The sequence below is a fragment of the Rhodothermales bacterium genome (assembly GCA_017643395.1).
Lineage (GTDB): Bacteria > Bacteroidota > Rhodothermia > Rhodothermales > UBA10348 > JABDJZ01.
In genome coordinates this window covers 115,344-173,014 of record JAEPNP010000002.1, presented here as the reverse complement: position 1 = coordinate 173,014, position 57,671 = coordinate 115,344, and the positions used below count along the sequence as shown (strand labels likewise).

The window sequence follows — 57,671 nt, the reverse complement described above, 5'->3', positions numbered from 1 at the left end:
TCCACCGCGAATGCGTGCGTGGTGCGATAGCCCCACTGGTAGTTCTCGCGATCGATGGCCATTTCCTGCGCGAACTCGTCGTCGGCCATGTCGGCCTGCCAGTCTGCATCCGGGTAATGCAGGTACTCCTGCACGGGCATGAGGTGGACCACATTGACACCGAGGTCCTCGAGATAGTCAATGCCGATGGGCTGTCCGGCCGCGTTGACCAGTCCCGAGCGGACCATGGCAGGCAAGGTGCCCACCTCATCGTCAGAAACCGGTAGCAGGTCCGTGAAGTCCTGCACGTGGACCTCATAGGCCACCACAGATTCCATCGCCGGGCGACCTCCAGCCAGCGGTGGCGGCGGCGGACCGTCTACCCAGACGCGACTGCGTCCGTGGGAGTCCACGTTGACCAGCGCGTAAGGGTCGCTGATATGTACCGGATGGGTCTCGTAGAAGTAATTGCCCGGATCTGGAGGTCCGTGCACGGTGAAGTCGTAATACACACCATGGTGGTCGCCAGCCTGCGTGGTTTCCCAGACGCCGTCACGATCCCGCGTCATGGGTACGGAGGCCGCCGGGTCCGCATCGAAAGCACCGTGATACAGGTACAACACGACCGCCGAGGCCCTGGGCGCAAAAAGCCGGAAGGTCGTCTCCGAGCGATCATCGGCAACGATCGCTCCCAACGCCTTGTCCGAGTAGAGCGTGCGGAACCACGCATCGCGCCGGGCCAGAGCACGAAGCTCATTCTCGGTGTCGGTGATGTGATAGACGCGAGTCGGGTCCAGAGGCACGGCTGGTACGACCAGCGAGAGTGAAGCGGTATTCGGGAGGACCGACGAGATGGGTATTTCGTCTCCGGCACCGTTGCTGAGCAACAGTCTGGGCGCATCCGGCCGTTCCAGCCCGACCCATTCCACAAACACCGCGGTTGGCCCGTGCAATTCGGCCCGAAGACGGGGTTCGGCGTCCTGGGCGGCTGTCGAACTCGGGTGCAGCGCAAGGGCAGCCATCAGAATCAGGCTAGTCTTTCGAATCATGGGGCGTCTGGGTCAGGCGCAGGCCTTTGAGGCCGTCTGCGCCGTCGATGAACAACTGCAGGTGCGGGAACGGAATCTCAATATCGGCCTCGCGCAGGGCCTCGCGGATCTTCTCCGCGTACTCCAGGCGCAGCGGCACTTCCAGGGCAGGGTCGGTGATGTGAAAGCGGGCAACCATGTCCACGCTGGAATCTCCCATGCCGGTTACTACCACGGTAGGGGCGCGCGTCTCGTCCAGGCGTTCGTCATCCTCGAACAGGGCCATCACCACCTCGCGCGCTTCGGCAGGGAACTCCTTGTATGCGATGCCGAACCCGATCTCTACGCGCAGGGAAGGCAGCAGCGAGTGGTTGATCAGCTTGTTGCTGATCATGCTGATGTTCGGCATGACCATGACCTGATCATTCAGCGTGCGCAGTCGGGTGGATCTGAGCGTGACTTCCTGCACACATCCGTACGTGCCTTCCAGATCAATCCAGTCGCCCACGCGGAACGGTCGATCAAGCATGATGGTCACCCCCGAAATGAAGTTCTCCAGGGTGTCTCGCGCTGCAAAGCCCACTGCGATACCCGCGATGGACAGACCGGCCAGGAGTGCGGTCACATCCACGCCGAACTGCGCCAGCACCATAATGCCTATGAAGATCCAGGCACCGATGCGAAAGGAGCGCAGCGTCAGGTTCTTCAGCCCCTCATCCGTGCGGGTACTGCGCCGCAGGGAGGCCTCGAGCACACCGTAGAGCACCCGGTACACCACATAGAAGACCAGGAAGACAAACGTGGCGCCGATAAGCAGCGGCAGAAAGTCTTCCAGCATGCCCCGGAGCGCCGTCTGAATGCGATCCACGGCGCTGCCCACATCGCCCGAAGCCAGCAGTCTTCCCGTCTCTCCGACCTCCCGGCCGATATTGCCGATGATATCGGTGCTGTCAGGACCTGCTACGTCCTGCGCAATCGAATCAGCGGCCACTGAGGCAGAGTCCGCGGCGGCTTGAAGCGCATCCTGCGGGCGCATCACGACCAGGAGCCGGTGGCTGCAAACAGTGTGTTTTTGAGCAGCATGGCGATGGTCATGGGGCCGACCCCGCCCGGAACCGGTGTGATGTGTCCGGCCACGTCGCGTGCGGCTTCAAAATCCACGTCGCCCACCAGTCGGTACCCCCGCTTGCGAGTGGCATCATCCACGCGGTTGATGCCCACGTCGATGACCGCTGCTCCCGGTTTGATCATGTCGGCACTAACGAAGTTGGCACGACCGATGGCGGCGACCAGAATGTCGGCGCTCCGGCACACCTCGGCGAGATCCCGGGTGCGCGAATGACACACGGTGACTGTGGCGTCCACGCCGCGCTGCACCAGCAGATTGGCCATGGGTTTGCCGACTATGTTGGAGCGTCCGATGACGACCGCATTCGCACCCCGGGTCTCAATGCCGGAGCGTTTGAGCATTTCCATGATGCCGGCGGGTGTAGCCGGGCGAAGGCCGGGCTCTCCGGTCACCAGGTTACCAACGTTCTCGGGGTGAAAGCAGTCCACATCCTTGGCCGGCGAGATCGCCCGGAGCACCTTCTGTTCGTCGATGTGGTCCGGCAGCGGAAGCTGGACCAGGATGCCGTCCACACTGTCATCGGCGTTCAGGTCGGCGATCAATTGCAGCAAATCTGCTTCCGGCAGATCAGCATCGTACGTCAGGGTCTCGCTCTCGATGCCGGCATCTGCGCAGGCGCGGTTCTTCCCGCGTACGTAGGAGGCGCTTGCCGGATCGTCACCGATCAGGACAACTTTGAGCACGGGCGGCCGATGGCCCTTCGCCGTCCAGGCGTCTACCGCCTCCTTCACTTCCTGCCGCACTTCGGCGGCGATTGCTTTTCCGTCGATGAGGGCGGCGGTTGTTGCTTCCATGCGTAAGGATCGGAACGGGATTTGATGCGCAGAGGACAACTATTTGACGGTCTGCGGGTTCTCCCGCCGGCCGCGCAACTTCCCCCTCTCTTTCCACAATCCCATGCAGAAACTCCGAGCCGGAATTCTCGGCGCAACAGGCGCGGTCGGGCAGCAGTTTGTGCGCCTTCTTGCCGACCACCCCTGGTTTGACATCAGCGTGCTGGCCGCCTCGGAGCGTTCGGCTGGAAAACGCTATTTCGAGGCGGTCAACTGGATTGGCTCAGATCCCATTCCGGATTCCGTTCGTGAAATGGAGGTGGTCTCCTGCGAGCCTGGCATCGGCTGTGATTTTGTGTTCTCGGGACTGGACGCAAAGGTCGCGGGTGGCATTGAGAGCGACTTCGCAGCGGCCGGCTACGCCGTCATCTCCAACGCCCGCAACCACCGGATGCGGCAGGATGTGCCGTTGCTCATCCCGGAGGTGAATCCGGAGCACACCGCGCTCATCGACGCGCAGAACACGTCCGGATACATTGTCACCAACCCCAACTGCTCCACCGTGGGACTGGTGTGCGCACTCAAGCCGATAGTGGATGCATTTGGTGTTGACCGGGTTCAGGTCAGCACCATGCAGGCACTCTCCGGGGCGGGCTATCCCGGCGTGTCGTCCCTGGACATTCTCGGGAACGTCGTCCCATTCATCGGAGGCGAGGAGGACAAGCTCGAAACAGAGCCGCTCAAACTGCTCGGCGCCCTGGAGAACGGTGCGGTCACGCCCTATCGGGCTACGCTCAGTGCACAGTGCAACAGGGTGCCGGTCCTGGACGGTCACATGGAGACGGTCTCGCTCTCGCTGAAGCGCACGGCATCTCCTGAAGCGGTGGTGGGGGCGCTGAGGGGATTCAAGAACCCGTTGGCCGGCCTCGGGCTTCCGACGGCGCCCGACCCGTTTGTGGCCGTGTTTGACGACCCAAGATTCCCGCAACCTCGCAGACACAGCAATCTGGGGCGCGGAATGACGGTATCTGTCGGCCGTGTGCGGTCTTGTAATGTGCTGGACATCCGCATGGTCGTGCTCTCTCACAACACGGTGAGGGGGGCAGCCGGCGGAGCGATTCTGAACGCCGAGTTGCTCGTGCACCAGGGGCGCCTGAGCTCGCGCACCGCCGCGGCCCCGGCCACTGAGAAGGCTTCTTGAAGCGTGCCCGGCGCGTTGACTAACCTGATCTGAGAACCGTATTATTCCGGTCTTGCCCGCGGGTGTAGCTCAGTGGTAGAGCATCACGTTGCCAACGTGAGGGTCGTGAGTTCGAATCTCATCACCCGCTCGGACAAAAGGCCTCAACGGATCACGTTGAGGCCTTTTTTATGCCTGGCTGCTTTGGGCAACCTGTCTGCGCACGACCTCCGCCAGGACCAGGGCCCAGAGCACGAGGCAGCCGGCAAACACGCCTGTGGTGCCCGCAGGCGAGAGCAGCGTGCCCGCCACATGCACGGCCGCAAAGGTGGCGGTGCCGGCAAGCAACGGCACCACATAATGCAAGAGGGCGCTGCGCCCTGGCACTTCGGCAACATGCAGCGCGACTGCAGCCTGCGCCGCTCTTGCCAGGAACCCGGTGATTCCCAGCCAGGTCATTCCAGCAAGGGGGTCTTCCTGGGACACCGCGAGCCAGATCCCCGTGGATACGACAGCCAGATTGAACGCGTTTACCCAGAGGTCGACGGATTGCCGCTCAGTGACATCGAATACCCGCGTAAGAGGTGAGGCCACGGCAGTCATGAAGATCCAGGGAGCCAATCGGGCTGCATAGGCTCCTGCCTCACGCCACTCTTCCCCGAACACGAACGAAAACACGTCCGGCGCGGCGCCGCACACGCCGGCCAGGGGCACAAGCCCCGCCCAGACCAGCAAGCGATGGGCTTCCGCGGTTTCCCGGCGCAGGCTGCCCGCCCGGAACGCCTCGGCCGCGGTCACGAAGAACACCTGCGCCACGGCCGTTCCGACCAGGGCCAGCGGGACGTACAGGACCGCGAACGCCTGACTGAACCAACCAAGGACCTCGGCACCGAACGCTCCGATCAACAGCAGGAACGGCAGGCGGGTGGCCAGGGCATTGATGAGCGCCGCGGGTGAGGCGAACTGTGCGAAACGACGATACCGATGCGCAGCGGCCCGGACGGCACTTGGCGCGCGGTCGGCGGGCCACCGCTTGCGGGTCTCGCGGAGCCAGACGAGGGCGCTAAGGCCGTGTCCGAGGGCGAAGCCGCCCAAGAGTCCGGCCGGTCCTGCGCCAACTACGCCCAACCCTATCCGGGATGCCGTGGTGGTGATGCTCTGTGCCACGCCGCCGCCGGAGAGCAGAGCGAATCGCTTGTGACGGGTGAGCCACAGCTCGGCCAGTTTAGCGGCGCGCAACAGGAGCAGCAGACCCGGCACGGTCCACAGCCACGGGCGCACAGCTTCGGGGGCCAGGGGTGCGAACAGCCAGACGCCTACGGCGGAGAGGCCGGTCGTGAGAAGCGTGAGCCCCAGAGACAGCCGCCAGACCGCCGCAGCCTGCTCGTCGTCTTCCGGCAGCACAACGGCGTCTTCGTAGCGAAGTGAAGCCACGGGAATGAGCACGCCCACCAGGGCTACCACGAACTCGACAATCCCGAAATCAGAGGCCGGGTACAGGCGAAGCAGGATCGGTTTTGCGAGGTAAGCAACCAGGAACGCCACCCCCGACCCGCTGACGAGGGTGCCGACCGGCCCAATCAGTCTCGAGTGTGTAGATGCGCTCATGGGCGCACCTCGTAGATGAAGGCGGTGCCTGGTTGCTCCCGGAGCACAAACAGCGAATCCGTGGAGGAGAAGGGTGTCGTGCGCACCACGAATCCGGCTTCATACTTGTTGGCCACTTCGTGCGCTCTGGCGGCACTCATGGCGGCGTAGGCGGTGTCCAACTGGCGCAACCACAAAGTGCCGCCCTCTGAGGACGGCAGTCCTCCGATGTCGACCATGCGCTGCAGCCACTCTGCCGTGCCTCCGGCCGAAAAGGGATAGGCCTTGAAATTCGCGACCACAGCCCGGCCCGACGCGAATCGGAAGCCGGTGGATGACGGGGGAACCATGAACCGCGCGTCGGGGGCGGTCTCTGAGGCCGCCCACCTGGCGGCGGCGGCCAGCTCCAGGGGACCACTCGACACGACGGGTCTATCGGCGATGCGATGGCCGCGTGCCAGGAGCACGATCCCCACAATAGCTGCCACAGAACCGGCCGTCCAGACGCTCACGGGAATGCGCGGCTCCGGAAGTGCGGCCCCAAGGCCGCAGCAGAGCAGCACCGAGGCGAGCACGGACGCCTTGAACGGCTGCAGGGCCAACAACGCGTTGAATCCGGTCATCCAGGCCGCGACGCCTAGGACTATTGCCAGGCCCATCGCAAGGAAAATGCCGGCGAGCAGCCGGTTTGAAGGAGCACGGCGGGCCAGTCTGGTGCGACGCAGGGCCAGTCCACCGCCAACCCCCAGCACCGCAAACTGCGCCAAATCGGCCGCGGGAAACGCCGATGGCAGATAGTGGTGGGGGGCCCTGAAGCGTGCCAGCACATCGAACGACTCCGACGGCAAACCGGCTCCCGAAAGAAAGAGCAGGACCCCCAATGGCAGCGCAAACAGCAAGGCCGGCACGGCAAACTGGACAGCATCTCCTTTCAGGGAACGATCCCTCCAAAGCAAGGCGGCAAGGATAAATGCACCGGCCTGCGCCGCCACCAGGATCTGCACCCAGGCGGCGACCCCGACCAGCACGCCGGCAGCCAGGGCACGACGGTGCAGGATCAGCAGCACGGCCGGAAGACACAGCGCCCAGGCCAACATGGAGGGTACCAGCATGGAGGACCAGGCTGCGTTCCCGCCCAGGGTCCAGCGGGGTAGAAGTGCCAGCGCCAGCACGGCGGCGACGAACGCTCCAAACGGAGCGGCACCCAGCTTTCGGGCAATCAGGTGGATGCTCACGGCCAGGGAAAGGGCAGCCGCCACCCACAGCAGTCCTGTGGCGAGTTCGACACCCAGGAGACGCGCCGGAATCTCAAGTATCGAGACAAAGCCCGACCTGATGTGAAAGGAGTCGAGCTGTGAGGTCACAAACCAGTCATGCTCCAGCAGGGGTGGCTCAATGCGCGCGCGCAGCAGCGGGAGAAACTCATCCTGATCGCTGATGCCAAAGGCGTATCCAAACCGAAACACCGCCAGGAGCGGAGCGACGAGCGCCGTTACCAGCACCGGAAGCAGCAGGCGGGCCTGGCGGCTCACCGGCCCCGAAGTGCAGCAAGCGCGGCTACACCGCGTGCCACAAGCCCCGTTGACCGCGTCGCCGCCCAATAGGGCACCAGGCGGCCGCCCAGCCGCCGCTTGAACTCCGCGATCGTCGCGGTATTTGCGCCGACCATGTCGATGTCGGTGACTCCAAGGGCGCCCAGCTTCTCAAGCGCGGATGCCATGAGCACCGTCATCGCCGGGCCGGGTTTGCTTCCGGCAAGCCAGTACCAGGCACGGGGCCCATCGACCAGAAACACTACGCCCGCCTCCGCCTGTCCGTCTCGAAGGGCGACCAGGCAGCGCCCCAATCCGGCCTCCAGGAGCCCCGACGCCGCCTCTGTTACACTGTGAGAGGAGAACGCCAGCGCACGTCCGTTGCGCTCATAGCCATCCAGAACGAGGCGGACCACCTCCTGGGCACGACCTGCGTCCTCAACGACCTGGAAAGTGGAGGCTTCCTTGCGCACCGCTCGGCGGGAGCCGGAGGACCAGGCAGCCTGGCCGGCGGCCACTGAGATCAGGTAGGTATACAGGGGGGAGACCTGCCAGCCGGCCCACTGCAGGGCACGCGCATCGGTCGCCTCAGGCGGGAGATGCAGTCGCACCCGATCAAATTCCTGGTCCAGGTGCCGCGCAACGCGGTTCAGGGGGTCCCGGGAGCCGTGCACGTCTGTCTCGGCCAGGGCCGGGATAGTGAGCCCGGAGAAGGGTGTAAACGGCGGCAGCACCACCTCCCGAACCGGGCCCCGCTTTCGCCACGCGAGCGTTCCTACCTCCTCATGCTCATACACCTGGAGCGAGCCCACCTTGCACATCGCCCGCACATAACGCGGATCCGAAAACACCGTCCGGAAGGGGGTGTCCGATGCGGGTGGCGCGGGGCTCAAAGGATGTACTGGCTCAGGTCGCGATTCTCGACAATATCGGAAAGCTTCTCACGAACCCGCGCCGCATCGATCACAATGTCCGCATCCGAGATCTCATCGGGCACGTTGAAGAGGATGTCCTCGAGCAGGGTCGTCAGGATGGTGTGCAGGCGACGGGCGCCGATGTTCTCCACCTCAGCGTTGACGCGGGCGGCGATGGAGGCCATCTCTGTGACCGCGTCATCGGTAAAGGTTACCCGAACACCTTCGGAAGCCAGCAGGGCCTGGTACTGCTTTAGCAGGGCGTTCCTGGGCAGTGTCAGGATCTTGAGGAAATCCTCCTCTGAGAGGCTCTCGAGTTCGACCCGGATGGGGAAGCGCCCCTGCAGTTCCGGGATCAGATCGCTGGGTTTCGAGACATGGAACGCTCCGCTCGCGATAAAGAGGATGTGGTCCGTCTTGACCAATCCGTATTTGGTCATGACGCCGGAGCCTTCCACGATGGGCAGCAGATCGCGCTGAACGCCTTCGCGCGAAACGTCCGGTCCGCTGCCGCCGGAGCGGCCGCTGCGTGCTGCGACCTTGTCGATTTCGTCGATGAAGACGATACCGGACTGCTCCACACGCTTCACAGCCTCGCGCGTGACGCGGTCCATGTCGATCAGCTTGCCGGCTTCCTCCTGGGTAAGGACACGACGGGCCTCCTCGATGGGCATTCGGCGCTTCTTGCGCTTCTTGCCGCCCAGCCCCCCGAACAGGTCCTGAAGGTTGACCCCCATTTCCTCAATGCCCATCGGCCCGAAGACCTGAAGCATGGGGTTTGATCCCTCCGAGGAGACTTCAACCTCAACCTCGCGCTCGTCCAACTCGCCCTCGGCGAGCATCTTGCGGAATTTCTCCCTGGTGCGGGTGCGCAACTCGTCATTGGAGGCAGGCTGCTCAACCTGTTGCGGCTGGGCCATGGTAAAGCCTGGGCCGGTCACGGCGGGCTTTTGGGGTGCCGGAGCGGCGGGAATCAGGATGTCCAGAATGCGCTCGTCAGCCAGTTCTCGAGCCCGCTCCTGAACGCCCTCGGTATGCTCCTCGCGCACCATGTTGATCGCGAACTCCATGAGGTCGCGGATCATGCTCTCCACGTCCCGGCCCACGTAGCCCACCTCGGTGAACTTCGTAGCCTCCACCTTCAGGAAGGGAGCGGCGGCCAGACGCGCAAGGCGCCGTGCGATTTCCGTCTTGCCGACCCCCGTCGGGCCGATCAAGATGATGTTGTTGGGCATGATCTCCTCGCGCATCTCCGGAGCAGCGTTCAGCCGTCTCCACCGGTTGCGCAGGGCGATGGCCACACTTTTCTTGGCCTCAGTTTGCCCGACGATGTACGTATCCAGTTCCGCGACGATCTGCCGCGGGGTCAACTCACTCATCCACTATGTCCGGAGGCTCCTGACCGGGTCAGGCCTCACTGTTCTCGTATTCGTGATCTTCGACGTCGTCGTCGTCGTCGTACTCCGCCGGGTAGTCGTCCATGTCGTAGTCGGCTGAAGCCGCTCGTACATCCACGACGTCCGGATGCTTCTCGTTCACCATGAGAACGGTGTAGTCGTACGGGAATCCGCGACGTTTCTCGAGCCACACAACGCCCGCGTCCTGCAGGAGATTCACCAGATCCTTGGGCTCCCCGTCATCCTCGTCGAGCATTTCGCTCATCTTGCGGAGGAGAGGCGTCAGATAGACTTCCTCGTACTGCCCGAAGAACTCGTCTATGAGTTCGAGTGTGCGGAAGGCACCGGCGTCCTCCACGCGATGAGTTTCCTTGGGAGCCCGCTCCTGAGGATCGTCAACCGGCTGCTCGCCGGTTTGCGTGCCACGGCGTCTGAGGGCGATCGAGTCCCGATCGGATGAGTCCAGCAGGAAGCGCCCGTTCAGGAATGCATCAGATACTTCACTCCATAGCTGCGAGATGGACGGCGGCAGGTCAAGGGCCGCCACCAGCACGAACTTGCCGAAGCGCTGCAGGTGCTGGATGAAAGGCACGTACCAGTTATTGCCGGAGAGGACCACGAACGCAGAGAGATCGGGGCGCGCGTGCAGCAACTCCGTGCCGTCAATGGTCAGGGTCATGCAGGTGTTGGTGCCCTGGATGCCCGACGGCACATGCCGGGTCTCGACGCCGGCCGAGGCGAGGGCGCTCATGACCGACGAGGCATCCTCCCCGTGTCCACCGAAATCGCCGTACGCCACGGCGCGGACCGGCTTGATGCGCAGCTCCTCAGCGAGGTAACGCCGTAGCTCGGACACCATGCTCATGATGATGCGGTGTCCCTTCTCGGTCGCGGTATTGGCAAATGCTTGCGACAGGTTGTCGAAGTCGATGAGAATCAAGGCCAGATTCTCACCATGGTCGGAAGTGCCGTGCCCTCGTAGCCGTCCCATGTCGTCAGTCAGCGCTATCCGGGGCCGGCAGCTCCAGAATCGTCTGGTTGTGGTTGGTGTAGATGCAGATATCCGCGGCGATGGTCAGAGACTGAGCGACAATTTGCCGCGCCGAGAGTCCCTCTGCGTGTTCGACCAGCGCCCTCGCCGCGGCGAGAGCGAAGGGTCCTCCTGAGCCGATTGCAAGCACATCGTCGTCCGGCTCGATCACGTCTCCGTTTCCGCTGATCAGGAGAAGTTTGTCTTCCGAAGCGACGGCCAGAAGCGCTTCCAGGCGACGCAGGTATCGGTCGGTTCTCCAGTCCTTGGCCAGCTCTACTGCTGCGCGGGTCACCTGACCGCCGTATTGCTGGAGTTTTTCCTCAAACCGCTCGAACAGCGTAAAGGCGTCCGCGGTGGCGCCAGCGAATCCGGCTAGGATCTTTCCGTTGTACAGCGCGCGCACTTTTTGAGCGCGATGCTTCATGACTGTATTGCCCAACGTTGCCTGGCCATCAGAGCCAAGCGCGACACGGCCGCCACGGCGCACCCCTACAACGGTAGTGCTTCGGATGGTGGCGCCGGCGCTGGGGAGTTTACCGGCAGGAGACACTGAAATACTATTGCTTGATCGAGAGCCGTTGAGGGAATAACGGCTCCCGGACGGATACCTGAATGCGAACAAATACGTAGTATGCGGAAGTCGTTGCCCTATCTGGACTTCCGCCTAAACAATAGAGCCTAACGACGGTACCGCGCCAACGTTTCACTAATTAAATCCTGTATGCGCCGCGCGTCCCGTGAGGACCCGTGATACAGGTTCATCATCAGGCTGAAGGCCAAGGGTGTTCCCCGGGAGGTAGTCACGTACCCGCTCAGTGCAGAAGCACCGGTCAGCGTGCCCGTTTTGGCCCTCACGTTGCCCTCGGCGGACGTGCCGCGCATACGGTATTCCAGCGTGCCGTCGACCCCTGCGATCGGAAGCGAATCATACCAGACACTGCGAACGGTGCTGTCCGGATGGGAAGCCATGTATTGCAGCAGCGCCGTACTCATCTCCGGACTGACGAAGTTCATCCGGGACAGGCCTGAGCCGTCAGCCAGACGGATACGCGCCGTGTCGACACGCGCCGCCGCCAGCGTGCGCATACCGGCTGCCCAACCCATGGCCGCCGAGCCTGGATCTGCATCGCTGGTTGAGTCCGGCAGCTGCGCGCCAAGCGTCTTCAGCACCAGCTCGGCGTACAGATTGTTGCTGTCCTTGTTGATCACCTCGACCACATCCGACAGGGGCACCGACGTGTGACGAGCGATGGGCTGCGTGCCGGAAACGGCCGGCAGCGAGGGGATGTCGTCGATGTCATGGATGCCACCTGTGACGGCGATGCCCTCTGCAATCAGCGTTTCGCGCAGGACATGCAGGAAGTAGCGGGTGGGGTTGTGCACCGAGATCGCTTCTTCTTCGGTATAGCCCACCGGCACGCGCGTTGAGATGACGAGTCGGTTTCCCTGTCGGTCCCGTTCGTAGCCTTCCCGGAGGCGCATGGAATCGGGCACGGTCACCGTGGCATTCCAGACGTCCATGTAGTCGGTCATGGACGGCTCCCATGTGACGGTGCCGGGGCCGCCCGGCACGGTGGGCTCGACCGTTATGTCCACGGTATTGTCGTTGAACGACAGTGCGCTGATCTCTGCGGAATAGTACCAGGGCTCATCGTCCCAGGACCATCCGTATCCCAGCTGGAGATCGTCAAACGCGTTGTCATCACCAATCAGATGGCCGTCTACCGTTCGGATTCCGGCGGCTTTCACCGCGTCTGCCCAGCCGCGAAAAACCTCCACTATGTCGCAGTCCTGGAACTGACGGCCGATGGAGGGGTCGCCGGATCCGACAACCACCAGGTTTCCCTTCAGCACGCCATGCTCGACAATCCCGTCTGCATACACCGGAGTGCTCCATCGGAAGTCTGCGCCAAGTTGATCCAGCGCTGCCGCGGTGGTGTACAGCTTGGTATTCGAGGCCGGCATCAGCGTCTTGTTCGCATTGTGCGCGTACAGCGTGCGCCCGGTCGCCAGGTCCACCACCGAGACGCCGATGGTGGCGTTGACGAGCGAGGTGTCTGCGACCAGCCGATCAAGCGCTCTGCGAAGCTGCCGCTCGTTGCGGGGTGAATCCTGACCGATCGCCGGCAGGGTGATTGCTGCACAAAGCAGCAGGGCCACGAGCAGTCTCATGCGTCCGGTTCAGTCTGTTCTTCGAGTTCGATGCGCTCGAAGTCGGGGAATTGGGTGACGACAAAAACATGCTGTACGCTGGACAGCGGCACCGACGGCGCGACCTGAATGCTCCAGAACAGCTCGCTCTCGTCGGTGGTCAGGAGGTCAATGGTGCCCACCTCGATGCCCGGCCGAAAGTACTGGGAGTAGCCGCTGGTCACCACACGGTGGCCCACCCGAATGTCATCGTCGGTGGACACGTGCAGCACGCGCAGGCGATCTGGTCGGTCGGGGCTTCGCTCGAGCAGGCCGTCACTCAGGGAGGGGTAGATCTTGACCGAGGTCTTGAAGTCGGGGTTGAGGTAGGAGCGCACCCGGGAGTAATTCGGGCTCACCAGTTCCACCACTCCGACCAGCCCGCGCGGTTCGATCACCGCCATGCCGCGCTGGATGCCGTGCCGACTGCCGACGTCGAGCACCAGCACGTTGCGCTGTCGGGTAATGTCCTTGCCGACCACGCGAGCTGCTACTCGGGGACCCGTGGCCGAGTCCGGCAGGGCCAGCAAGCCGCGCAACCGCTCATTCTCCATCTCGGCTTCCCGGGCGAGCGCGAGCCGGCTGGAGAGGCGAATGTTCTCGTCACGAAGCCGCTGGTTCTCATCCAGGGCATTCATGTACCGGCCTGCAGTGGCCAGCCGGTGCTCAACGGAGGCGGAGACTTCCAGGGCCCGTGCACGCAGCCCCTGAATCATGGGCTGATTGACGGTCAGCATGACCATCAAGGACACCAGAACCAGGGCGAAGAGCAGAATCCAATCAGCAAATCGCTCCCAGAAACGAATCATGGTGTCAGAATGCGGGCTGGCCCGGACTCAATGGCGGAAGTGGCGCTGTCCGGTGAAAACCATGGCAATGCCCCGCTCGTTGGCTGCGGCAATGACCTCCTCATCGCGAACGGAGCCGCCTGGTTGAATGGCGGCCCGGGCACCAGCCTGCGCCGCCTCTACGAGTCCGTCTGCGAATGGGAAGAATGCATCGGAAGCTACAACGGAGCCAGCGAAATCGAGTTCGGATTTTGCTCCCTTCGAGACCGCGATCTCAGAGGCATCGATGCGTGACATCTGGCCTGCTCCAATCCCCACTGTCGCGCCGTTTCGTGCGTAGACAATGGCGTTGCTCTTGACGTGTTTTGCCACCCGCCAGGCGAAATCCAGGTCCTGCCACTCCTGAGGGGTCGGCTGCCGCTCGGTGACCACCTGTACGCGTTCCCTCATGGCGCCTGCATCTGGAAGGGTTGGGTCCAGGTCCTGGATCAGGAAGCCGCCTACGACAGAACGGACATCCCGCGCGTCTTCGCCGGCATCCGGGTCGAACGTGATGAGCCTGCGGTTCTTCTTGCGTCGAAGGAATTCCATCGCATCCTCCTCGTAATCCGGAGCGATGATGATTTCCGTGAACACCTTGTTGATGGCCTCTGCTGTCTGCAGATCGAGCGCGCGATTAACCACGACGATGCCTCCAAAGGGACTCTGCCGATCCGTGGCAAATGCCCGTTCGTAGGCCCTCATGAGCCCATCGGCCGTGCCGACTCCACACGGATTCGTGTGCTTCAGGATGGCACAGGTAGGCGGTGCCTCGGCGAACTCCCGGATCAGCCGCAGCGCGGCGCTCAGGTCCAGGATGTTGTTGAACGACAGGTCCTTGCCGTGGTGCTTGGTGAAATAGCGCCCCGGGTCTCCGTAAAGGGCGGCTGCCTGGTGCGGATTCTCACCGTAGCGCAGACTTGCCGAAAGCGGCTCAGTGACCCGGAAGGCCGGTGCGGTATCGCCGGCACGCGAGAAATAGGCGTCGATGGCTGCGTCATAGCCGGCCGTGTGGGAGAAGGCCTTGTGGGCCAGACGTCGCCGGGTCGCCATGCCGACCGCTCCGCCGTTTGCCTCCATTTCCTCAAGGAGCCCGTGATAGTCTCCTGGGTCCGTGACCACACACCGGTAGAAGAAGTTCTTGGCGGCGGCGCGGATCATGGTGGGGCCACCGATGTCGATGTTCTCGATTGCGATGGCGTCCGTCGTTTCCGGGTCGGCGGTCGCCTTGCTGAACGGGTAGAGGTTGACGACGACGAGATCGATGGGGGGAATGCCGTGTGCGCCGAGTGTCTGCTGATCTTCCGGGTCGTTGCGCCGCGCGAGCAGTCCGCCGTGGATCAGCGGATGCAGGGTTTTTACGCGGCCGTCCAGGATTTCCGGGAATCCCGTTACCTCGGAAACGTCGGTCACCTGGATACCCGCCTCGCGCAGGGTGCGCGCACTGCCGCCGGTGGAAAGCAGTTCCACGCCCTGGCGGCTGAGCCCCTGTCCGAGTTCGACGAGGCCCGTCTTGTCAAACACCGAAAGCAGCGCGCGGCGAATGGTGTAGTGGTCGTCCGGAGGGGGGAGGTCCTTGGACTGAATCATGCGTACTGGAGTGGAAAAGTGATGGTGACGCGTCCTTGGCGAACTCGTACGCGTCCCTGGGCGATGAGGCGCAGGGCCTCGGGATAGAGACGATGCTCGATTTCGAGCACGCGGGCGGCAAGGGACTCGGGATTGTCGTCTGGGAGAACCGGCACCGTGTCCTGCAGAATGATGGCGCCGGTGTCGTAGTCCTCATCCACAAAGTGCACGGTGGCCCCCGAGAACTCGTCTCCTGCTTCCAGCACGGCCCGGTGGACGTGCTTCCCGTACATACCGGGGCCACCGTGTGCAGGAAGCAGGGCCGGATGGATGTTCACCATGCGTCCGCGAAACCGATCCACTACCGCCTGAGGAATCTTGCGCAGGTAACCGGCCAACGCAATGAAGTCGATGCGCTCCTGCTCAAGGCTGCCGAGCAGGTGTTGAGCGTAGGTTGCTTCGTCGAAGTCGCTCGGGTCGAGCACGCAGGTCGCAATTCCGGCAGTTTCCGCGCGCGTCAGAGCACCGGCCGTCGAGCGGTTGCTGACACAAAGGGCCATCGTGGCCTGGAGACTACCCGAAATCGACGCGTCAATCAGGGCTTGAAAGTTGGAGCCGCTGCCTGACGCAAACACCGCGACGCGCATCCTGCATGTTACGGTTGGGGGGGCGCCGGAAGGACCGAAGTGGCGATCAAGACCGAATGAATAGGCCGCCCCTGGGCCCGCTCCGGAGATTGCGCGGGCCTAGATCCTGAGCGGCTCCAGCAATTGCAGCGTCGCCGCGGCAGGGTCCGCCACCAGGCGCGCCCGGGGTCCGATGGGCAGGCTCATCTTGCGAGGGAAATGCCCGTAATTCCAGTCCGAGACCACCGGGTAGGACGCGCCACCAAAATAGTGCTGCAAGACCTCATCGACCGAAAATGACGGGCGGTTGTGCGGCGGGTCCGAGTCGGTGAAGGCGCCCAGGATCACGCCTGCCAGACCCTCGAGGTGGCCGGCCAGTTTCAACTGGGCAAACAACGCATCCAGTCGGTACGGCACCTCCCCCACATCTTCCAGGAAGAGCAGGCAGCCACGGAGATCGGGCAGGTACGGCGTGCCCACCAGCCGGACCAGCGTCGCCAGGTTTCCCCCCAGGAGCGGTCCCTCGGCCGTGCCAGCGCGCAGCGTCGAGGGCCTGGAGCCGTCCAGGGACGCAAACGACACCGCTGACTCACCCTCTAGCAGCTGCCATAACTGGGATTCCCAGTCGGCTTCGGGCTCCGGCCACTCGACGCCCACCATCGGACCGGATACCCCCCGCCACCCGCTGCGAGTGAAGAGCGCCAGCTGCAGCGCGGTGATGTCCGAGTAGCCTACCAGCACACGAGGTCGCGCTGCCGCAAGGTCATAGTCGATCTGGTCGAGCAGCCTCAGCGTCCCATAGCCTCCGCGCACGCAGAAGATGGTATCGATGTCCGGCTCCCGGCAAAGGGCGTGAAACTCCGCCAACCGGGCGTCATCGGAGCCCGCCAGAAAACCGGTCACCGGGTACGATGAACGTGGCCGGACCAGCTCTACGCCGCGGTCCTCCAGATGCCGGAGCCCTCGTTCCAGGCGCTCTGCGTCCAGCGGGGGACCGGCCGGGGCAAGCAGCCCGATGCGACGGAGATTGGCGGAGCGCGTCATGACGGAAGATAGTCCGCCATGCTACCTTGCCACATGACGCTCACCTGTGCACCGGACTACTTTCCTTCGGCAGTCTTCTGGGCCGCGGCCAGCCATGCCGATCGGGTGGAGTTGCTGATGGACGCCCCCTACGTGCGACAAACCCGGCACAATCGTGCGCGAATCCGAACGCCGCAGGGCACGCAGTGGCTGACCGTGCCCGTTGAGCGGGGGCAGGACGACATCCGCCTCTGCGCAATCCGCATCAGCCAGGAAGGGGCCTGGTGGCGGCAGCACCCGAAGGCGCTGCGATACAACTATGGCGCGGCGCCCTACTACGAGCACTTCATCGACGCGCTAACACCAAGGTTCAATCCGGAGGTCACGACACTCGGGGATCTGTCGGCCGGGCTCATCAGGGCAGTGGCGGACCTGTTGAACCTGAGGATCGACATCGCTCCGGGCACATCGCGGCCGCGGTCGCGCATTCCCGTGATTGAGCGTCACGGGGCGCGGTTTGGGGTGGACGTGTCGCCGATCAGGTACCGGCAGGTGTTCGAAGGCTTTGAACCCGATCTCTGCATCCTCGACCTGCTCTTCAACCTCGGCCCTCGGGCGCTTGACCTGCTGCATGATGCTGCGCACCTGCGGCCGATGCCCGAGTCGCTGGCCGCCCAACACGATTCCTCAAGTCCATGACAGAAACGCTCTCCGGGACGATTGTTGATCCCGTCAACCGCCGCCTGTTTCCCGGGCGCATCCTGATCCGGGACGGCCGGATTGAGTCCATTCAGGAGGAGGCTACGGCGGCGCCCGGTTTTCTGCTTCCCGGGTTTGTCGATGCCCATGTGCACATCGAAAGCTCCATGCTCTCACCGTCCCAGTTCGCCCGCCTTGCGGTGCGGCACGGCACGGTAGCCACCGTGAGCGATCCACACGAGATCGCGAACGTCGTCGGTGTGCCCGGTGTGCAATGGATGCTGGACGATGCCGCTCGCGTGCCGCTCATCGTCGCCTTTGGCGCGCCCTCATGCGTGCCAGCCACTCCATTTGAGCATGCAGGAGCGGTGCTCGGCCCTCAGGAGGTCGCCGCATTGCTCGCCGACCCGCGCATCGGCTATCTCTCCGAGATGATGAACTACCCCGGGGTGGTCGCCGGCGTGCCGGACGTCATGGCAAAAATCCAGGCGGCGCATGCTGCCGGAAAGCCCGTCGACGGGCATGCCCCCATGCTACGCGGCGCCGATCTCAGGACGTACGTATCGGCCGGCATCTCCACCGATCACGAATGTGTCAGCGAGGAAGAAGCGCGTGAAAAGCTGTCATTGGGGATGAAGGTGGCCATCCGGGAGGGCAGCGCCGCGCGGAATTTTGATGCCCTGGTGGGCATAATGGCGGACCACCCCGGGCAGGTGATGTTGTGTTCGGATGACAAGCACCCGGACGAGTTGCTGACCGGTCACATCAACGAGCTGGTGGCCCGCGCTGTAGCTGCGGGTGTGGACAGATGGAATGCGCTAGAGGCCGCCTGCGTGACACCGGTCCGCCACTACAACCTCGACGTAGGGTTGATGCAGGCAGGGGATCGCGCGGACTTCATCCGCGTGGAGGACCTGAAAGACTTTCGTGCTCTGGAAACGTGGATCGGCGGCACATGCGTGGCGCGATCCGGGCGGGAGCAGTTCGAGGTCGCCCGGCCGGATCCCATTAACCGGTTCGTTCAGCCCTCGGTGTCCGTTGGCGATTTCGCGTTGCGGGCTGAAAGCAAGCGGATCCGCGTCATTGAGGCGATCGACGGTGCCATCGTGAGCGGGTCATCCGTGCGGGAGGCCCGCATCGAGGACGGTCTGGTCGTCAGCGATCCGAGACGGGACCTGCTCAAGGTGGCCGTCGTCAACCGCTATGCCCCGGCTCCGCCTGCCATCGGGTTTATCGAGGGGTTCGGTCTTCAGCGCGGGGCGATTGCCTCTACGGTGGCGCACGACTCCCACAACATTATCGCCGTTGGAGTGGATGACGCGTCTCTGGTTGCTGCCGTAAAGGCGGTTTCCAGGGTAGGAGGGGGGATCGCAGCAGTCTCCGGAAATCAGGAGCGCCTGCTCGCACTTCCGGTAGCCGGGCTGATGTCCACCGACGACGGGGAAGAGGTCGGACAGGCCTACGAACGCATCGACGCGTTCGCGAAGTCACTGGGGTCCACGCTGTCCGCACCGTTCATGACCCTCTCCTTCATGGCGCTGTTGGTGATTCCGGCGCTCAAACTTGGAGATCGGGGGCTGTTCGATGTGGCACGGTTTGACTTCGTGCCGCTATTTGTGGACTGACAAGCCGACCTTTCCAGCGCACCTTGCCGGTAAGGTGATGCCAGGCGGAGTCGAGCTGCATGGCGCTCGACATCAGGTACGAAACGGGCGCCAGAGCAGTGACCCAGAGTGGCATGCCCATGAACCGGTCTGTCGTGGCCTTGAGCGCATACAGTGAGAGCAAGAGACCGCCGGACAGAAACGGAGCGACGCTGAACGCGAAGCCGAAGACACCGAACAGGGCCGCAAACGCCAGCGGAGTACCTCCGACGATCAGGTAGGCGTTCTTCCGGAAGCCGACCCACGCTTCAGGTAGTGTTCTGTACATGGTCACGGACAGATCCCGCCGAAGATCAACCAGGGTCGGCGGCCGTCCAGAGCCTATCAGGAAGCGCCCGATGCGTACGTCCTCCAGGATCTCAGACCGATGGCTAGCGTGCAGTTCGTGCTTGTGATACGTCTCGGCATCAACCATCCAGCACTGCCCGTTGAGGGCCCCGAGCGAACGTCGGCGTGTCATACGGGCGATGGGCCAGGGCAGCCCATTCAACACCGCGGAGGCCACGAGACTCACGAGCAGCAACCCGCCTCCCTTCAGATTCGGCAGGCCCGTGAGGACGCGGGCGGGGGTCTCCGCAAACACACGGTCTATGCGGGAGAGGGTATCCTCACGAAGCAATGTCAGGTCGGCGTCCAGAAAGAGATAGTGCGTCCCTGTCGCCTTTCTTGTAGCCTGATAGAGGGCGTGCACCTTTCCGACCCATCCCTCCGGTGGTCCCTGCGTGCGGAGCACGGTGAGGCGGTGATCGTCGAAGCCCGCGAGCACCTCCTGCGTTTCGTCGGTCGAGCCATCGTCCACCAGGATGAACTCGACATGCGCGTGATCCTGCTTCAGCAGACTCGGGATCAGGGTGCGAAGATTGTGCGCCTCGTTGTAGGCGGGGATCAGCACACTCAGTTTGCCGCTCGGAAGACCGGAGGTGTGCGCCTCGGGGCGCCACCTGCGCAGATATCCGAGGTTCATCAGGAGCGTGATCCACTGCATGGCGTGCACCACGGCGGCAAGTGCTATGAACCACCTCATCGGTTGAACAGTGTTCTCAGGAATCCGAACGACCAGCGTTCGTCCGGGCCTCGCCGACCGGTCAGGATGACGGTCGAGGCCTCGCTGCTTGATTCCATGGTGTCTAGAAGTCGTTGGCGTGCATTCTCCGGCCCACCCGAATCGCCGAGACGCACCTCTGCGACCGGCGTGGCCGTGCGCCCCCACCGGACCCGGATGGCCATGGGAACCCAGGATGGGCGACCCAGCACATGGTGGAGCCGTTCCAGCGGCCCTGGCTCGAAGGCATCAAGTCCCTCGTCCGGGGCGTGCAATCTGCCTTCCGGGAAGTAGACGAGGGCCGCGTCGGGCTCTCCAAGTGCACGAGCTGTGTGGCGCACGGTAGCGGCCCTGCGGATCGGGTCATCGGCTGGAAACGGCAAAGCGCCCATCGCCCGAAAGAAGGGAAACCGATCCCACTCTTCCATCCAGACAAGCGGGCTGCGACCCACCGTGCGCGCGACGAGCCACGCCAGGTACCCGTCGTAATAGTTGTGGTGATTCGCAAACAGCACGACCGGACCGTCCGGCACGGATCCGGACATTCGCACCTCCCGAAACGACGCACGCAATGCGCGTTTCATTAGCGTAGCGAGCACGGCGCGCATCATGGATTAAGCACCAGCTTCAAACGGGCGAGCGCGGCCCCCTCGCGAGTAGAGACCATCACCACGGCGGTCGCGACAGCCCCGGCCAACACCGCTCCCCAGAGGCCATAGAGGGCCGATAACCCGAGCGGAAACAGGCAATTGATGAGGTACAGGTAGCGAGCTTCCGCGGCCCGTGGCTTGCGATCACCCAGAAGAAACTCGAATCCGGCCATGATGATGAACGAGACCAGCAGCCAGCCACCCCAATTTGAGAGCGGCATCCCATAGAAAAAGCCGCCGTCCGGATAGACCCAGAAGGGAAATGCCTTGGACATGGCGGGGTCGAGAGAGACGTCCCAGAGCGTCAGGAACGCGGCTCCCACGATCACCCTCAGCGTTCCGGGCCGGACCAGGCGGCCCGCCAGATCGAAGGCTACGAGGCCCATCGCGAACCAGGAAAGCGGGATGAACCACGGCACATGCCCCATGATCTTGGGGCCCAACCAACCCGTGTACACGTACGTGCCGAAGGGCAGTCCAGTGATAGTTCCGATGAGTTCAGCGGCGGCTCCGATGACCGTACCCCACAGGAAAACCTTGGTCAGCAGGCTTGCTCCAAGTTGGGGCAGATAGACCAGCGCCACGGCAATCGGAAGAACCGCCATGTAGGTCCATGTGGGAGCCTTGACAAGGGTTTCGTACCACGGCCCGAATACCTCCCACAGTGGCGGAAACACCAGGAGGGCGAATGTGCCGGCCAGCGAGAACAGGACCGCGGCAGTGAGGAGTTGGATGGATCTGCGTGCCATAATTCTTCAAACCGCGTGTTTCGAGCACCGTTCAGCCGTTCGTCGCACGTGTCGGGGCGCTGTCCCGTTCGTGAGCCCGCCTGTCGCTAGGGCCGGCTCCAGACCAGTCGGAAGCCCTGGTGATGGGTGCCCGAATCGGGCGTATTGTGCATGCGGGCCGTCGGCCTGTAGGACTCGCAATAGGCCTTGTGACACAGGAATGAGCCACCCCGCAGAACACGGGATGTACCGGTGGAGGGACCTGCAGGATTTGAGGCCGGGGATGTCGCGTAGTATCGCGGATGGTACCAGTCGGCAGTCCACTCCCAGACGTTTCCGGCCATGTCGTAGAGCCCGAAACCGTTCGCCGGAAACTGCCCGACGGGAGCGGTCGCGGAAAATCCGTCCAGGACCTCGTTGTGCTCCGGGAACGGGCCTTGCCAGACGTTGGCGTCGGTCGGTTCGGGATCCCGGTTCCCCCATTGGAACCGGTCGGAGGAACCCGCTCGGGCGGCGTACTCCCACTCAGCCTCGGTCGGCAGTCGGGCGCCGTGCCACTCGGCGAACGCCACGGCGTCGTTCCACGAAACATGCACCACCGGGTGGTCCATGCGCCCTTCCAGGCCACTGCCCGGACCCTCCGGCGAACGCCAGGAGGCCCCCGGTACCCAGGCCCACCACTGCGTGTGGCGGGACAGATCCACCGGGCCGTCGGGAGCCTCGAACAGGAGCGATCCCGGATCCAGATCGGCAAAACCGGGCACCGGCTTTTCGGCTTCGGTCACATAGCCCGTTTCTTCCACGAACCGGGCAAAACGGGCATTCGTGACCTCGGTTGAGTCCATCCAGAAGTCGGAGACGGTCACTTCGTGGGGCGGCAGTTCATCCGGCCGTCCCGTGTCGGACCCCATCAGAAAAGTGCCGCCGGGGATGGCCACCATGCCTTCCGGCGGCGCCGCGGGCTCGCCACAACCGATGAGCACCAGGGCCACAATCAATAGCAGCCTCATCCGTCTGCCGAGTAGGACTCGCCGAAATTCCACCGCGCCAGATGACTGGGCCGCCGGCTCTGCATCACCGAATCCATGCGCGCCACTACATCCGGATGGTCTGCGGCGACGTCGGTGGTCTCGCTACGGTCCGCCTCCAGATCAAACAGCTGGATCGGTCCGTGCGGGTCCTCACGCGCGTTGAGACGCACGGCTTTCCACTGATCCCATCGTACGGCCTGCATGGCGCCGAAGGCGTGGTATTCCCAGTAGAGCGGTCTCTCACGGGCGATGGGCTCATCGCCCAGAAGCACGTGGGAGAAAGACTCTCCGTCTATGCCCCGAGGAGCCGCTGCTCCGGTGAGGTCTGCCAAAGTGGGCAGCACATCCCAGAACGCCGAAACATGATCAGTCGTCGTGCCCGGCGCGATGCGCTGTGGCCACCGCGCGATCATCGGCACGCGAATGCCGCCTTCGAATACCGACCCCTTCAGCCCACGCAGGCCGTCCGTGGAGTTAAACGTCTCCGCCTCGACGCCGCCTGTGTAGGTGGTGCCGTTGTCCGAAGAGAACATGACGATTGTATTGTCGGCCACGCCGAGTTCCTCGAGGCGGTCCAGCAGCCGGCCGATGTTGCGGTCCATGTAGGTGATCATGGCGGCGTAGGCGGACAGCGGACGCGGATGCGGCAGGTAGGGACGCCCGAAGAACGGCTCTTCATCGAACGCGCCGGCGTAGGCGTCGAGTTCTTCCACCGGGACCTGCAGGGCGAGGTGCGGGATGGGGGTGGCGTAGACCAGGAAGAAGGGATCTTCTTGGGCCGAGTCCAGGAAGGCCAGCGCCTCCTCGATCATGCGTTCCGGCGCGTACGTCTGCCGCTGGTATCGCGCGTAATACTCCATCTCCGAGTCCAGGGGCGCATCGATGCGCTGGTGCGCGCTGAACCAGGGTGTGTTGCCTTCCAGGGAGTCCGCGAGGCCATCGCTCCAGAGATGCGTCGGGTAGTAGTTGTGGGCCACGCGCTGGCAGAGATAGCCGTAAAAGCGGTCAAAACCCTGATTGTTGGGGTGACCCTCGGAGTCGGGACCGCCCAGGCCCCACTTGCCGACGAAGCCCGTGCGATAGCCCATCGGCTGCAGGAGCTCGGCGATGGTGGTTTCGGAGTCCGCCAGCGGAAGCTGCCCCTCCGGTTCGTCGGGGCCCCAGCCGCCGACCTCGAAGTTGTCACGCACGAAGGCCGTGCCCGTGTGCTTCCCCGTCAGCAGCGAGCCGCGGGAGGGCGCGCACACCGGACTGCCGGAATAATGCTGCGTGAACCGCATGCCTTCGGCGGCCAGGCGGTCCAGGTTGGGAGTGCGAATCAACTCCTGTCCGTAGGCACCGAGTTCGCCGTATCCCAGGTCGTCGGCCAGGATGTAGATCACATTCGGCGGCGGCTCCGGCTGCGCGCAGGCGGTGAGGAGAAGGACCAGCAGGAGGGAGCGCCGCATGGCTTTGCCTCGGGGGGTGTGGGGGGTGTATGCTCCGGGTTCAGTCCCGGAAGGTGCCGGGGCGTCACCGCCAAGATAGAGTCATGAAGCGAGCCCTTCCCCTCCTGATACTGCCCCTGGTTTTTGCCACTGTCGCCCAGGCGCAGGCCAACTTCGACCTCGCCGAGCGCTTCACGCAGGAGCGCATGGACAAGATGGTCGGATCCACGTCTGTCTTTCCCCGCTGGATCGAGGACGAAAGCCGCTTCTGGTACCAGTACGAGACGCCGGAAGGCACGAACTGGTATATGGTCGATGCGCCCCGCAGGCAGAAGCGGGAGCTCTTCGATCGGGATGCCCTCGCAGCCGAGCTGACGGAGCACTTCGAGCGTCCATTCAACGCGCTGGACCTGGATCTTGATGACTTCGAGTATGACGTGGACAAGGGGCTCTTCACCTTCCACGTCGACTCGATAGGCTTCGAATACCGGTTTGAAACCCGCGATCTGGTGGCTGGGGATTCGATCGATGCGGAGGAGCGCCTGGGATGGGCCACCTACAGTCCGGACTCCACGTGGATTGCGTTCGCGCGCAATCACAACCTGTATCTGATGCGGAGCGGCGATCCGGACTCGACCGAGTATCAGCTCACGGAGGACGGCGAGAAGTGGTACTCGTACCAGGCCAGTGACTCGGACACCACATCGACCAAACGCCTGCGCAGCCGGGCGAACTGGTTCGAGGACGAGGAGAAGCTGTACGTGCGTCGTCAGGACCGCCGGGAGGTCGGCGACCTGTGGGTGATCAACTCGCTCGGCAAGCGCCCAACGCTGGAGAGCTACAAGTATCCGATGCCCGGCGAGGAGAATGTGCCTCAGGACGAGGTGTGGGTGTTCGATGTCGAGAGCAAGGAGGGCCTGAAGCTGGACACCGACAAGTGGAAGGACCAGTCGCTTGGGGGCGCGTACTTCAACCGCGGTGGCTTCTTCGAGACCGAAACCTCCGACTACCTCTACTTCCTGCGCAGGGACCGCACCTGGGCGCACGTGGACGTGTGCAAAGCCAACACCACCACGGGTGAGGTGGAGGTCCTGTGGTCAGAAACGAGCGAGCCATACCACAACACGCGCTACATGGACCTCGTGGTCGTCAACGAGGGCGAGGAGTTCATCTGGACCTCGGAGCGCACGGGGTGGAATCAGCTGTACCGGTACGATGGCGAGGGCAACCTGATGAACCGGGTCACAGACGGCTACTTCGTGGTCGGCGGCGTGCACCGCGTCGACACCACGGCGCAGGTCATCTATTTCGAGGGTTTCGGCAGGGAGGAGGGTGTGAACCCCTACTTCTCACAGAAATACCGGGTCAATTTTGACGGCTCGGGCATGCAGCGCATCAGCCCGGAGGACGCCAACCACTCGTTCTCGATGAGCGACAACCACGACTTCTGGGTGGACACCATCTCGCGGGTGGATGCGGCGCCCCGCAGTGTGCTGCGCGACCGTCGAGGCGCCGTGGTGCTGGAGCTGGAAGAGACCGACTTGAGCCAGGCCGAGGAGGCCGGCTGGCAGGCCCCTGAGTACTTCTCCGTCAAGGCGGCTGACGGCCACACGGATCTCTATGGCGTGATGTGGAAGCCGTTCGATTTCGATCCGGCCGAGAAGTACCCCATCATCTCGTACGTCTATCCCGGGCCCCAGACCGAGCCGTGGCCCATCGGTTTCTCGTTCTCCGGCCGCCAGATGCCGCTGGCGCAGGTGGGCTTCGTGGTGGTCGCGTTTGGAAACCGTGGGGGCAGTCCACGCAGGAGCAAACACTACCACAACTACGGCTACGGCGATCTGCGGGACTATGCGCTGGCCGACAACAAGTACGGCCTCGAGCAGCTGGGAGCACGTCACGACTGGATCGACCTCGGCAAGGTGGGCATTTTCGGCCACTCCGGAGGCGGGTTCATGTCGACGGCGGCGCTGCTGACCTACCCCGACTTCTACACCGCGGCGGTGTCTTCAGCCGGCAACCACGACAACAACGTGTACAACATCTGGTGGGGTGAGGTGCACAACGGCGTCGAATCAAAGACCCGCAAGAAGAAGGAAACCATCACGAACGAGGACGGTGAGGAGGAAGAAATCGAGGTCGAGGAGGAGTATTTCGAGGGTCCGGTAGAGACCAATCAGGCGCTCGCGGGCAACCTGGAAGGGCATCTGCTTCTGGTGCACGGGGACATCGACAGCAACGTGCACCCGGCCAATACCATGCGCCTGGTGAACGAGCTTGTGAAGGCCGGCAAACGGTTCGATTTCATGCTGCTGCCTGGTCAGCGCCATGGTTTCGGCAGCATGACGCCTTACTTCACCCGCATGACGTGGTACTACTTCGCCGAGCACCTGCTGGGGGACTATCGCAACAACGTCAACTTCAACCTGCCGGCGGATGACGACTAGGCGGGCGATGGGGTGGCTGCCGGCCCTCGTCCTGCTCGCCGCCTGCGCTGGGCCGCCCGAGCTGCCTACCCGCTACGGCGTGCCTGAAATCGACCTCACGGCGGACACGGACCGCCGCTCGGTCGTGGACCAGGACACGGCGCAGTACCTGGGGCATCCCTCGACGGTGCTGCTGGAGGACGGCCGCACCATGCTTCTGGCGTATCCGGAGGGCCACGGCCGCGGCGCGGTGGTCTATCGCCGCTCGCATGACGCCGGCCGCACGTGGTCGGATCGGCTGCCGGTGCCGGACAACTGGAGCACCTCCCAGGAGGTGCCCACGCTCTATAGGGTCGTCGATCCGAACGGCGTGCGCCGTGTCATCATGTTTTCGGGCCTTTACCCGATCCGCATGGCGGTTTCGGAGGACGATGGCGGGTACTGGTCGGCTCTGGAGCCGATCGGCGACTTCGGCGGCATCGTGGCCATGTCATCGGTGGAGCGGCTCAAAGACGGCTCGTATATGGCCTTCTTCCATGACGACGGCCGATTCTTTGCGGAAGGAGGCGAGGCCGGGCAGTTCAGGGTGTACACGACCGCCTCGGACGATGGCGGCCTGACATGGTCCGCGCCGAGGGAGATCCTCACGCATCCGGACCTGGACCTGTGCGAGCCCGGCGTGGTGCGCAGCCCGGACGGCGACGAACTGGCGATGCTGCTCCGGGAAAACAGCCGTGCGTCCGGCCGCAGCTTCGTCAGCTTCTCTCAGGACGAGGGCCAAACGTGGTCCGAGCCGCAGCTCCTGCCGGAGGCGCTGACCGGAGATCGGCACACCCTGCGCTACCTGACCGACGGATCCCTGCTGGTGGTGTTCCGAGACATGGGCACGGACGAAACCACGCGCGGAGACTGGCTCTCCTGGATAGGTTCTTACGAGGACCTGCATGCGCAGGAGCCCGCGGGGACGCGCCTCCGGCTCATGGACAATACCAACCCCTGGGACTCGACCTACCCGGGCGTGGAGGTGCTGCCGAACGGAGACGTGGTCACCACGACCTACGGACACTGGGGCGAGGGCTTGCCGCCCTACATCGTATCCATCCGGCTCACGGCGGAGGAACTGGCCGGCTACTCCACCGGCCGCCAGTAAATGCGCCGCAGTTCGGGCTCGTCTGCGTTCAGGTCCATGAAGTAGAGCAGGTCGTATTCCGCCTCGTTGAGGTCCGGCAGCTCGGGTCCGCCCAACGCATGAATGATGCGCGGGATGGTGTTGGAGTGGCCGGACACCAGCACCACCGCATCGGGACCAAAGCTGCGCACGGTGTCTGCCGTGGCCTCCAGGTGCGCCTGCATGCCTTCCGAGACACCGACCACTACTTCGGTAGCTCCGAAGTAGGCCGCGGCCGGGCCGGCGGTCTGCACGGTGCGCTGGAAGCCGGACGTGACCGTGGCAGTCAGGCCGGAAGCCTTGAGCACGCCTATCAGGGCGTGTGCCCGAGCCTCACCGAAGGCCGTCAGTGGCGGGTCTGAGGTCCCATCGTCCGCTTTTTCCGCGTGCCGGAGCAGGACCACGTTCTGGGCGGCCACGGGTGCGGCAAGCGCCAGCATGAGAAGGAGCAGGAGGGATCGGGTCATAGCTCGCGTACCCAGATATTGCGGAATGAAACCGGATTGCCGTGATCCTGAAGGCGGACCGATCCGTCGCCGTGTGCCTCGTACTCGGGCAGTCCGCGGTAGACGGTCGGCCCGCGCAGCTCCACGTGGTTCTGGATCAGGACTCCGTTGTGGATCACCGTCAGGAACGCCGGGCGCACCACAGCGCCATCGTCAGAGAAGACCGGCGCGGTGAAGAAGATGTCGTAGGTCTGCCACTCGCCTGGCGGGCGCATGGCGTTGACCAGGGGGAGGTACTGTTTGTACACCGAGCCCGCCTGGCCGTTGGAGTACGTGCGGTTCTCGAACGAATCCAGGATCTGCACCTCATACCGCTCCTGGAAGAACACGCCGCTGTTGCCGCGTCCCTGGCCATCGCCCTGGATTTCGGTGGGTGAGCGCCACTCCATGTGGAGCTGGATCGAGCCGAATGTCTGCCTGGTGCGGATGTCGCCGGTGCCGGCCACCACCGTCAGCACGCCGTTTTCCATGCTCCAGCCGACCGGATCGCCGTTCAGGGATTGCCAGGCGTCCGCATGGTCACCAAGGAGCACGATGGCGTCCGAGGGAGCCGCCGTGCCCGCGCCAGGTGTAACCACGGCGGGTTCCGGCTCCCAGGTTTCGGTCAGTTCGGGCGGCCAATTGGACTGCGCACAAGCGCTCATGGGAATCAGTGTGAGGAAGAGGATCGGCAAGAGGTACTTCATAGTCAGAAACTAGGCAGCACGTAGCCGTCGCGATACGGGATACCGGCTTTCAGTCGATTGGCTTCTTCGTCATTTCGGAACTGCCAGGCGTCCCGATCCCAGTGGACCTTTCGCCCGGTCTTGAAGGCCACGTTGCCCATGTGGGCGACAACCGCCACATGGTGGCCGACACCGATGTCCGCGGCCAGCGGTGTGGACTCGCGAATGGCCGACAGAAAGTTGCCCGTGTGCCGGTCGATGTCGCTGCCTTCGTATTCGGCGATGGCGGGCACCTGGACCAGTGGCGCATCGTCCTCCTCTTCAGGGATGACCTCCCAGCCGCCCCGGTCAACCACCAGCGTGCCATTGTTGCCGATGAAGGCCACGCCGTGGGTGCGGCGATACGGCCCGAGGTCGATGCCCGTGGCGTGCTCCCATAGCATCGTGAAACCGTCAAACTCGAAGACTGCCTGCAGGGTATCGGGGGTTTCGGACGCATCGTCCGGATAGGCAAACTTGCCGCCGGAAGCCATGACGGAGCGGGGGAATCCCGCGTTCATGCCGAGCAGGGCAAAGTCCAGGATGTGCACCCCCCAGTCCGTCATGAGTCCTCCCGCGTAGTCCCAGAACCAGCGGAAATTGAAGTGGAAGCGGTTTGCGTTGAAGGGGCGCTCCGCTGCCGGCCCCAGCCAGGCATCGTAGTTCACGCCCATCGGCACGGCGGAGTCCTGCACCACCGGCACCGGCTTCATCCAGCCCTGGTAGGCCCATGTCTTGACGGTGCGGATGTTGCCAAGCGCGCCCGAATGCACAAAGGCCATCGCGTCCTGCCAGTGCGGACTGCTGCGCTGCCACTGACCGACCTGCACCAGTTTCCCGGACCGACGTACTCCCGCGTGCGTGACGTCGGCCTCGCCAATGGAGTTGGCGAGCGGCTTTTCCACGTAGGCGTGCAGACCGGCATCGACCGCATCCAGTGTCATGATCGGATGCCAGTGATCGGGCGTGCCGATTACCACAAAGTCCAGATCCGGGTGCTCCAGCAGGCTGCGATAATCGTCATAGAGGGCCGGCCGATGCCCCGTGGCTTCTTCGACTTCGCGGCCGCGCGATTCCAGCACGCCGCGATCCACGTCGCAAAGCGCCAGGCAGCGCACCCCGTCGTGTCGGAGCAGGGACCGCGTATTGGTATTGCCCATGCCCCGAATGCCGATCGCTCCAAAGTTGAGCGTGTCGGATGGACCGCGGGAGCGTTTCCCTCGGGCTGTCAGGCCTTCCGGGAAGGTGAAGAAAACGGGCGATGCAGCTGCGAGCGCGGCAAAACGGCGGCGGGTAAGGGGCATGATTCCGGAACGAATGGCGGCGATATCCTTAATAAAGGGCACTATTTCATTGTTTTGCAGGATTTATGTCTATTGATTTGTCCCGCGTCAAAGCGCTGTGCTTTGACGTAGACGGTACCCTTGCCGATACCGACGACTACGCCGTCGCGCGCGTTGCCAACATTCTTCAGAGGGTTCCGCTTATGAGTGCGCGTCGCGCCGCCCGGGTGGCGCGACAGATAGTGATGGGCGCCGAGTCGCCGGTGAACGCGGCCTACGGGTGGCTCGATCGCATGGGGCTGGACGGCACGCTGGCTTCGATCAAGGGCACCAACGAGCCCCTTCCGGATGACCACGAGCCGCACGCCATGGTGCCCGACGTGAAGGAAATGCTGGATATCCTCGTGAAGCGGTATCCCATGAGCACGATTTCCACGGGCAGTGGACCTCGGGTAGAGGCCTTTCTTGAGCACTACCAGGTGCGTGATCACTTTACGTGCGTGGTAACGGCGCAGACCACACCCAGGATGAAGCCGTTTCCGGATCCGCTATTTCACGCGGCCAAGGCCATGGGCGTGTCGCCCGAGCAGTGCCTGATGATCGGAGATACTACGGTCGATATGCGCACCGCGGTCGCCGCAGGGGCGCAGTCGGTCGGCGTGTTGTGCGGCTTCGGTAAGGAAGATGAGTTGCGTCGCCGTGGCGCAGGCCTGATTCTCAAGACCACGTCAGACTTGCTCGGCGTGCTCTGCCCGGAGGATGATCCTCTCGAATCGGAGTCCGCCGTTCCGGAAACCCAAGAAGAACCCGCCTGATGGCAGCTTTGCGTCCCCGTTCCCGCCGAGAGTTTCTGAAAACCGCGGCGGTGGGGGGCGCGGCGACGGCAGTCGTGCCTGCCTGCGTGCAGGCGGCCTCCGAAGGCCCGGTGGCGATTGCCACGTGGAACCACGGCCAGGATGCCAATGCGGCAGCGTGGCCAATGCTCATGGACGGTGCGTCTGCACTGGATGCTGTGGAGGCGGGCGTGCGCGTCCCCGAAGCCGATCCGACCGTCACCACCGTGGGTTACGGAGGTGCACCTGACCGGGACGGCAACGTTACGCTGGACGCCTGCATCATGGATCATGACGGGCGATGCGGTTCGGTGGCATTCCTTCAGGAGATCAAGCACCCCATTTCGGTGGCTCGACAGGTCATGGAGCGCACGCCGCACGTCATGCTGGTCGGGGCCGGCGCGCAGGAGTTTGCCGTCGCCAACGGATTCGAGCGGGAGAACCTGCTCACTCCGGAGTCTGAGGTGGCGTGGCGGGAGTGGCAGGCGGAGCAGGGCCCGGAGCGGCCGCCGATCAACGTGGAGAACCACGATACCATCGGCATGCTGACCCTGGATCGTCAGGGGCGACTCGCCGGTGCCTGTACCACCAGCGGAGCGGCGTACAAGTATCACGGCCGTGTGGGGGACTCGCCCATTATCGGCGCAGGTCTCTACGTGGACGGCGCCGTAGGTGGGGCGACCTCAACCGGATGGGGAGAGGCCGTCATCCGCTCGGTAGGGTGTTTTCTGGTGGTCGAGCTCATGCGACAGGGACATTCGCCGCAGCGGGCCTGCGAGCTGGCCGTTGAGCGGGTCATCGAGAAGAACCCGGACTGGCGGGAGATCCAGGTCGGTTTCCTGGCGCTGAACACCGCCGGCGATTACGGCGCGTACTGCATAGCACCTGGATTCAATTTTGCCGTGCAGAGCCCATCGCACGACAATGTGCTGATGGACTCGGGCAGCGCGCTGGGGTAAACGAAAAAAGCCCCCCAGACGAATCTGAGAGGCTTTCTTGCGGTCCGGACGGGACTCGAACCCGCGACCTCTGGCGTGACAGGCCAGCGTTCTAACCAAACTGAACTACCGGACCGGAAATCGGTCAAGAGCGCCAAGTATACCTCGGATCGGCTACGCAGTTCAATTCTCAAACTTGGAGAAATGATGGAGCCTACTCGGGGTCCCGGCAAGCAAACGGCCCTAAGACGACTACGAGACCTCTTCGATGGAAATACACCGGTGCTGCGGTTCGCGGAGACTTCCAGTTCTACCCGCGTCGTGTCCGCGTCAGCCACGTGTACACACCGTGTATCGGGCTAAGATCAATGATGGAAACAGCTCCCCGCTGGTGCAGCAGCAAACAATCAAGCCGCTGAGCCATCCGCAAGTCTCAAAGCGTGAGCCAGTGGGAGATCCCGGAAACGGCTTAGTCTACATCGCCAGTCTTGCCGCGTAGCGTGAGCCGGCGCCCGTAAGTTCAAAACGGAAGCTCGTCATCATTTGGCAGTTGTGACAGGATGCTGTTCAGCGCTTCGTCGATTCCCCGAGCCACTCGGCGTGCAGCCCTAAACAAGTCTCGGAAGATACTGTCTTTCCCAGCGACAGACTCTACGATATTCCCATCGTCATCATAGATCGTAAGTACGTAGCCGAGGGCACCCTGCTCAATTCCGACCGCGTAGCCAGAAAACGTTGCGGAGAATTCCTCTCCGGGTAGCTCCTCCCAGTTGAGGTCGCCCTGCTCGGTCGCCAGATTCAGGCGGGACAACAACGTGATAAGTCGATCCGACATTTTCTCCAGGACTAGGTATTTGGGGAATTGGCGGCCTCGAGTTTTGCTGCCAAGCCAATCAGCGTCTCCGCTTGCTCATTCAAGAAGTCCACCGATTCCTCAACCAGAACGGTTTTATCGTCTGCCAATCTCGCCGCCTCCACATGGTTCTGGAGCTTTCGGAATGTGAGGATGGCCCTCCCGAGCGTCTTTCGGGACTCCGGCGAGAGAGAGAGGTGTTTTTCTCTAATGTCGATAATGGCGAACCTGATGTCCCGCAGTTCTCCCTGAAGCAGCGAGAGAGACTGCTCGTAATAGAGGTCCTTGATTCTACCAATGCCATCTACAGTTTGACGCAAATCCTTCACGGTGATTGCTCGCCTCACAGAATCGCGGGCCTCTCCGGCTGTGGACCTAGCTTGATAGGCTTGGTAAGCACCGTAGATAGCAACCAGCAGCCCCGCCATCGCAACTGTGGCCCGGAACCAGGGCTCAACAAACCAAGAAAACAGGGCAATCTGAACGCCAATTGGCATTAGACAGTTGCGGGAATGGTGCTACAGCGGCAACCTGATCCAATCGCCGAGGCGAGATTAGCAATTGCTGCCTTGCGCGGTCATGGGCATTCTCGAAGCCGACACTAGCGAACTACTCCCGGCCAGTCAATAGGCAATTCCCACCGATGTTGACGATCTCCAAGAGCTGTCAGGTGCGGCCGTTCCGAGCATCGGCCCGGACGAGTTTCTACACGAAACCACTATTCGTGCGGACATGGTGTAGTCACACCGTGGCCGCAGCCAGTCCGCTGAACTGCCATGGTCGTTGTGTCGCCTGTGCCGTCAAGGACCTAGTCGATGGACGTTTACAGATAGGCGCAAAGGCGCTCGACGGATCCGACCGACGGTAGCAGCTGATCCTTTAGTACCGGATGTAGTGCCGCTTGGAGATGCCCGGGGAAGCGGCCGCTTCCTGCTGGGTCCGGCCCCGGTGCTTCATCCGTAGCCACGGAGTTTGAGGAGTGTTTGGAAGGCAGCAGTTGGGATAGAGGGAGGCCTGCAGGTCGCCAAACGGAAGCCACTCATCGCGTCCATGATCACCCAAGAACCGGGCTCTGGCATCACATGTCAACCTCGACCGTTGGTCCCACATAGTGTTGAGTAGCTTTCGCCCGGACTCCTATTCCGAGGGATCGAATCGCAAAATGGTCATACCAGACGCGTTCTCCACGATGATTCGGTTCTTGCTGCTCACGTAGAGGCCCTTCTCGCCCGGCGCGACATCCATCCGCTTGCCGCCTGCCCGGTATGTAAGTGACACCGATGTCACCAAGTCGGAAATCTCCGGCGAAGCCACTTCCGACATGCTGCCCACGCCATGGAGGAGCCACTCAACGCCAACCTTGGTCATATTGGCGATCTTCTCCACGGTAGTGCGAGACGGAACGACCTGATCCTTCTCGTGGCGTATGTAGTGACGCTTCGACATGCCAAGCTCGTCGGCCATGTCCTGCTGAATGATGCCCTGAGACTCCCGCGCGTGCCGGAGCCTTCCTCCAAGCGTGGTCTTCTGGTTTATGACGTCGTCCAGGTGGCGCGTCTTGGGCGATCCAGTTTGTGACTTTGTACTTGACATTTGGGGACTACTTCAGGTTTTCGTGACTCCTGTGACTACGCTAGTTGCGCGGTCGAAACCAATTCAGCCTCTCCGGCGATGCACACCTCTTATGAGCGCATTTCCGAGCTGAATCTCCCCCGCGGTGGCCAAACGAGGGCCCGGGAAATCGGAATGCTAGCCAACATTGAACTCGGTCAGCTATCTGCCAGCTCGAAGGCGAGGCGTTGAGCCTTCGGGCCGACTTCGCCTCCACGAAAGAGGCCGTCGATTCGGTCCGTCTACTCAACTCCCAAAGTCGCACGTGAGCTGACCGACGAGCAAACCGAACTTGCCGAAGAGATCGAGCGCTTGTCGGGGCGAACTCCATCGTTCTGGCTGCCGCACTCGCCTCCTTGACGCAGCGGTCGACCATCCAGTTGGAGGAGAACCCGGCCCCGATTCCCGGCACCAGAATGCCGCCCGGTGAGCAGCTCGCCACCAAGTCGAACCTGTCGCACATACGCTGGTCGACAGTGGCCTCCATCAGCGCCAACACAGGCGCCGAGGAGAGGCCGCGGTGCCGCTCCCCGAGAGTGCTCGCGGGGGGCATTCAGCTCGCTTCCGTCGGCCACTTTCTTGAGGCCGCTGGGCTGAAGACCTGATCGCCTGAAGCCCGCTTCGGACTCGACGGTCTATCCATACCGACCCTTGCACGCGGACGTGTAGTCGACAACTTCGACGGGACAGGATTCGTGTGGACTGAAGGGGACAAGTACTGAATCTAATGCGCACTCAATGGCACGTCATTAGCGGCTAAAAAATTCTCTCTGAGGATAACTTTCTGATGCCCCGACTGCCTCAGACAGAAACGCCCCGAAGCGGGGGCTCCGAGGCGAGGATCCAGCCAGTTTATGGGCTGTTTTATGGGCAGTATTTCGGGGGGCGCTCTAAAATCGGCCTCTAAGGGGTCAAAATGGCCGATTTCCGAAAATGCGTAGTGGTCAGGGACGGATTTGAACCGCCGACACCTGGATTTTCAGTCCAGTGCTCTACCAACTGAGCTACCTGACCGCAGGGCCGCGAATATACAGAGGTGTTCCGGGTTGCCAAAGCGCCGGCCGGTCCTTCACGCCTAAATCGAATGGCGGGGGGTGGGGGGTGCCAGGCGTGGCCGTTGGGCGGGGCGGCGTGCGCGTGCTGTCTGGCGCGTCCGGGCCCTGGCGCGTCCGTGCGGCCCGGCGTGTGCGGGCGGCCTGGCGTGTGCGGGCCTGGCGCGCCTTCCAAAGTCGGCCCGCCACGCGTATGGGCCCCGGCCGCAGGCCGCTCTCCGGCCGGGATCGGAAAATCGAGGCCGAATTCCACGTTTGGGGCGTTAGCGACGGCAACTGAGTGGAAAACCGGGGCCCGTTTCCACAATGCGCGGGTTTGCGATGACGCCCGGGTGTAAAACAGGGGGGTGATTCCATGTTTGCCGTCGTCGAGCCCGGGCCGCGGTGAAGTGCCCGGCCGCCCCCGGCCGCCCCGCGTCGGCTCGCGGCCGCGCTCGGACCCGGAGCCCGTCCAGCCCGATCGGAAAATCGGGGCCTGATTCCACGTATGGGACGCTAACGATGGGAGCTGAGTGGAAAACCGGGGCCCGTTTCCACAATGGGCGGGTTTGCGATGACGCCCGGGTGTAAAACAGGGCCGTGTTTCCATGTTTGCCGTCGTCGAGCCCGCCCGCGCCGCCGCACACCTCAAACGCCTCCTACCCTTTACGCGCCCCCCACATCAGCTTCGTCCTCAGCGTGCGAAAGAAGTGATGCTCGGGCATCTGGATAAGGTTCACGGTGTGCTTTGCCCTTCGAATGCTCAGATGCACCCGTCCATCCTCGATCATGGTACTCCGCCCATCGCTCATGAAGACAAACGGCTCGCCGTCCAGCACGCTCGCCTCGATGGTCACTCCGCCGGGCAACACCACCGGACGGACCGTCAGTGTGTGTGCAGCGAGAGGCGTCATGATGATGGTCTGGCTGGTCGGCACGACAATGGGGCCGCCCGCCGCCAGGTTGTATGCCGTCGATCCGGTTGGCGTGGCCATGATCAGCCCATCGGACCAGTAGGTGTTCAGTCGGGTGTCATCGACCTTGACGTCGATGGCCAGCAGTGATCGATCCCCCGGACGCTGGATCACGAACTCGTTCAGCGCCCATTGAAAGGGGAGTTCAAGGCCGTCGCAGTGCGCCTCGAGCACCATGCGCTTCTCCACCTTGTAATTGCCGGCCTCCAGGTTGTGGATGGCCGGCTCCAGGTCGCCTTCCTCGAGACTGGCGAGAAAACCCAGGCGGCCCAGATTCACCCCCAGCACGGGCGTTTCGCGGTTTCCGATTTCGTGCGCGGTGTTTAGCAGCGTCCCGTCACCTCCAAAGGACAAGACTACCGTGCAGGCGGACGCCAGGGGTGCGGCCCCAGCAACATTTGCGTCATCGACCTCGATCAGATCCCGCTCCACCAATCCACGGGCGATGTCGTCGTGGATGCGATAGTACCTGTCGGTCTCTTTCAGATAGCGGACGAGGCGGGCGATGGGCTCCCAGATGAGCCCCTTGGACGTGTTTCCCGTGATCCCGAATACCATGGCCGAAACATACGGATATTGCCTACCCCGGTAACACCCCGCGGGCGAATCGCACGGACCGGTTGTCGGCCGGAACGGGGAGGGTTAGACTGCCTGCATGCACATCGTCATTGTCGGAAACGGGATCACCGGTGTAACGGCCGCTCGCATGGTGCGCAAGCGGTCGGACCATGCCATCACCATCGTCTCCGGCGAGTCCGATTACCACTACGCGCGCACAGCGCTCATGTACATCTACATGGGCGATCTGCGGTACGAAGACACCAAGCCATACCCGGACGATTTCTGGTCCCGCAACCGGATCCAGTTGGTGCGCGACCACGCGACACGAGTCGATGCCGAAGCACAGGAACTGCATCTGGCCTCGGGGGAGCGCATCCGGTACGACCGGCTGCTCCTGGCGACAGGCTCCAAGCCCAACCGATTTGGCTGGCCGGGAGAGCACGCCGCTGGGGTGCAGGGGCTCTATTCGCTCGACGATCTGACCCGCATGGCCGCCTCGACCGTGGACGTGGAGCACGCCGCGGTGGTGGGCGGCGGGCTGATCGGCGTTGAGATGGCTGAGATGCTGGCCTCCCGGGGCATCCACACCACCTTCCTGGTCCGGGAGCAGCGCTACATGGACTACATCTTCTGCCCGCAGGAGTCCGAGGTGGTGGAGCAGGCCATCCGCGCGCATGACGTGGATCTGGAGCTCGGTGCCGAGTTGGAATCCATCCACACGGGCGATGGGCACCGTGCCGAATCCGTGCGCATGAAGGACGGTCGCACACTGCCGGCTGGATTTGTGGGCCTCGCAGTGGGCGTGTCTCCGCGCACCGACCTCGCGGAGGCCTCGGGGCTCGAGACAGGGCGTGGAATCTTCGTTGATAGATCGTTCCAAACGTCTGCGCCCCATGTGTTTGCGGCAGGGGATTGCGCCGAGTTTCGGGACCCACTTCCGGGGCGAAAGGCCGTGGAACAGTTGTGGTACACCGGCCGCAGTCACGGGCGGCAGGTGGCCGCAGGACTGCTTGGTGAACCTGCGGCGTACCGACCGCCGCTCTTTTTCAACTCGGCCAAATTCTTCGACCTGGAATACCAGACCTACGGGGTGATCGGCCCCGACGAACCGGAGCAGCACATCATTTCAGACGGCCATCGGCTGGTGCGCATCGCCAGCTCGAGAGGGGTGGTGAAAGGCGTAAACGGTCTGGGCGTACGCCTGCGACAAAACGTCTGGAGCCACTGGTTACGCACCAGGGCGCGCCTCGATGAGGTGCTCGCAGACTTCGATCGATGCCTGTTCGATCCTGAATTCTCTCAGGCGCTGAAGGTGACGGCATGAGTGATCGTCTGGACCCCACGTTCGCCATGGCCTCGGGCCCCCCGGAGGCACGCTGGCGCGTGCCGGCCGTGCTGACGGCGTTCGCGGTGCTGCTGATTCTAGTGTTCGTGTTCGGCGTCTGGCCGTTCAACGGGGGCTCGACGCTGGTCGCGGCGATCTGCCTTTTGGGCGCCGCAGCGGCAATAGCCGACCGCCCTACGGGTGACCCGCTATCCGGGTCGCGCTGGGGCAAGGGACTGGTGTTTGGCGGTCTGGCGCTCGGCGTCTTGACGCTGATTGGCCTCAATCAGGCCATTCCAGCCGAGATTCTATTCTGGCTAACCACCGGAGCGGTGTGTGTCGGCACGGTGCTCATCGCCCGTGCCCGCTATGGTCATGGGCCGGCAGGCATCCGCAATCACGACACCTTCTTTACTCCGATGCTGTCCCGTGGGGCAGTGGCGTGGGTCGCCGCCGTGGTGCTGACCGGGTTCTACGTGCTGCTGTACTGGTTTCCGGGTACGCTGGAAGGTCTGATCCGCACCATGGACCCGCTCAGCTACGTCATGCGTGGGCAGGCGGCCGATCAGTGGTTCATGTACGGCACGCTGTACAGCCTGGCCGTACTGGTGATGGGCATTCGCGCGCTGTATCGCTACCGGCACGACCGCTATCAGAAGTGGCGTACGGTGAGCGTGATTCTGGCGCAGGGTGTGCTGGCGTACATCATCCCGCAGATGCTGGTGCTCTTTAATGAGCCAGAGTTCTACTTCTCGTATTTCTGGCCGCTGAAGCCTGAATACCTGTGGCCCGGCGACTTCGGGAACGGCTGGATCTGGAACCATCCCGGCAGGCTGGGTCGGTTCATGGTGATTTGGGGTGCGGTTGTGGCCATTGTCGGTGTGCCGGTGCTCACCTATTTCTTCGGCAAGCGCTGGTACTGCTCCTGGGTATGCGGCTGTGGCTGTTTGGCTGAGACCGCCGGTGATCCGTACCGGCATCTGGCGGATTCCAGCGTGCGCTCCTGGCAGATCGAGCGGTGGATGATCCACGGTGTGCTCGTGATCGTGACCGTGGGGACCGTGCTTCTGTGGGCGAACTCGGCGATGGAAGGAGGGCTTCTGGGTTCCTTCTCGGGCTCCTATGCCCGGGTGTACGGTTTCCTGTTCGGGTCGGTGTGGGCGGGCGTGATCGGCGTCGGCTTCTACCCGCTCATGGGCGCGCGTGTTTGGTGCAGGTACGGCTGTCCCCAGGCTGCGATTCTGGGCATTCTCCAGCGCTTCTACTCCCGCTTTCGCATCACCACGAACGGCGGACAGTGCATCTCCTGCGGCAACTGCACGACCTATTGCGAGATGGGCATCGACGTGCGCTGGTACGCGCAGCGTGGTCAGAACATCATCCGGGCCTCCTGCGTGGGCTGCGGCATGTGCGCAAGCGTATGCCCCCGCGGCGTGCTGAAACTGGAGAATTCCTCGCGCGATGGGCGTTACAACGGGCCGGTACTGATCACCTCGGACGAAGTGGATGTGCTGGAGGAAGACTGGGCGGCGAGCGTGAGCTGGAAGTAGGCGCGTTGCGGATGTGAGGCTTCGTGCCTCTACTCCCAAAAGGCGATGCTCTCCTCTGTCTGGAGTGGGGCGGTGGTCGGAGTGGACGCCGTGCCGGTGGAAATTGAAACGCACATCCGCAGCGGGCTGCCGGGCTATGCCGTGGTCGGACTGCCGCAGGCGACCGTGCGCGAGAGCCGTGAGCGGGTGTTGAGTGCGATGCGGTCCTCGGGGTTCAAGGTGCCGCGCGGTACCATCACCGTCTCCATGGCCCCGGCGGACCTCCGCAAGGAGGGTGCGTCTTTTGATCTACCGCTGGCACTCGGGTTGATGGCGGCTGATGAGGAGGCTGAAGAGCTTAGGCACGCGCTTGCAGGGTGTGTGTTGGCCGGTGAGTTGGCGCTGGACGGGCGGCTGCGGCCGGTCCGGGGCATTCTGCCCATCGCAGAAATGGCGGCTGATCGCGAGCAACGCATCGTTGTGGCAGTGGAGAACCTTGCAGAAGCCCGACAGGTGGCGCGCGTGCGTGCTTTTGGTGCGCGTGGGCTGGCCGAGGCGCTGGGTGTGGTGCTGGAGCGCACGGGGGGCGCAGAGGCAGCCGTGGGTGCGGCCGATGCCGATGAGTCCCGTGCGGATCTGCACGACGTACGGGGCCAGGTCATGTGCAAGCGGGCTCTGGAGATCGCTGCCGTGGGAGGACATCACATTCTGCTGACGGGGCCGCCAGGGTCCGGCAAGACCATGCTCGCACGCAGGCTTCCGGGGCTGCTTCCGCCATGCGATCCTGAGGAGCGTCTGGAGGTGCTGCGGGTGCACTCCGTAGCCGGTTTGCCGGCGCCGGGAGAGCAGCGCCCCTTCCGGGCACCGCATCATTCCATTTCGCGGGCCGGCCTGATCGGGGGCGGGAATCCTCCTCAGCCCGGCGAAGTGTCCCTGGCCAGCCGCGGGGTGCTGTTCCTGGACGAGTTTCCCGAATTTCGCCGGGACGCCATCGAAAGCCTGCGTCAGCCGTTGGAGGAGGGGTACGTGCATATCCGTCGCGTGCGGTACTCGGTGACTTTTCCAGCCACGTTCATGCTGGTCGCAAGCATGAATCCCTGTCCCTGCGGGCATGCAGGGGACCCCGAACGCTGCCTCTGTGATCCGCTGGTGGTATCGCGTTATCGCCAGAGGGTCAGCGGACCGCTGCTGGACCGCATGGACCTGATTGTGGAGGTGCCGGCCGTCCGGTTTGGCGATTTCGGTGGGCCCAGCGGGGACAGCAGTGCTCAGGTGCGCGAGCGGGTGCTGGAGGCGCGGGCGTTCAAGGGGACGTACGGCGCAAAAATTCCGGCTCTGGCGGAGCTGTCCGGGCCATGTGCGGAAATGTTGGAGGCGGCGGTGACCAAGGGCGGGCTATCGGCACGCGGGTTGACGCGAGTGCTCCGTGTGGCGCGGTCCATCGCGGATCTGGCGTGGAGCCGGGAGCTGCGACGCGAGCATCTTGGGGAGGCGTTGCAGTTTCGCGGGTGAGGGGGGCTTTCCAGTCATCTCGTTGCCTCCGCTGGACGTCCGAGCTAGAATGGTCTCATGAAGTGTAGAGCCGTGGCCCTACTTCCAGCGCTTTACGGGAGGGCACTGAGCTGCCGCCCGATTGGCGTCTAGGTGCGAGTCGAATAGTCGTTTCGCCTTATTGCACTCAGCGTGGAGAGTCTCACCTTGTTGGAGCCGATAGAACGGCTTCCTCGAAATCATTCGCCAGTACGTCCGAGGAGGGAGAGTATGTACATTCGGATCGTGGTGCTGCTGCTGGTCGTTGCGGCCAGCCCGAGTCAGGGGCAGACCGTGATTTTTGTGGATGCCGACGCCAACGGAACAAATGACGGTTCCTCGTGGGCGGATGCTTATGTCTCGTTGCGGGACGCTCTCCTGGTGGGGCGAGCTGGAACCGAAGTTTGGGTTGCCGAGGGGGTGTATACGCCCGATGTCGGGGCACTTGTCACGGTAGGTGACAGATCGGCTTCATTCGACCTGGCTGTGCCGATCGCCGTCTATGGAGGTTTCAGTGGGAGCGAATCGTCGCGAGAGGAACGTGACTGGCAAGCCCACCCGACCATACTCTCAGGGGACCTGGCCGGAAACGACCCTGACACCCTAACTGTAGGGGATACGTTCACTGAGGACAACTCGAACAACGTGGTCGTGGTGTCGAGCTCGTTCCGGACGGAGGCACCTACCTTGGATGGTGTTACAGTCACTGGCGGAAGGGCCGTGGCGCAGCCGGGTGACGGGGGCGGTATAAGGATCGAATCCGGAGCCCACGCCTCGCTGGTGCGGGTCACCGTAGAACGCAACTACGCGGGGGGCTGGGGAGGGGGTATCGCTGCCTTTGGCACGCTCGATTTGAGGGATTCAACTGTACGGGAGAACAGATCCGGGGTCGGGCGTCGGGGAGTGGGCGGCGGCATCGCAGTGAGCTTCAATGCGCTCGAAGCTCCCGCCCCCCCCAACCCCGTAGAGTTTCGCCGGGTCACCGTCGCAGACAACAGGACCGGAGGGTGCGGTGGTGGTCTTTGGCTACAAGTTCCGAGCCAGCCTGGACTTGCTTTCCCATTCATGGCTCAGCTCACCGATGTGTTCTTCCGCGGAAACGCCTCCGAGGACACAGGGGGCGGTGCATGTTTGACCGGGGGCGGTGACTGGCACGCTTTTCATGCAATCGCGATGGTCAACGCCAGATTTGTTGGCAACGAATCCGGGAGCGAGGGCTCGGCGGGTCTCCTTGTTGAAATGACGTCAGCCGCGGTTCACAACAGCTTGTTCAAGGACAACGAAATCGTCGTGCCAAACCGCGAGAGACCTGGAGCTATCGGCGTGATCGAGCAGGCAGGGCTGGACCTGACGCAAGCAACGGTTGTCGACAACATAGGCGTCAACGCTCACGCCCTAATGGTATCTACCTCCAATGTTCGGATTGCCAACAGCATTATCTGGGGGCACGAGGGGCCCAGCAACGGAGTGGTCGTTCGAGACGCATCTAGTCTTGTCGTGCAAAGTAGCTTGGTTCAAGGAGGCCTCCCGGCTGGCGCGACGGGTTCGAACATCCTCGATCAGTCCCCGCGCTTCGCGCCCTCGGCTGAGCCCGACCAGTTTGGGCTACGTCTCGCGGCCGATTCTCCCGGAGTTGATGCGGGCAACACAGCACTCATCGGCACTGACATCACTGACCTCGACAACGACGAACTGGTCGACGAGCAACTGCCTTTCGACCTCGCGGGCGTAGAGCGAATCAAGGGGGCGGGAGTTGACTTGGGTGCCTACGAATACCATGGCCCACTTGCTTCGGATGGGCTGCCGAGCGGGCCTCGGTCGGCATGCAAGATCCAGCCGCCGGCCCCCAACCCCACCGATGGACACACCTCCATTACTGTGCATCTCGCGGCGCCAGCCGCTGGCGGAGAGCTCGAGGTCTGGGACGTGCTTGGACGCAAACACGATATGGGCCTAAATCGCCTCGGTGGAGACCTCGAGCACATTCTGGTTCTCGACGCCTATTCGCTCGCAGCCGGACTCTACTTTGTTCGACTGAGCCATCAGTCAGTTTACCAATGCGCGGTCGGGCTGGTAGTCCAGCGTTGATCCAGGCCGATTGCTTTCTCCACCCCCTTCCGGAGTTCGACCGCAATTGAATTCGAGCTATCTAGGGCCGAAAGGGTCTCCGTGACCGTATTCGACATGCTGGGACGCGAGGTGATGACGCTCGCATCCGGGACCCTGACCGACGGTGTACACTCTCTCAACTGGGACGCCTGAGGCTCCGCACCCGGGACCTAAAGGTGCGCCCTGTTGTAGGCGGGAGACATGTCCCTAGGCTAGTAACAGTTGTCCGATAGCGGGTCGTCCCAACCAAAACATATGCGAGGTGACGTGTGCCTAGGAATCGCGGAGCACACGAAGCCTACGACGCAAGAACTCAGGAGCTCGAGGGTCGCCTTGATCGGCCGACCTCCGGTTGTCGGAGAAGGGGCGGACTCTCGCGACTTCCTGCCCGGTCGCGGCATGTGGTCGAATAAGGCTGTCTACCGAGGTGCACTTGGGGCAGCCTGGCGCCTTGCACTTCTCTTCCTGCTCCCACTTTCGACCGGATGCGACGCCAACAGCGGCGACAGGCAACTGGAGGAAAGCATTGCACCCACCCCGGAAGGCCCGGGCATGGCAACCTATAGTGTTCGCGACACTTCGGGCCGCTTGTCGATTCGCGTCGCACCATTTGATTCGCTCACGACCGCAAGAGCCATATCGCCCGCCAATGGCTCCTTCCGAGGGAGCAAAGTTTCTCCTTCCGGGAGAATGGTGGTTTTCGCTGGAATGGACGGTGTCGACTACGCAGGCCAGGCGATGCTGGCCGACCTGGCGGCCGGGTCGGTTTCTCCGATTAGAACAAGAGATCTCGGGCCGCTGCTGCCGGAGATGGAGACCGTCGTCTGGACTGATAAAGAAGACGGGTTCTATTTCATGCAGCGGGTGGGCGTGAGTGGGCGGCCCGTGCAGAAATTCTACTCGCTGGCCGATAGCTCCGTGGCCGTAATCGGAGATGCGGCGATCATTGTTACTGCAGCCATCGGGGTCGATACCCTCGTGGCAGGCAACTACGAGGACGACGCCACCTTCAGTCGCCTTCACCTGCTCGACGCGAGCGGAGACATCATGGGAATCATCCCGACGGGATCGCTGACAGACAGTCTGTCGGGCAGCGCGGGTGGCCTTTTCTACCCGGCCTGGAACCCAGGCAGGCGACTTCTCGCGTTCGAGGTATGGGAGGCGCCCGGAACGAATGTCAGAATCGGAGTTAGCGACCTCGACGGGAACGCTTATTTCGTGTCGCGCTCCGGCGACGAGGTCCTCGACCGGAGACCGCGCTGGGGCCCAAACGGTGCCCTGGTGTTCGATCGCTCCCGCCTCTCCGACTACGATGCCGAGGAGGCCGTGCTCATGATCTACGACGTGGACACGGGGAGCCTAGCTCAGCTTCTTGAGCCGCGCGACCTCGCGGGCGCCAGCGGAATCTCAGACTTTGATTGGACTGCTATCGAGAACTAGGCCGTCCTCTGCGCTGTGTGGCGTTGGCTCTCGGCTCGAATAGTCATTCTACCTCATTGCCCCGCCGCGCTAGATGCAGGAGTTTGCGATCGTTGCGCTTCCACCATCTCCCGCCCAAGTATGAGGCCCCGAATCACGGTCATCGCACTCTCGACGTTCCCAACCCACCGCTTCAGAAGTGGCTAGTGCGACGCTCGGTCGAGGAGATGTGCCCGCGAGCCTCTGGGCATTGGCCATCCTCGCTGTTTTGCGCAGCGGCGCACCGGGAGTGGTCTGGTCCCAGACCGAGGCGAGGTTTGCTACCGAAGTAGTCGTAGGGAAGCACGACTCGTCGCTCGACGCAGACCTGTTCAGCGACATCCGAACGATTTCCGTCGCGGGAGACGGGACGTTATTTGTAGCGGACCACCTTAGCTCCGAGATCCGGTCTTTTTCGTCAGACGGAGAACACCTTCGCACGTTGGGCAGTCGCGGCTCGGCTCCCGGTGAGTTCAGTCACATTACCAGTATGGTTGCCCTGTCGAGGACGGAGGTTCTTGTCGCGGACAAGGTCTTCGGCAGGTTCACAAGGCTGAGTTCTGGCGACCCGCTGACCGCGAGGATGAACCGGACGCAGCTGGAAACCCCAAAACAGGTTGCTCATGTGCCCGGAAAGGGATACCTGTTTCTGACTGGTCCCGAGCCCTATAACGAAACTGATCAGGACCTTTTTCGGGAGTTCGACGAGGACCTCAATTTCGTCGGCTCCTTCGGTAACGCGGACTCGCTTGGGATCTCGTCAGATCTGTTCACCAGGACCATGCAGTCCGCAAATGCGGGCTCATTCGACATGGCCGGGCCGGACACGCTCTTCTTCGCTCCGTTCTTTTCTCCAGAACGCCTCCACATGTTTGTCCGAAACCCTTCAGGCGGGTGGGCAACCCCAGAGCTCATATTGGGCGCGGAGCGAGGCGAGCCGTTCGAACTAGTCGCCCCTAGGACATCACCAAACTCGGCCGTAATGTTCCGGTCTCGATTCGGAGACTCGGCCGGGGTCATTCACAGCCAAAGTATTGGCCTCCACGTGGCTGATGACGGACTTGTCTGGAGCTTCTCCCTCCTCAGGATCGGCGAGTCGCGAAGGATCGTCGCAGAGGTATTCGACCCCATTGCCAAAGTGGTCGCGAAGACGCTGGTCTTTCCGCATGAGGAGTTTCCCGACTACGCCGGGATTCAGGCTCCCATCGAGGCGCGAGGCTACCACAACGGGAGGTTCTATCTGATTGACGAATCCGAGCATCCCAAGGTGCGTGTGGTGCGCGTCGTCGAGTGAGTTGGGCCGGACTGGTCGAAGGTAGGCGGCTCAGCCACCGCAGGCCCGCATCGGAAACTCTTCGCCCGGCCCGCTCGCTGGCCTTGCATGCGACACTGCCCGGAAGGCTGTGGCTGCGGCGAGGGCATCTTGGGGTGAGGGTTGCAGTTTCCCGGAGCAGGAAGCCTCCTGGCGGCAGATCCAGAATAGTCGTTTCACCTTATTGCGCTTGCCCCTGGAAGAGCCAAGCTTCCAGGCGGGTACCCAACAGTCGGGTACTCATGTAGTGGCACCCCGCCACCGGGTGCAAGTTCTCGACCCTCCCGGTCCATGTGCCAAAATGATTGAGATTCTAGTCGCTGATGACCACCCTCTCATGCGGCAAGCACTTCGCGGCGTTCTGGGGGCTGCGCAAGGCATTACCGTGGTGGGTGAAGCCAAGGATGGTCTTGAGACAATGCGATTGGCGCAAGCTCTTAGGCCGAAGTTGATCATTCTCGACATGTCGATGCCCGAACCATGTGGCATCGAACTGATCCAACAACTGTCTGGACTAGAACAACGAGTCAAGGTCCTTCCATACAGCGGATTCAAAGAGAGAGCCCTGGTTCGGGGGGCTTTAGAAAGCGGAGCTGCCGGGTATATGCTCAAAGACGAACCCCTCGGCAACCTATTGATAGCGATTGACGCCGTTCAACGGGAAGAGTGCTGGTTCATGGGCCGGTGTTATCCATCGGTCGGCAGTGCCTTGCGGGAGTATGTTGGCGAACCGGCCGGGGGGACTCGGAGTCCGGCAGCAGCCGAGGTCCTTTCCGCATACGCACAAACCAAGCTCTTGATGTCTCAGGACACTTGGCCCGGTGATGTCAGGGAACTACTGACTGCGATAAACACGAGAGTCTGGGATGAGGACCTCACCATCGGGGGATTGATCTCGGGGTTCAGAGCAGATGGCCGAAGTTTGCCGAGTCGATTCAAGCGATACGCGGGGATGACACCTCGCAGGTACCTCAGCTACCATCGCGTTCGAGGCGCGCGCCTGCTGGTTGAGGAGACAGGCATGCCGCTCTCCGAAGCGGCAGCATGGACGGGCTTTCGAAAGTGTTTCTGCGCTTCGGAAGGCGTGGAATCGCTCCTGACTTCCGCATGGGTGTCCCTTTTTCGTCCGGATTCCCCGGATGGGGAGGCACCGCAGACTAGCGCAAAAACGTCCGTGTGATTATCCGCAGACAAATCCTGCAGGAATGGCAGTCTCCGCTTTTGCACCAAATCTAGATTTGGAGGGACATCGGGCCGCATGGCCTGATGCAAACCAACCATCGCTTGGACAGGAGGTAATAATGCGATACGTCAAAGCTGCGATCTGCACACTTGTAGTTGCGATCGCGATGGCATTTGCTCAGCCACGCGCACTAGATGCGGCTGAAGTTCAGTGTGGATTGTCCTGCGCATGCGGCATCCCGATCTCGTGCATCGCCTTGTACATGTGCCAAACCCAAAACGAGAGCATTCTCTGCGACGACTACGTGCTCGAATGCGATTCCGAATGTGTCTAGCGAACAACCAATGGGAAACTCGAATGACTTATCTAATTCCAAGAACAATAAAGACCCTCGGGTTTGCGGTTGCACTTTGCTTTTTCGGCGTGCCGGGCGCCCCGGCGAATGCGGCTGCGCCATGTCAGGCGTATGCTAGCTGCATCGGCTGCCCCGACTGCGACCCCGGCGTCGCGGGAGTCGGGTGTTATGGAGACGACGAATGCCTTGCGATTGCGGACTTCGTAATGTGCGATGGCTTTGTCGTTCAGTGTCCCGAGGCTGACCCCGAATAGAAGACGGTTGCTTAGGTGGTAAAAAGGGCTCAATGGGGACCTTGGTGGGGACTTGTCGCCGTCGTGCTTTGTGTCAGCGCCTGCGGTGAACAAGAAGCGGAAGTCGTCCGCTTAGCCCCGGTTTCGACAGTAGATCAACTGTCGGACGGCACCTATCTCGCCAGCGTAACGTGCCTGACGGCGGCAGGAGGGCAATTTTACGCCTCTGACTACAGCAACCATCGATTTCTGATTCTGGAAGCAGATGGACTGGAGGTGAGTCGAACCTTCGGTAGGTCCGGAGCCGGCCCGGGCGAGGTGTACGGGGCCGGCTGCGTTGCTGTCGCGGGCGATAGGGTCCTTGCGTACGATTCGCGGGGAAGACGTTTCCACGTCTTCAGTCGGCAGGGAGAGTATGAGACCGAGTTCGCTGCTCCGGAAGCGGTGACCGCCTTTGGTTTTGCAGCTGACGCCCGCGGTGTGCTTCTGTCCACCCGAAAGGAAGAGGGTGCAGCTTCCTTCTACGACCTTGGAGGCCAATTGCTGTTCACCTTCGCCGAGACCAATGGAGGTTACGATGCCCCAACGGAGTCTCGGCGTAGAAGAATGAACGACCGCCTCCCCCTATTGGCTTCTGACGGCTCGATAATTCTGGCCTACGGCTATCAACCGATTGTCGAATCGTTTGATGAGGAAGGCAGACATCGCGCGACACTCGACCTCTCGGAGCATGAGCTCTTCAAAAAGCGTGTCGAAACAATTACGACGGAATATCGAGACAACTATGATCGCACCCGAGCGGGGATGTTTTTTCGCGCAGGGGGTATCGAGGGAGACCGTGCGTATCTGTTGTTTTATGGGGAGAATGGACGACCAGAGAGTATCCTGGAAATCGATCGAGGGTCACTAACTATCGAAAGGTTGATCAGGCTAAAGACCCGGGCAGGAACTGACGCATACATTTCTGCCTTCGCGGTTGACTCAGGCAATATTCTTGCCTTTGACGCGGTTGAGGGGTCACTCAACCTGTATGAACTGGAAGCTGGGGAATGAGAGGCTCCCGGTCGGTGCGCTCTGTTCTGCTTCTCGCGTCCATAGTTTACCTGAGCGGCTGTGAGGCGAATTCCGGATCGCCGGCAACCGGTACGGAGAGTCGACGAGAGGCCTTAATGCTCGAGAGCATTTTGGGTAGGAAAGTCGACGTCCTCGATGATTTTGACGTACCCGGTGGCAGTGTGCTTCTCGTGACAAGCGCGGCCGACTGCAGTTCCTGCGTCGTCCGAGCATTCGAAATACTCGTCGCGATGGCGGCGGTGGACGATGGATCGGACTTGCCAGCGTCCTTCTTGACTGTGGCAACCGACACGAATCTCGCCCACATTTATGCTGCAGGCACCAATTACCCCGGGCCATACGCTGTCGATAGCCTGGATGTGATCAAAGAGGCTCTCTCTTTTGTCCAGACTCCAGTCATCTTGAAGGTGAGTTCGGAGCACGTCATCATCGATGCGTACCTGCCCAGTCTTCGGAAGGGTCTAGAAGCCGCCTCGGGCTTTATCCGCGGACAGCGAGAGGGCGGTCATGATGAGCCCAACTAGAGCAGGCTCACCCGCTTGGTCGGAAAAGGAGGACACTCGGAGCCCCCAGCGCACTACCGCCTTCGCCCGGCCCGCTCGCTCGCCATCTGCACCCTCAGGTTCAACGCCTGGGCAATGCTCGCCACGGTCGCGAACTGATCCACTGTCGCATCGCGATCTGCGCGGATCAGCATGGCGGACCGGTCTCCCACGGCGTTCTGCACGGCGTCCAGGAGGCCCTCCCGCGGCACACGGTTCTGCTCCACGTAGAAAGCCCCATCGGCCGTGATGGCCACGCTCACGTAGACCGGGTCACTCGGGGCCTGCGCGCTGGTCTCCGGAAGATTCACCCGGATCCCGAACTGCGGGATGAAACTGGAAGTAAGCAGGAAGAAGATGAGCAGCAGCAGCACGATGTCGGCGAGACCGGCCTGCGCAAAGCTCATCAGCGGCTTGCGATCAGTCGAAAAGTCGATGCCTGCCATGCTATCGCCTCGGCGCGGGTGCCTGGAGCAGGTCGATGAAGTCCGTCGCGGTGCGCTCCATGTCGTTCACCTGACGGCGGATGCGGCCCAGCAGCAGGTTGTAGAAAAAGAACGCCAGGATGCCGACCACCAGGCCGGCCGCGGTCGAGATAAGTGCCTCCCAGATGCCGCCGGCCAGCACACTGGGATTCACGTTGCCCTGCAGGTTCTGGATCTGCTGGAAGGCCTCGATCATTCCGGTCACGGTGCCAAGGAAGCCCAGCATGGGCGCAATTCCGGCGATGGACGCCAGGAGGTCCGTCCGTCGCTCCAGTTCAAACGCTTCATGCTTTCCGGAGGCGTTCACGGCATCCTGGATCTCGACGATCGGCCGCCCAAGGCGCTCGAGGCCGTGCTTCAGGATGCGTGTGATCGGCGTGTCCTGCGCCTCGCAGTAGGCCTTGGCGCCCTCGATGTTGCCGGTGCGCACGTAGTCCTTGATGCGGTCCATCACGGTGATGGGATCGCCTGAGGCTCGACGCAGCTTGATGAGCCGCTCCACGAAGATGATGATCGTCACCACGGACAGGACGACGATCGGGATCAGCACCCATCCGCCCTGCAGAATGACGTCGAGTCGGGAGGCGGTTTCCGGGCCGGTCAGGGCGCCGGTGGAGTCAACGGCCGCGGAATCGGCGACCTGCTGAAGAAACGTCAGGATCATGAATTCAGATCAAGATGGATAGTCCGCTAGGGGCGGATTCGGCGTACCCAGGTGCCATCGGGCAGGCCGGACATGGATCGCCGGGCGTTGTCGGCTTCGGCGGCGGACGCAAACTCACCGACGGCAATTCGGTGCCGGGTCTGACCATCCCCGTCGGCGTAGGACAACACGCCTACCGGAAGGCCCAGCGAGCGGAATCCATCCGCCTGGCGCTGGGCCGCGGCCTGACTGAGGGAGGAGCCGACAATCAGTGTGTAGCCCGCGGAATTTGGCTGGATGCTGGCGGGAGCGGCCGGGGTCGACCCGGGGTCCTCTGCAGGTGGTGACTCTCCGCCATCCACCGCGCCGGCGGGCACGGCCGCGCTCGAGTCCTCCGCCGCAGTCGCCTCCGGCTCAACATTCTGCACCAGGTCCGGGTCGTCCGGGTCGAAATCGGAGTCCTGATTCTGCCACCAGGCGAGCCCCGCTGCGGCAAGCAGCACCACGACCACAATTCCTACCAGGAGGGGTGTGCGGTTCGGGGCAGCAGCAGCGCGCTGCCTCGGCTTCCGGGAAGGGGGCGGAGCACTTGGGGGGACGGAACTCTGGTGTAGCGTCTCGTAGGTGAGGTCGTCCACCAGCGGCGAGACGTCCTCCGTGTTTGGGGGCGCAAAGGAGTCCGCCGGCGGTGGCTCGGGCACGGACGGGACCGGCGGCGGGGCAGGAGTCGGCGGCACCTGGGTGTCAGGAGCGGTAGCGTGCGCGGCCGGAGCGGGACGGTGTGCAGCGGGATGCGGCACCGACGGTGGTGGCTGTGGCGCCGACGGCTTGGTCGCCCGACCAGCCGGCGCCTCCACCGCGGTCGGATCCAGATCAATGGGCGCCCAACTCGCTTTGCGGATCGAGAGTTCGTCAGCCGCGGGAGCAACCAGCTCGGGATCCAGACCACCACCGCCGTCCGACCCCGCGGCAACCGGAGCGTTCGAGCCCATCCACCGGTAGTCGACCGCCTGCGAGAGCGCATCGCTCGCCTCGAATGAATAGGAATCCCCGATTTTGCGCAGGGTACCGAGGCCGGCCAGGTTGGCCTCTCCTTCGGACTCCAGTCGGTCGGCAACAGCAGCGGCAAAGGCGGCCAGCGCCTTCTCGACATCGGGACCGGTGCGGCCGAGCCGCTCCGCCATTTCCCGGATCAGGTCATTCTTCATGACTTCGATGGGTTGAATACCACACGATCATGAGGGGATGCGTCCGGCCCGGGACCGGCAGGTTCGTGGCGCACACTGAGTGTACCCACGCCGGGAATGTCCACCGTGCGCCCGCGCTGCAGGAGATCGATCACCGACTCGACCAGAACGTCGATAAATGCAGGGTTCGTCTTGAGCATGCGGCTGGGTGTTGACAGGCGGAAGATAGGGGACGGCTACCAGCGCCATCCGACTCCGAAAAGCACGGTGGCCGGAGGCTCCGGATAGTTGTACCAGACGGGCGTCTCTCCGAGCAGATTACGGAGTTCAAGGGCGATGAGCGCGTTGCCGCGCACGGAGTATGACAGCCTGAGGTCCAGATCCGCGTAGGTGGGAACGTCCAGGGTGCCGGCCGCATCGCCAGAGCGAGGTCCGAAGACCTCCGTGGTAGCCTGCAGCAACCCCTTCCTCTGCGAGAAGGCGACAGAGACCATGCCGTCCACGGTCCAGCTGGCGAAATACGGCAGATCCTGCTCCAGATCCGTCATGCGGCCATCCTGCACACGGGCACCCAGGCGAGTTTCCACACCCGGCGATGGCGACAACCGGGCCTCGGCGCCTACACTGAGCGTACGTGCCGCTGTGTGGCGCACCCGCGTCAGGCCGCGTGCGTAGCCGGCGTAGTTGCTCGGCGCGTGCTCGTACACGCGCCAGTTCGGTGATTCCCGATACGTGGCTACGCCCGAAAGCTGCAGGTCCCCGAAGAACCCGCGAACCCGGGCCTTTACGTCAACCGGAAATACCACCGGCTCGACGTGAAACTCGTCCAGGAGAAACGGTGCTTCAGCAAGCACACGGCCCGGACGCACATCGGAAAGCGATGGGCGCTGCGTGACTTCCAGTCGAATGTTGGGAGCCAGTTCGGCCTCCAGCACGGCCAACGGGCTGGCGTACGTGAGCGCCCTCCGGTGACTGCCGTTGGCCACGGCCTGGGCCTCAAATCCAAGCGCCCGGCCCCCGATGAAGAGCATGGCTCCGGACCCAATGCGAAGACGCAATCCGGCACCGGCGTCAAAGTGCTGCACGCCATCCTCGCCATCCAGACGCAGGGTGCCGCCGTTGGCGTCCAGCCGGAACGAGCCGGCGCTCAGGCTGGCGCTGCCGGCGAATCCGGAATCCGTGCGCTTGGCGCTGTCGTCGGTGCGATCGACAAAGGCTGCGGTTTCGGTCTGGCCTGAAAAGGCCTCCGCTTCAAGCCGATAGCCCATCCGGGACGCGCTTCCAGACCCGACCCACAGTGAACCGGAGAGATCCGACCGAGTGCGCTCGGGATTGGCCAACGAGCTTCCACCAGCGGTATCCGCACCATACATATTGTAGGATTCCGACGCCCCCCGACCTTCAATGCCGAAGGACAGGCCTTCTCCGGACGTGGTGTAGGCGGTGCCTCCCCGAATGCCGTCTGCCCCTGCGTCCATCCCGAACGGTGCGTAGCTGGTCTGGCCGTCGTAGGACCCATCGACCGTCCAGCGCGCCGTCGAACTGGCGTACAGGGACGCTTCCAGCAGGGCGTAGCGGGCCGAGTAGCGCCCGAACCCGGTCTCAAACGTGCCCGTGAAGCCGTCTCCCTCGGCGCGCGGCAAGGCACGCGGCGTCGTGGGATTGGCGAGGGGATTCTGAGGCAGGTCCGCCCCGTCCTGCTTGTACGCCTCTACAAACGGCATGCGTCGCAGATCAATCTCCGGAACGCGCGGAGGCGGGTTGAAGCCTACCAGTGGCTGGCGGCGGAGTGAGGGGAATGCGATGGTCAGTTCACCCTGAATTTCGACCTCGCGAGGGGCGAGATCCGGCAGGGCCTGGGCTTCCGCTGTAGCGGGAAGAAGCAACACCAGAGCGAGAATCAGAAAAACGCTGCGCATCACTGGTCTCCGGTGAGTTGAGCCCGTTCAGTGCGGGCGGTTTCTGCTTCAGGGCGCTCCGGATAGAAGTCGATGACGTTTTCGTACATGAGCACGGCTTCGCCTCGATCGCCGATGGCCTCAAACGCGCGGGCCTGCTCCAGGTAGCCGCGAGCCATCCACTCTGAGTACCCGGCGAACAGGGTCGGCATGCGTGCCAGTTCCTCGATGGCGCCCCGTGCGTTGCCGGCCGTGCGCAGCATTGAACCCAATCGGAACAGGGCCTCTGCACCGGCTTCGCCGCGCGATCCGGACGCGGCACGACGGTAGTAGGTGGTCGCGCGGTCCGAAAATCCGCGCTGTTGGTAGATCCTGCCCAGGCCCAGGTAGGCAGGCATCGAGCCTGCATCATCCGGGGCCGCATCGACAATCTCCTGAAGCAGGGCTTCCGCCTCCGAAACCTGGCCCTGGGCCAGGAGCGCCATGGAGCGTCCGTAGACGGCTTCGGCGCGTCGTTCGCCCTGCCCGGTGGCTGCGGCGGCCTGGGAGAAGGCCTGCTCCGCGCGGCCATGCGATCCGCGTTCGAGGTAAATCCGCCCCAGTTGCAGCGCGGCATCTACCCGCCGCGGCGAATCCGGATAGCGGGTCATGATTTCCCGAAGATAGGTCTCGGCCTCGGTGCCCTGTCCCTGTTCGGAATAGATGCTGCCGAGGTAGTAGTAGGCCTCCGACAACAGCCGGGTGTCCTGGGCGGAGCGGATGAATGCCAGCAGGTCATTGAGGGCCGCGTCCGGCTGGCCGCTCTGGTAGCGGACTTCTGCCTGCCGGAATCGCAATTCGTCCAGAAGTGGAGACTGTGGGTTGGCCACCGCAAACGAGTCGATAATGGCCGATGAGCGCTCATCGTCCCCCGATGCAACCAGAGCGAACTGGATTCCGCGGGCCGCATCGGTTGCAAACGGACTGCTTGCGTACCGCTCGAGCACCGTCAGGTAGGCGGCCACAGAAGCATCGAGGCGCCCGGCGTTGAAATGCGCATCGCCAATACCGTACTGGGCTTTGGCCGCCAGCGGGTCGAGCCCGTGCGCCCGGATAAGCTCCTCAAACGTGGCGATGGCCTGGTCATACTCCTGGTTCAGGAAGTACAGGTAGCCAAGCTGATAGCGCGACTCCTCCCGCCATTCGCTGTTCGGGAAGCTTTGCAGCAGCTGCCGAAAGGTCGAAATGGCCTCAAGTGGGTCACCTGCGTTGGCGTAGGCCTGCCCGATCTGGTACAGCGAGTAGTCGTCCCCGTCTGATGCGAGTCGCCCGTACACCCGGATGGCCTGCGGGTACTGCTTCAGTGCAAAATGGGAGTCCGCCAGGCGCAGCCGAGCGTCTGCGGCGTAGGGAATGGTCTCCGAGCCGCCCTGATGCTGTCGCAGGAACGCTTCGAACTGTGGAATGGCGTCCTGATAGCGGGCCTGCCGGAAGTAGCTCCAGCCAAGCGCGTAGTGAGCCGCCTCCACATGCACGCCGCCCGGATGCTCCCTGAGGTAGCGTCGAAAGAGCTCCGCCGAGCGTGAGAAGTTGCCGAGCTGAAAATTGCTCTCGGCCATCCAGAACAGCGATTCGGCGGCTCGGGCGCCAGACGGCGACTCATCCAGCAACTGCGAAAATGCGCCTGTGGCCTGCTCGTATCGGCCGTTGCGATAGAGCAGCCAGGCCTTCTGAAAGACCACCTCGTCGCGCACCTCCTGGGACGCTGCATTCCGGTCGATGGCCTCGTTGAACGCGCTCAGCGCTCCGTCAAAGTGGCCCGTGGCGATCAGCGTGTTGCCAAGATGCATGAAGCCCTGGCCGAGCAGTTGCGAATCGCCATGATCGCGGATCAGTTGCCGAAACGCGTCCCGGGCTCCGGTCCAGTCTCTCAGGGCGTACAGCGTCAGCGCCTGCTCAAACCGTGCATGATCCGCGAGTTCACCGCCCGGGTAGCGGCGGGCATAGGCGGCAAACCGGTCCACAGCCTCGCGCGGCTGAGCGGAGAGTTTGAGGTTTACCGCTTCGTAGTACAACGCGTCCCGGTCCAGCTCGTCGCCGGAGCCGTCCTGCACGGCCGCGAATTCCTCGGAGGCCCACTGATAGGCCTCCTGATAGTGGTAATTCCAGCCGAGGCCGAACCGCGCGCGCCGGTAGAACGGGCTGTCGGGATTCTCTTCAGTGAACCGCTGGTAATAGACGATGGCGTTTTCGGAGTCCCGGAGCTGGTTGTAGGACTCGGCCAGCAGGAAATGTGCGCGGTCGCGGAAGTCCTCCTCCAGTCGGGGCAGACGTGCGCGAATCTCCTCCACGGTGCGCAGGTAGTCGCCCAGCTCGTAGTAGACCTCGGCCAACGCAAGTCCCACCGAAAGCGAGAATTCGGAGTCAGGGTGGCGTGCAGCAAGTAGCTCGAACGCTTCGGCGCCCTCTTCGTAGCGCTCCTGCTCAATGAACAGGTACCCTCGCGCATACAGCGCGGCCGGCGCGGTCTCCGTCTGCCGGTAGTCCGAAGCGCGCAGGTAGTAGTTGAGCGCGGCGTCCGTGTCGCGTAGCTGCCGGGCCGCATCGCCCATCCAGTAGAGCGCGCGGGCGGCCAGTTCCTCCGGGGGTTCGGCATCGAGCACGGCCGACAGCGTCGCGATAGCCTCCCGGGCCTGCCCATTCTCGAAATAATGGCGCCCGAGTGCCAGCCTGGCCTCATAGGCTCGGGGGTGGGCGGGGTAGCGGCGTTCGAAGTCGGAGAGCACCTCGATGGCCTGACCTTCCTGCCCTCCGGCAAGCAGCGCCGCGCCGCGATAGTACAGGGCATCCGGAAGGAGATCGCTGCCGGAATAGCGGTCATCAAATCGGGCGAACCGGTCGGCCGCCGAAATGAAGCGCGCCTCCTCAAACGCCCGCAGGGCCTGCGCGAATGCCTCGTTTTCATTCGGCGCAGCGGGCTGAGCCGCGAGCGGAGCCGAAGTCAGGGCCAACAGGGTGGCCAGAAGCAGTGGGCGCACAGGCAAAAAGTGTCGGTTCGGGCGGTTGCGGCCCCTGTACGGAGGCCGGGATCGGACGTTTCCGGCGGCGTGCCGGCCGTGGAAAATTTGCCGCGGCACTTCTCAGGTGCGGCGGTGTTGTATCGACGCTCAGACCCACCCAGGTATTGCCCATGGAATCACCCGATGTTCAGTCCGTCAAGGCCGGCCTCGTTCGCTGGCTGAAATCCGACAGCAAGTGGCCGCTCATTGCAGGATTCGCCTTCGGGGTGTTCCTGGGTGTGATTATTCGCGACTAGAATTCCAAGCCCGTCACCATGCGCATTGTTGTCGCCGGCTCGATTGCCTACGACTACCTCATGCGGTTTCCAGGCCGCTTTACCGACCACCTGATTCCCGACAAGCTGGAGACGGTCAGTCTCAGCTTTCTGGTAGACAGCATGGTGCGTCAGCGCGGTGGCGTGGCACCGAACATTGCGTACACGCTGCGGCTGCTCGGGGGCAATCCGATCATTTTCGGGACCGTCGGCCAGGACTTCGGCGACTATCGGGCCTGGCTGGAGAAGCACGGGATCTCGACCGAGCACATCATCGAGATCGAGGACGACTTTACAGCCAGTTTCTTCGTCTCGACCGATCAGGCACAGAACCAGATTGCCAACTTCTACACGGGTGCCATGGCGCACTCGAAGCGGTTTGCGCTGAAGGATCGTGGGCTGACGGATGCCGACATGGTGGTGGTCAGCCCTTCCGATCCGGAGGCGATGATGAACCTGGCGTCGGAGGCCCGCGATACGGGAATCCCGTTTTTGTACGATCCCAGCCAGCAGACCGCGCGCCTCTCCGGGGAGGATCTGAAAAAGAGTATTCCGGGTGCGGCATATCTCTTTGTCAACG

General features: G+C 63.0%; 49 protein-coding genes and 3 tRNA genes (2 of these 52 cut by a window edge). 18 read left to right on the top strand and 34 right to left on the bottom strand.

Features of this window, described 5'->3' with window-relative positions; all coding sequences use genetic code 11:
• The 3 genes in view from JJ896_09140 to folD are tightly spaced (each overlapping or abutting the next) and all read right to left on the bottom strand, a layout consistent with a single transcriptional unit that may run on beyond the window.
• Window positions 1-1,028 carry the beginning of a hypothetical protein gene (locus JJ896_09140; protein ID MBO6779801.1) on the bottom strand. Its footprint begins 1,285 nt before the window's first position, so the window shows 1,028 of its 2,313 coding nt (coding positions 1-1,028); its start codon is at window positions 1,026-1,028; its stop codon lies beyond the left edge, outside the window.
• Window positions 1,012-2,043 carry a mechanosensitive ion channel family protein gene (locus JJ896_09135; protein ID MBO6779800.1) on the bottom strand — a complete coding sequence of 344 codons (1,032 nt, stop codon included), beginning with the start codon at window positions 2,041-2,043 and terminating at the stop codon, window positions 1,012-1,014. Before JJ896_09135 ends, JJ896_09140 begins: the two co-directional genes overlap by 17 nt.
• Window positions 2,043-2,930, bottom strand: a complete 888-nt coding sequence (folD, locus tag JJ896_09130) for a bifunctional methylenetetrahydrofolate dehydrogenase/methenyltetrahydrofolate cyclohydrolase FolD (protein MBO6779799.1) — start codon at window positions 2,928-2,930, stop codon at window positions 2,043-2,045. The genes JJ896_09135 and folD overlap by 1 nt, the downstream gene beginning before the upstream one ends.
• Window positions 2,931-3,033: 103 nt before the next feature.
• Between folD and asd the strand changes: the two genes are divergently transcribed.
• The gene (gene asd / locus JJ896_09125) at window positions 3,034-4,110 is read left to right on the top strand and encodes an aspartate-semialdehyde dehydrogenase (protein MBO6779798.1); all 1,077 of its coding nucleotides are present in this window, start codon (window positions 3,034-3,036) and stop codon (window positions 4,108-4,110) included.
• 58 nt (window positions 4,111-4,168) lie between these two features.
• Window positions 4,169-4,240: transfer RNA gene (locus JJ896_09120), tRNA-Gly, on the top strand.
• A gap of 38 nt (window positions 4,241-4,278) precedes the next feature.
• On the opposite strand, the gene JJ896_09115 is transcribed toward JJ896_09120, so the two are convergent.
• The 11 genes from JJ896_09115 to JJ896_09065 form a co-directional block, all read right to left on the bottom strand.
• The gene (locus JJ896_09115) at window positions 4,279-5,697 is read right to left on the bottom strand and encodes a lipopolysaccharide biosynthesis protein (protein MBO6779797.1); all 1,419 of its coding nucleotides are present in this window, start codon (window positions 5,695-5,697) and stop codon (window positions 4,279-4,281) included.
• Window positions 5,694-7,208: a hypothetical protein gene (locus JJ896_09110; GenBank protein MBO6779796.1), complete on the bottom strand. Its 1,515-nt coding sequence runs from the start codon at window positions 7,206-7,208 to the stop codon at window positions 5,694-5,696. Before JJ896_09110 ends, JJ896_09115 begins: the two co-directional genes overlap by 4 nt.
• Entirely contained in the window at window positions 7,205-8,101 is an 897-nt protein-coding gene (locus tag JJ896_09105) for a GNAT family N-acetyltransferase (GenBank protein ID MBO6779795.1), read from the bottom strand. The genes JJ896_09110 and JJ896_09105 overlap by 4 nt, the downstream gene beginning before the upstream one ends.
• The gene (gene hslU, locus JJ896_09100; GenBank protein MBO6779794.1) at window positions 8,098-9,501 is read right to left on the bottom strand and encodes an ATP-dependent protease ATPase subunit HslU; all 1,404 of its coding nucleotides are present in this window, start codon (window positions 9,499-9,501) and stop codon (window positions 8,098-8,100) included. The genes JJ896_09105 and hslU overlap by 4 nt, the downstream gene beginning before the upstream one ends.
• A gap of 28 nt (window positions 9,502-9,529) precedes the next feature.
• Window positions 9,530-10,510: an NYN domain-containing protein gene (locus JJ896_09095; GenBank protein MBO6779793.1), complete on the bottom strand. Its 981-nt coding sequence runs from the start codon at window positions 10,508-10,510 to the stop codon at window positions 9,530-9,532.
• Window positions 10,511-10,514: 4 nt separating this feature from the next.
• The gene (gene hslV, locus JJ896_09090) at window positions 10,515-11,063 is read right to left on the bottom strand and encodes an ATP-dependent protease subunit HslV (protein ID MBO6779792.1); all 549 of its coding nucleotides are present in this window, start codon (window positions 11,061-11,063) and stop codon (window positions 10,515-10,517) included.
• Window positions 11,064-11,230: 167 nt separating this feature from the next.
• Complete coding sequence (gene dacB, locus JJ896_09085) at window positions 11,231-12,724, bottom strand: D-alanyl-D-alanine carboxypeptidase/D-alanyl-D-alanine-endopeptidase (protein ID MBO6779791.1); 1,494 nt, start codon at window positions 12,722-12,724, stop codon at window positions 11,231-11,233.
• On the bottom strand, window positions 12,721-13,551 hold the full coding sequence (gene mreC / locus JJ896_09080) for a rod shape-determining protein MreC (protein ID MBO6779790.1): 831 nt from the start codon (window positions 13,549-13,551) through the stop codon (window positions 12,721-12,723). Before mreC ends, dacB begins: the two co-directional genes overlap by 4 nt.
• A gap of 27 nt (window positions 13,552-13,578) precedes the next feature.
• Entirely contained in the window at window positions 13,579-15,114 is a 1,536-nt protein-coding gene (gene purH / locus JJ896_09075; protein MBO6779789.1) for a bifunctional phosphoribosylaminoimidazolecarboxamide formyltransferase/IMP cyclohydrolase, read from the bottom strand.
• Between the two features lie 41 nt (window positions 15,115-15,155).
• A complete protein-coding gene (locus JJ896_09070) occupies window positions 15,156-15,785 on the bottom strand; it encodes a phosphoribosylglycinamide formyltransferase (protein ID MBO6779788.1) in 630 nt (209 codons plus the stop codon).
• A gap of 99 nt (window positions 15,786-15,884) precedes the next feature.
• Complete coding sequence (locus JJ896_09065; GenBank protein MBO6779787.1) at window positions 15,885-16,808, bottom strand: LD-carboxypeptidase; 924 nt, start codon at window positions 16,806-16,808, stop codon at window positions 15,885-15,887.
• Window positions 16,809-16,841: 33 nt separating this feature from the next.
• Between JJ896_09065 and JJ896_09060 the strand changes: the two genes are divergently transcribed.
• Entirely contained in the window at window positions 16,842-17,486 is a 645-nt protein-coding gene (locus JJ896_09060; protein MBO6779786.1) for a WbqC family protein, read from the top strand.
• Complete coding sequence (gene ade, locus JJ896_09055) at window positions 17,483-19,111, top strand: adenine deaminase (protein MBO6779785.1); 1,629 nt, start codon at window positions 17,483-17,485, stop codon at window positions 19,109-19,111. Before JJ896_09060 ends, ade begins: the two co-directional genes overlap by 4 nt.
• Here the strand turns inward: ade and JJ896_09050 are convergent.
• The 5 genes from JJ896_09050 to JJ896_09030 form a co-directional block, all read right to left on the bottom strand.
• A complete protein-coding gene (locus tag JJ896_09050; protein ID MBO6779784.1) occupies window positions 19,044-20,174 on the bottom strand; it encodes a glycosyltransferase in 1,131 nt (376 codons plus the stop codon). The two genes, ade and JJ896_09050, sit on opposite strands and share 68 nt — an antisense overlap.
• Window positions 20,171-20,776, bottom strand: a complete 606-nt coding sequence (locus tag JJ896_09045; GenBank protein MBO6779783.1) for a 1-acyl-sn-glycerol-3-phosphate acyltransferase — start codon at window positions 20,774-20,776, stop codon at window positions 20,171-20,173. The genes JJ896_09050 and JJ896_09045 overlap by 4 nt, the downstream gene beginning before the upstream one ends.
• Before the next feature lie 23 nt (window positions 20,777-20,799).
• Window positions 20,800-21,591, bottom strand: coding sequence for a carotenoid biosynthesis protein (locus JJ896_09040; protein MBO6779782.1), 792 nt, complete (start codon window positions 21,589-21,591; stop codon window positions 20,800-20,802).
• An 86-nt stretch (window positions 21,592-21,677) separates the two neighbouring features.
• Window positions 21,678-22,580, bottom strand: a complete 903-nt coding sequence (locus tag JJ896_09035) for a formylglycine-generating enzyme family protein (protein ID MBO6779781.1) — start codon at window positions 22,578-22,580, stop codon at window positions 21,678-21,680.
• Window positions 22,577-24,049: an arylsulfatase gene (locus JJ896_09030; GenBank protein ID MBO6779780.1), complete on the bottom strand. Its 1,473-nt coding sequence runs from the start codon at window positions 24,047-24,049 to the stop codon at window positions 22,577-22,579. The genes JJ896_09035 and JJ896_09030 overlap by 4 nt, the downstream gene beginning before the upstream one ends.
• 83 nt (window positions 24,050-24,132) lie before the next feature.
• On the opposite strand from JJ896_09030, the gene JJ896_09025 reads away from it, so the two are divergent.
• Window positions 24,133-26,475, top strand: coding sequence for a DPP IV N-terminal domain-containing protein (locus JJ896_09025; protein ID MBO6779779.1), 2,343 nt, complete (start codon window positions 24,133-24,135; stop codon window positions 26,473-26,475).
• A complete protein-coding gene (locus JJ896_09020; GenBank protein ID MBO6779778.1) occupies window positions 26,465-27,604 on the top strand; it encodes an exo-alpha-sialidase in 1,140 nt (379 codons plus the stop codon). The genes JJ896_09025 and JJ896_09020 overlap by 11 nt, the downstream gene beginning before the upstream one ends.
• Here JJ896_09020 and JJ896_09015 read toward each other — a convergent pair.
• From JJ896_09015 to JJ896_09005, 3 genes are read right to left on the bottom strand one after another with little or no spacing between them, the layout of a single operon-like run.
• The gene (locus JJ896_09015) at window positions 27,583-28,089 is read right to left on the bottom strand and encodes a histidine phosphatase family protein (GenBank protein ID MBO6779777.1); all 507 of its coding nucleotides are present in this window, start codon (window positions 28,087-28,089) and stop codon (window positions 27,583-27,585) included. The two genes, JJ896_09020 and JJ896_09015, sit on opposite strands and share 22 nt — an antisense overlap.
• Window positions 28,086-28,814: a DUF1080 domain-containing protein gene (locus JJ896_09010; protein ID MBO6779776.1), complete on the bottom strand. Its 729-nt coding sequence runs from the start codon at window positions 28,812-28,814 to the stop codon at window positions 28,086-28,088. The genes JJ896_09015 and JJ896_09010 overlap by 4 nt, the downstream gene beginning before the upstream one ends.
• A gap of 2 nt (window positions 28,815-28,816) precedes the next feature.
• A complete protein-coding gene (locus JJ896_09005; GenBank protein ID MBO6779775.1) occupies window positions 28,817-30,136 on the bottom strand; it encodes a Gfo/Idh/MocA family oxidoreductase in 1,320 nt (439 codons plus the stop codon).
• 65 nt (window positions 30,137-30,201) lie between these two features.
• On the opposite strand from JJ896_09005, the gene JJ896_09000 reads away from it, so the two are divergent.
• A complete protein-coding gene (locus JJ896_09000; GenBank protein ID MBO6779774.1) occupies window positions 30,202-30,930 on the top strand; it encodes an HAD family hydrolase in 729 nt (242 codons plus the stop codon).
• Window positions 30,930-31,907, top strand: coding sequence for a N(4)-(beta-N-acetylglucosaminyl)-L-asparaginase (locus JJ896_08995; protein ID MBO6779773.1), 978 nt, complete (start codon window positions 30,930-30,932; stop codon window positions 31,905-31,907). Before JJ896_09000 ends, JJ896_08995 begins: the two co-directional genes overlap by 1 nt.
• Before the next feature lie 40 nt (window positions 31,908-31,947).
• On the opposite strand, the gene JJ896_08990 is transcribed toward JJ896_08995, so the two are convergent.
• The 6 genes from JJ896_08990 to JJ896_08965 all read right to left on the bottom strand — a co-directional run bounded on the left by JJ896_08990 (window position 31,948) and on the right by JJ896_08965 (window position 36,913).
• A tRNA-Asp gene (locus JJ896_08990) sits at window positions 31,948-32,022 on the bottom strand.
• A gap of 384 nt (window positions 32,023-32,406) precedes the next feature.
• Complete coding sequence (locus JJ896_08985; protein MBO6779772.1) at window positions 32,407-32,721, bottom strand: hypothetical protein; 315 nt, start codon at window positions 32,719-32,721, stop codon at window positions 32,407-32,409.
• An 11-nt stretch (window positions 32,722-32,732) separates the two neighbouring features.
• The gene (locus JJ896_08980) at window positions 32,733-33,236 is read right to left on the bottom strand and encodes a hypothetical protein (protein MBO6779771.1); all 504 of its coding nucleotides are present in this window, start codon (window positions 33,234-33,236) and stop codon (window positions 32,733-32,735) included.
• Between the two features lie 640 nt (window positions 33,237-33,876).
• Window positions 33,877-34,332: a helix-turn-helix transcriptional regulator gene (locus JJ896_08975; protein ID MBO6779770.1), complete on the bottom strand. Its 456-nt coding sequence runs from the start codon at window positions 34,330-34,332 to the stop codon at window positions 33,877-33,879.
• A gap of 959 nt (window positions 34,333-35,291) precedes the next feature.
• Window positions 35,292-35,364, bottom strand: a tRNA-Phe gene (locus JJ896_08970).
• 676 nt (window positions 35,365-36,040) lie between these two features.
• Complete coding sequence (locus tag JJ896_08965; GenBank protein MBO6779769.1) at window positions 36,041-36,913, bottom strand: NAD(+)/NADH kinase; 873 nt, start codon at window positions 36,911-36,913, stop codon at window positions 36,041-36,043.
• A 97-nt stretch (window positions 36,914-37,010) separates the two neighbouring features.
• On the opposite strand from JJ896_08965, the gene JJ896_08960 reads away from it, so the two are divergent.
• The 9 genes from JJ896_08960 (at window position 37,011) to JJ896_08920 (ending at window position 49,547) form a co-directional block, all read left to right on the top strand.
• On the top strand, window positions 37,011-38,240 hold the full coding sequence (locus JJ896_08960; protein MBO6779768.1) for an NAD(P)/FAD-dependent oxidoreductase: 1,230 nt from the start codon (window positions 37,011-37,013) through the stop codon (window positions 38,238-38,240).
• Window positions 38,237-39,790, top strand: coding sequence for a 4Fe-4S binding protein (locus tag JJ896_08955; protein MBO6779767.1), 1,554 nt, complete (start codon window positions 38,237-38,239; stop codon window positions 39,788-39,790). Before JJ896_08960 ends, JJ896_08955 begins: the two co-directional genes overlap by 4 nt.
• A gap of 45 nt (window positions 39,791-39,835) precedes the next feature.
• Window positions 39,836-41,281: a YifB family Mg chelatase-like AAA ATPase gene (locus JJ896_08950; GenBank protein MBO6779766.1), complete on the top strand. Its 1,446-nt coding sequence runs from the start codon at window positions 39,836-39,838 to the stop codon at window positions 41,279-41,281.
• A gap of 249 nt (window positions 41,282-41,530) precedes the next feature.
• Window positions 41,531-43,387, top strand: coding sequence for a T9SS type A sorting domain-containing protein (locus JJ896_08945; protein ID MBO6779765.1), 1,857 nt, complete (start codon window positions 41,531-41,533; stop codon window positions 43,385-43,387).
• A gap of 714 nt (window positions 43,388-44,101) precedes the next feature.
• Complete coding sequence (locus JJ896_08940) at window positions 44,102-44,848, top strand: hypothetical protein (protein ID MBO6779764.1); 747 nt, start codon at window positions 44,102-44,104, stop codon at window positions 44,846-44,848.
• Between the two features lie 178 nt (window positions 44,849-45,026).
• Entirely contained in the window at window positions 45,027-46,160 is a 1,134-nt protein-coding gene (locus tag JJ896_08935; protein ID MBO6779763.1) for a hypothetical protein, read from the top strand.
• A gap of 319 nt (window positions 46,161-46,479) precedes the next feature.
• The gene (locus JJ896_08930) at window positions 46,480-47,358 is read left to right on the top strand and encodes a response regulator (protein MBO6779762.1); all 879 of its coding nucleotides are present in this window, start codon (window positions 46,480-46,482) and stop codon (window positions 47,356-47,358) included.
• 675 nt (window positions 47,359-48,033) lie between these two features.
• Window positions 48,034-49,002, top strand: a complete 969-nt coding sequence (locus JJ896_08925; protein ID MBO6779761.1) for a hypothetical protein — start codon at window positions 48,034-48,036, stop codon at window positions 49,000-49,002.
• Window positions 48,999-49,547, top strand: a complete 549-nt coding sequence (locus tag JJ896_08920; GenBank protein ID MBO6779760.1) for a hypothetical protein — start codon at window positions 48,999-49,001, stop codon at window positions 49,545-49,547. Before JJ896_08925 ends, JJ896_08920 begins: the two co-directional genes overlap by 4 nt.
• A gap of 53 nt (window positions 49,548-49,600) precedes the next feature.
• Here JJ896_08920 and JJ896_08915 read toward each other — a convergent pair whose 3' ends face one another.
• The 6 genes from JJ896_08915 to JJ896_08890 are packed head-to-tail and all read right to left on the bottom strand — an operon-like array spanning window position 49,601 to window position 56,795.
• Window positions 49,601-50,011 carry a biopolymer transporter ExbD gene (locus JJ896_08915; protein ID MBO6779759.1) on the bottom strand — a complete coding sequence of 137 codons (411 nt, stop codon included), beginning with the start codon at window positions 50,009-50,011 and terminating at the stop codon, window positions 49,601-49,603.
• Between the two features lies 1 nt (window position 50,012).
• Entirely contained in the window at window positions 50,013-50,714 is a 702-nt protein-coding gene (locus JJ896_08910) for a MotA/TolQ/ExbB proton channel family protein (protein ID MBO6779758.1), read from the bottom strand.
• A 26-nt stretch (window positions 50,715-50,740) separates the two neighbouring features.
• Complete coding sequence (locus JJ896_08905) at window positions 50,741-51,901, bottom strand: SPOR domain-containing protein (GenBank protein MBO6779757.1); 1,161 nt, start codon at window positions 51,899-51,901, stop codon at window positions 50,741-50,743.
• Entirely contained in the window at window positions 51,898-52,080 is a 183-nt protein-coding gene (locus tag JJ896_08900; GenBank protein MBO6779756.1) for a hypothetical protein, read from the bottom strand. The genes JJ896_08905 and JJ896_08900 overlap by 4 nt, the downstream gene beginning before the upstream one ends.
• Window positions 52,081-52,116: 36 nt before the next feature.
• Window positions 52,117-53,799: a TonB-dependent receptor gene (locus JJ896_08895; protein ID MBO6779755.1), complete on the bottom strand. Its 1,683-nt coding sequence runs from the start codon at window positions 53,797-53,799 to the stop codon at window positions 52,117-52,119.
• Window positions 53,799-56,795, bottom strand: a complete 2,997-nt coding sequence (locus JJ896_08890) for a tetratricopeptide repeat protein (protein MBO6779754.1) — start codon at window positions 56,793-56,795, stop codon at window positions 53,799-53,801. The genes JJ896_08895 and JJ896_08890 overlap by 1 nt, the downstream gene beginning before the upstream one ends.
• Before the next feature lie 296 nt (window positions 56,796-57,091).
• Here JJ896_08890 and JJ896_08885 point away from each other — a divergent pair, with 296 nt between their 5' ends.
• A protein-coding gene (locus tag JJ896_08885; protein MBO6779753.1) for a carbohydrate kinase family protein crosses the window boundary here: on the top strand, window positions 57,092-57,671 show its 5' portion. 404 nt of this gene lie beyond the right edge of the window; only the first 580 of its 984 coding nucleotides appear in the window; it begins with the start codon at window positions 57,092-57,094; its stop codon lies beyond the right edge, outside the window.

Excerpts from the sequence above, each read along its gene's own strand:
- hslU (MBO6779794.1), bottom strand. The coding sequence starts at position 9,501 with ATGAGTGAGTTGACCCCGCGGCAGATCGTCGCGGAACTGGATACGTAC.
- JJ896_09095 (MBO6779793.1), bottom strand. The coding sequence starts at position 10,510 with ATGGGACGGCTACGAGGGCACGGCACTTCCGACCATGGTGAGAATCTG.
- JJ896_08965 (MBO6779769.1), bottom strand. The coding sequence starts at position 36,913 with ATGGTATTCGGGATCACGGGAAACACGTCCAAGGGGCTCATCTGGGAG.
- JJ896_09045 (MBO6779783.1), bottom strand. The coding sequence starts at position 20,776 with ATGAAACGCGCATTGCGTGCGTCGTTTCGGGAGGTGCGAATGTCCGGA.
- JJ896_09065 (MBO6779787.1), bottom strand. The coding sequence starts at position 16,808 with ATGACGCGCTCCGCCAATCTCCGTCGCATCGGGCTGCTTGCCCCGGCC.
- JJ896_08930 (MBO6779762.1), top strand. The coding sequence starts at position 46,480 with ATGATTGAGATTCTAGTCGCTGATGACCACCCTCTCATGCGGCAAGCA.
- dacB (MBO6779791.1), bottom strand. The coding sequence starts at position 12,724 with ATGAGACTGCTCGTGGCCCTGCTGCTTTGTGCAGCAATCACCCTGCCG.
- JJ896_08980 (MBO6779771.1), bottom strand. The coding sequence starts at position 33,236 with ATGCCAATTGGCGTTCAGATTGCCCTGTTTTCTTGGTTTGTTGAGCCC.
- JJ896_09030 (MBO6779780.1), bottom strand. The coding sequence starts at position 24,049 with ATGCGGCGCTCCCTCCTGCTGGTCCTTCTCCTCACCGCCTGCGCGCAG.
- JJ896_08920 (MBO6779760.1), top strand. The coding sequence starts at position 48,999 with ATGAGAGGCTCCCGGTCGGTGCGCTCTGTTCTGCTTCTCGCGTCCATA.
- JJ896_08915 (MBO6779759.1), bottom strand. The coding sequence starts at position 50,011 with ATGGCAGGCATCGACTTTTCGACTGATCGCAAGCCGCTGATGAGCTTT.
- JJ896_09115 (MBO6779797.1), bottom strand. The coding sequence starts at position 5,697 with ATGAGCGCATCTACACACTCGAGACTGATTGGGCCGGTCGGCACCCTC.
- JJ896_09040 (MBO6779782.1), bottom strand. The coding sequence starts at position 21,591 with ATGGCACGCAGATCCATCCAACTCCTCACTGCCGCGGTCCTGTTCTCG.
- JJ896_09135 (MBO6779800.1), bottom strand. The coding sequence starts at position 2,043 with ATGCGCCCGCAGGATGCGCTTCAAGCCGCCGCGGACTCTGCCTCAGTG.
- JJ896_08905 (MBO6779757.1), bottom strand. The coding sequence starts at position 51,901 with ATGAAGAATGACCTGATCCGGGAAATGGCGGAGCGGCTCGGCCGCACC.
- JJ896_08955 (MBO6779767.1), top strand. The coding sequence starts at position 38,237 with ATGAGTGATCGTCTGGACCCCACGTTCGCCATGGCCTCGGGCCCCCCG.
- JJ896_09070 (MBO6779788.1), bottom strand. The coding sequence starts at position 15,785 with ATGCGCGTCGCGGTGTTTGCGTCAGGCAGCGGCTCCAACTTTCAAGCC.
- JJ896_08900 (MBO6779756.1), bottom strand. The coding sequence starts at position 52,080 with ATGCTCAAGACGAACCCTGCATTTATCGACGTTCTGGTCGAGTCGGTG.
- JJ896_09000 (MBO6779774.1), top strand. The coding sequence starts at position 30,202 with ATGTCTATTGATTTGTCCCGCGTCAAAGCGCTGTGCTTTGACGTAGAC.
- JJ896_09005 (MBO6779775.1), bottom strand. The coding sequence starts at position 30,136 with ATGCCCCTTACCCGCCGCCGTTTTGCCGCGCTCGCAGCTGCATCGCCC.
- JJ896_08910 (MBO6779758.1), bottom strand. The coding sequence starts at position 50,714 with ATGATCCTGACGTTTCTTCAGCAGGTCGCCGATTCCGCGGCCGTTGAC.
- JJ896_08945 (MBO6779765.1), top strand. The coding sequence starts at position 41,531 with ATGTACATTCGGATCGTGGTGCTGCTGCTGGTCGTTGCGGCCAGCCCG.
- asd (MBO6779798.1), top strand. The coding sequence starts at position 3,034 with ATGCAGAAACTCCGAGCCGGAATTCTCGGCGCAACAGGCGCGGTCGGG.
- JJ896_08995 (MBO6779773.1), top strand. The coding sequence starts at position 30,930 with ATGGCAGCTTTGCGTCCCCGTTCCCGCCGAGAGTTTCTGAAAACCGCG.
- JJ896_08985 (MBO6779772.1), bottom strand. The coding sequence starts at position 32,721 with ATGTCGGATCGACTTATCACGTTGTTGTCCCGCCTGAATCTGGCGACC.
- JJ896_09060 (MBO6779786.1), top strand. The coding sequence starts at position 16,842 with ATGACGCTCACCTGTGCACCGGACTACTTTCCTTCGGCAGTCTTCTGG.
- JJ896_09020 (MBO6779778.1), top strand. The coding sequence starts at position 26,465 with ATGACGACTAGGCGGGCGATGGGGTGGCTGCCGGCCCTCGTCCTGCTC.
- JJ896_08895 (MBO6779755.1), bottom strand. The coding sequence starts at position 53,799 with ATGCGCAGCGTTTTTCTGATTCTCGCTCTGGTGTTGCTTCTTCCCGCT.
- JJ896_08960 (MBO6779768.1), top strand. The coding sequence starts at position 37,011 with ATGCACATCGTCATTGTCGGAAACGGGATCACCGGTGTAACGGCCGCT.
- JJ896_09015 (MBO6779777.1), bottom strand. The coding sequence starts at position 28,089 with ATGACCCGATCCCTCCTGCTCCTTCTCATGCTGGCGCTTGCCGCACCC.
- ade (MBO6779785.1), top strand. The coding sequence starts at position 17,483 with ATGACAGAAACGCTCTCCGGGACGATTGTTGATCCCGTCAACCGCCGC.
- folD (MBO6779799.1), bottom strand. The coding sequence starts at position 2,930 with ATGGAAGCAACAACCGCCGCCCTCATCGACGGAAAAGCAATCGCCGCC.
- JJ896_09010 (MBO6779776.1), bottom strand. The coding sequence starts at position 28,814 with ATGAAGTACCTCTTGCCGATCCTCTTCCTCACACTGATTCCCATGAGC.
- JJ896_09050 (MBO6779784.1), bottom strand. The coding sequence starts at position 20,174 with ATGAGGTGGTTCATAGCACTTGCCGCCGTGGTGCACGCCATGCAGTGG.
- JJ896_09025 (MBO6779779.1), top strand. The coding sequence starts at position 24,133 with ATGAAGCGAGCCCTTCCCCTCCTGATACTGCCCCTGGTTTTTGCCACT.
- mreC (MBO6779790.1), bottom strand. The coding sequence starts at position 13,551 with ATGATTCGTTTCTGGGAGCGATTTGCTGATTGGATTCTGCTCTTCGCC.
- JJ896_08950 (MBO6779766.1), top strand. The coding sequence starts at position 39,836 with ATGCTCTCCTCTGTCTGGAGTGGGGCGGTGGTCGGAGTGGACGCCGTG.
- JJ896_08975 (MBO6779770.1), bottom strand. The coding sequence starts at position 34,332 with ATGTCAAGTACAAAGTCACAAACTGGATCGCCCAAGACGCGCCACCTG.
- JJ896_09035 (MBO6779781.1), bottom strand. The coding sequence starts at position 22,580 with ATGAGGCTGCTATTGATTGTGGCCCTGGTGCTCATCGGTTGTGGCGAG.